Source organism: Lentihominibacter faecis, assembly GCF_014306095.1.
Classification (GTDB): domain Bacteria; phylum Bacillota; class Clostridia; order Peptostreptococcales; family Anaerovoracaceae; genus Lentihominibacter; species Lentihominibacter faecis.
Genome location: NZ_JACRWC010000054.1, coordinates 1 through 44,479, shown reverse-complemented (window position 1 = coordinate 44,479; position 44,479 = coordinate 1). Strand labels below are relative to the sequence as shown.

Sequence of the window (44,479 nt, the reverse complement as noted above, 5' to 3'; positions counted from 1 at the left end):
AGATGTGTATAAGAGACAGAATGTGATCCTTTGCGAAAGAGGCATCCGGACCTTCGAAACCGCTACGAGAAATACGCTGGATCTGGCGTCTATTCCGCTTCTGAAAACTATGACTCACCTGCCGATCATCGTCGATCCAAGCCATGCAACAGGTATCGCAGGACTTGTCAAGCCGATGGCCATGGCAGCTACCGCAGCTGGTGCTGATGGTCTGATGATCGAAGTACATAACAATCCACCTGCAGCGCTTTGCGACGGTGCACAGTCTCTGACTCCGGCTGCGTTTAAAGATGTAATGGATGTGGTAAATCAGATCAGACCACTGGCATACAGAGGATAGAGGTGGTATCATGGAAATAGGAATTGTAGGTCTGGGACTCATTGGAGGCTCCCTGGCCAAGGCGATCAGTCAGAATACCGATAATACTGTTTACGGCTTCGATATTTCCAAGCCGGTGGTACACAAAGCCATGCTCGTAGATGCCATTGAGCAGCCGCTGACAGACGAGCTCCTGTCTCAGTGTGACATTGTCATCGTTGCCCTGTATCCGCAGGATACCGTCGACTACGTGACAAGCCATGCCGATCTTTTTAAGAAGGGCAGTATCGTCTGCGACTGCAGCGGTGTCAAACGCATGGTCTGCGAGCAGCTGATCCCTCTTGCGGAAGAAAAAGGCTTCCTCTTTGTAGGCGGTCATCCGATGGCAGGACGGGAACACTCAGGGTTTACTTATGCAAAGAAGTCGCTCTTCAACAATGCTTCCATGATCTTCACTCCGACCAAAGGACCGATCGAGAGCATGGAAAAACTGAAGAAACTGTTTACTTCAATAGGTTTCACCAACATCGAAATCGCAACGCCGGAAGAACACGACCGCAAGATCGCCTTCACCTCTCAGCTGGCTCACGTGGTATCCAACGCCTACATAAAAAGTCCTACTGCTCAGGAGCACATGGGATTTTCTGCAGGCAGTTACAAAGATCTGACCCGCGTAGCCAAGCTCAACGAGGATATGTGGACTGAGCTGTTCCTGGAAAATCCGGACAACCTGGCAGATGAGATCGACACACTGATCGAAAATCTACAGGAGTACAGCTGGGCGATCCGGGAGAATGACAGCGAGACACTGCGTCAGTTATTAAAGGACGGCAAAGAAAAGAAAGCTATTATCGACGGAGAAATCTTTTAATGATAAGAAGGAGAGAGTATGATCAAAATCCATGTTGCTGCTTCACAGCAGTATGATGTGATCCTCAACAAGGGGATCCTTTCGATGACAGGAATGTATGTCAAGGATGCCCTTGGCCTGCAGGACGATCCGATCACAGGGAAACTGAAAAACAAGAAAATCTGCATCGTTACTGATGAAACGGTGGATCCGCTTTACGGACGTGAAAACCAGACGCTTTGGAGGTCTCTGACGTTGACCGGTTTCGAAGTGCACAAGTATGTGTTCCCAGGCGGCGAAGACAGCAAAAATATGGAGACGATCGAGGAACTGCTGGAGTTTCTTGCTGCAAAGCGCTTTACGCGCACGGATGTGCTGCTGGCGCTGGGCGGCGGGATCGTCGGGGATGTGACAGGTTTTGCGGCAGCGACATACCTGCGCGGCATTGAATTCATCCAGGTTCCGACCACGCTTCTGGCTATCGTGGATTCGTCGGTAGGCGGCAAGACGGGCGTCAACCTTAAGGCTGGAAAAAATCTTGCCGGGGCATTCTGGCAGCCAAGCCTGGTGCTCTTTGATTCGGAGTTTTTAGATACTCTTTCCTATGATATCAAGCTGGACGGGATCGCAGAGGCCATCAAAGCCGGTATCATCGCGGAACCGCTGATCCTGGATTCTATAAAAATGAAGCGTACTTTAGACGACCCGGATTTCCTTATGAATCTGGCATCTTTGGCCATCGAGGTCAAGCGGAAAGTTGTCGAGGAAGATGAACGGGACAATGGCAGTCGTCAGCTTCTCAATTTAGGACATACGCTGGCTCATGCCATCGAAAAGTGCAGTCGATACAAAATCAGTCACGGTCACGCAGTTGCCATGGGAATGAAAATCGTTGCCATTGCTTCTGATCGACTGGGCTGGACGGTGGAGAATTGTTCCGAAGATATTTTAGAGATCCTGGAACGGTTCAAATTCCCGCTTCGCTGTCCGTACAGTGCATGGGAGCTGGCTAATGCGGCAATGCAGGACAAGAAGATCCGCGGGGGTAATATCACCCTGGTCGTACCGGCTAGAATCGGAAAATGCAGGCTGAAGACGATTTCGGTAAATAAACTGGAGCCGTTTATATCGTATGGGTTGTAGGGTTCGAGGTTTCCGGCACGATTTTCTGCTGCAACCGCAGTTTACACGTGCCTTTTACAGAAAAACTTTGGTCGAAAAACGCTTGGCTGGAAGGATTTAACAATATATCAGGAGCTTACAACAATCTGACAGCAAATTCGTGTAGAATTACAGCTTTGTTCACAGCAACTTGATGAAATCCCCCATATTTTGCCGGCTTTTTATGGCCATATCCCCGGTAAAACCTTGAAAATCGTAATGCCAGAACGATGATTTTCTGTTTTTGGATCGAAAATCCCGCGATCCTGCACATTGGATAATATTCCCACACCTGGATGAAATACTATTATGAAGATAAAAATCACACCACAACAATTGAATGGTACTATTGAGGCAATTCCGTCTAAATCCCACGCTCACCGGCTTTTGATCGCACAGAAGCTGGCGTCTCTGCAGGGGTGCGGGCAAGAGATACCCCTGGTGATCCCGACTTTTTCAGAAGACATTGATGCTACGAAAGGCTGCCTGGCGCAGCTGGATCAAAAACTTCCCTGTTTTGATTGCCGGGAAAGTGGATCGACGATCCGCTTTATGATCCCGGTTGCCATGGCATTGAAGGACGAAGCCGTCTTCACCGGATCAGGGAAACTTCCACATCGTCCGCTTTCTCCCTTGAAAGAAGAAATGGAGCGGCACGGCTGCAAATTTGAAATGCTGACGACATCGGCACAAGAGGCTGCAAAGCCTTCAGCGAATGCCGTCGATACGTCAAACACAGGCTGTTCCGGCAGTACCGTCGATACGGCAAACACAAGCTGCTTTGGCAATACCGTCGATCCGGCTTCGGGGCGAGGGATCACTTCGAAAATCTGCCGGATCCAGGGCAGACTGCAGCCGGGTGAATATCGGCTGGCTGGAAATATCAGCTCCCAGTTTATTACTGGACTGTTGTTTGCCCTGCCGCTTCTTGATGGCGACAGCAGTCTGCAGCTGACCACAAAACTGGAATCGGCGGGTTATGTGGATCTGACGCTGCAGGTTTTACGAAAGTTCGGGATCAAGATCCGTGAAGTCAGAGAAAAAATCGCTGAAGCGGAACAAACCGCCTTTCAAAAATGTAAAGAAGCGGCACCATCTGAATCGAGCGATACTCCTGATTCGAGTTCCGAAAACCACTTGATCCGCTATGAGATCCCGGGCAACCAGATTTATCGGGAACCAGCCGGACTGAAAGTCGAAGGCGACTGGTCCAACGCTGCTTTCTGGCTGGTGGCAGGAGCACTTGGCGGCGATATCACCTGCACCGGCCTCGATCCAGATTCCACACAGAGAGATAAGGAAATCATCACCGTGCTGGAAAAAATGGGAGCTAAAATCGAAAGAAAAAATACAAGCTATCACATCGCCGGAAATGGAGTCCCACTCCATGGCGAAACAGTAAGTGCAGCACAATTTCCAGATCTGGTGCCGGTCATGGCCGTTGCAATGACTGGGGCAAGCGGCACATCGACTATTACCGATGCACAAAGGCTTCGCATCAAGGAATCCGACCGGCTGGCAACGGTCTGTGACTTTTTGACCATTCTTGGAACCGATATCAGACAAACAAAAGACGGACTTGTCATCGACAAAAACAATGACCGCACCATTCCCTCCGGGCCTGCTGCCCACTGCCCCGCCCCATCCCTTTGCGGCGGGACAGTCAGCAGCCATAATGACCATCGCATCGCGATGGCAGCTGCCGTCGCCTCTTGCAGAGCCGACGGCCCGGTCATCATTACCGGCGCAGAAGCTGTGAAAAAATCCTACCCGAATTTTTTCACCGACTTCACCAAACTGGGCGGTAAGATCGAGATTTTAGAAGACTAGGATCAAGACCGCCCGGCAGGATCCGGGCAGATAACCATCATTGTCCCGGATCAGCGGTCCGGCAATATGGCATTTGTGCCGGACCTCTCAGGCGGCAGCTCTGCCGTCATGTAAAGCATAGCAAGTCGGCCTCATGCAGATCGCGACACGGCAGCCCTGCCGCAGCCTTCCACTCAACTACTTATAGAGGAGCAACTACATGCAATCAACTTTCGGAAAAAACATCCGCGTTTCCATCTGGGGCGGATCTCACGAACCGGCCATAGGAGTCGATATCGAAGGGATCCCGGTCGGAACACGTATCGATATGAACCAGCTGCGGGCTTTTCTCCAGCGACGCGCACCAGGAAACAGCCCCTTTGCCACCAAGCGCAAAGAACCGGATCTGCCGATCCCTGTTGCAGGGATCGCAGCCTGGGGCGGCGGAACGCCGCCAGAACAGGCGGGCGATCCAGAGCAAGCGGATTCCGGTACAGGCAATCTCGCTTCGAGCAATTCCACCCGGGTCGCAGGCAATCCAGGCGCCCTTGCGGAGGCGCCGGTTATTATCACGACCGCGCCTCTCATCTCCTTTGAGATCCGCAATACCGATACCCGCTCCGGGGACTACAAAGGACTGCGAGCAGTTCCAAGGCCAGGTCACGCTGACTACACAGCGCGGCTTCGCTATGGAGACACACTGAACATGGCAGGCGGCGGACCTTTCTCAGCACGTATGACAGCACCCCTCTGCATCGCAGGCGGGATCGCTTTGCAGATGCTAAAAGAAAAAAACATCGAAATCGGAGCACATCTTTACGCCATTGCAGGCATCGAGGATACCCCTCTGGATCCGGTCAGCGTCAGCGCAGAAACCCTGGTGAAACTGCAGAAAATGGAGTTTCCCGTTCTGTCCGAAACAGCCGGAGAAAAAATGGCGCAAGCCATTTTGCAGGCCAAAAACGACCTGGATTCCGTGGGCGGCATCGTAGAAGTGTGTGCGACAGGACTGCCCGGAGGCATCGGCGGGGCTATGTACGATGGCCTGGAAAGCTATCTGGCACCGATCTTCTTCGGCATACCGGCCGTAAAAGGCGTCGAATTCGGCGCAGGATTTCACGCGGCAGAGCTTCGTGGCTCCGAAAACAATGATCCTTTTTATTACGACTATCACGGGCAAGTAAAAACCAGGACCAACTATCACGGCGGGATCCTGGGAGGCATCACCACCGGCATGCCGCTTCTGGCCCGACTCGCTTTCAAGCCGACTCCATCCATCAGCAGGAAGCAGGATTCGGTGGATCTGGAAGCACATAAAAACGAAACTCTCGTCGTCAAGGGCAGGCACGACCCTTGCGTCGCCGTCAGAGCCGTTCCTATCACAGAAGCCGCTCTGGCTCTTGGTATTTTAGACTGTATTATGGAGGTAACAAAATGACAGATATCAATTTAGATCAGATGAGACAGGACATAGACAATATAGATGAAAAGCTGACCGACCTGTTCAAAGAAAGAATGGAAAAATCCCTGGAAATCGCCAAGTATAAGAAAGGTCACAAAGTACCCGTCTTCTCTGACAAGCGCGAGAAAGAAATTTTGCATAAAGTGTCCGAACAGATCGGTGAACCTTTCGACGGATATGCACGGCTGCTGTTCAATACGATTTTTGACGCCAGCCGTTCCTGCCAGAACAACTATATGGCTAAGAGATCCGACCTGGCTGACCGCATCGAAGAAGCACTGAAAGAAACACCAAACCTCTTCCCGAAAAAGGCAGTCGTTGCCTGCCAGGGCGTTGCAGGATCCTACTCTCAGGCTGCCTGCGAGAAACTCTTTGAAGTGCCGAGCATCATGTATTTCAACAGCTTTGAGGGCGTATTCAATGCCGTTGAAAAAGGCCTTTGCCAGTACGGGATCCTGCCCATCGAAAACAGCTCTTACGGTTCCGTCGGTGCCGTTTACGACCTGATGCAGAACTACAACTTCCATATCGCCAAAGGCATCCGTCTGCGCATCAGCCACAATCTGATGGCAAAGCCGGGAACTGCCCTCTCCGATGTCAAGGAGATCTTCTCCCACGAACAGGCGCTCGGACAGTGCGGCGACTTCCTGAAAGAACTGAAGGATGTGAAAGTGACTGTCGTTGAAAACACGGCCATTGCTGCAAAGATGGTTGCGGAAAGCGATCGCGAGGATGTGGCTGCTATCTGCTCCAAGGAATGCGCTGACCTTTATGGCCTGGACGTGCTGAAAAAGCAGATCCAGCTTTCTGACAACAACTACACTCGCTTCATCTGCATTTCCAAGAAGATGGAGATCTATCCGGGTTCCAATAAGATCAGCCTGATCCTTTCCCTGCCCCACACACCGAGATCCCTGTATCTAGCTATTTCCAAGTTCGCAGCGCTGGGCATCAATCTGACCAAGCTGGAATCCCGTCCGATCCCAGGCAGCGATTTCGAATTCATGTTTTACTTCGATCTGGATGCATCGGTCTACTCGCCTGAACTGATCAATCTTCTCTCCGAAATGGAAAGCCAGCCGGAGACATTCGTATTCCTCGGCTGTTACACGGAGGTCATCTAAATGACGAACGAGAAATACGGACTCATCGGCAAAACTCTGGTTCACAGTTATTCCAAAGAGATCCACGAGGCTCTGGGACGATATCAATATCAGCTTTTCAGCCTCGCCGAAGATGAGATGCCCGACTTTATCAATGCCCGCGATTTTCGCGGGCTCAACGTTACCATTCCTTATAAGAAGGATGTGATCCCTCTTTGCGATGAAGTCACGGATCTGGCTCGCGGGATCGGGGCTGTAAATACTTTGTTCTGGAAAAACGCTTCAGGGGCCGGAGCCTCGGAAAGTATCAGCCAGGAAGACAAGATCCTGGTGGGTCACAACACGGATTATGAAGGATTCCTGTACGCGGCATCGCGTGCAGGAATCGACTTTAAAGGCAAGGGCGTTCTGATCCTGGGCACCGGCGGGACATCCCTGATGGCCCGCCGGGCTGCGGCGGATCAGAACGCCGCAAAGATCTATATCGCTTCCCGCCACCCGGAAACGGATCCGCCATCCGGCTCTGAACTCCAAAATGCCGGGATCCTCAGCACCGTATCCTACGACCAGCTGCCGGAAATCGCAGCCTCTATCGATGTGATCGTCAATACCACACCGGTAGGGACTTTCCCAAACAACATGCAGCAGGTGATCCGCCTAAAGGATTTTCCCGGCTGCCAGGCTGTCATCGATGTGATCTACAACCCGTTTAAAACAGCTCTTCTACTGGAAGCCGAAAAGCTGGGGCTCAAATACACCAATGGCCTTCCTATGCTGGTGGCACAGGCTACCGCAGCAGCCGGATACTTTTTAGGAACGCCGGGAGCTTTTCAGAAAGAAAACCAGCGTATCATCAAATCCATGAAGCAGCGGATGGGCAACATCGTCCTCATCGGCATGCCGGGAACCGGAAAGTCTCTCATCGGGAAGTTTCTGGCAGAACTGACCGGGAAAACTTTGCAGGATACAGACGCCAAGATCGAAGAAGAAGCAAAAATGACTATCCCTGAAATCTTTGAAAAGGAAGGCGAAACGGGGTTCCGCGACCGGGAATCAGCAATCTGCAAAAAACTTGGCAAAGAACGAAACCTGATCATCGCCACTGGCGGCGGAGCGATCCTGCGACCTGAAAACGTAGACGCCCTTCGGCAAAACGGAACACTGGTGCATATCACCCGTTCCATTGATAAGCTGCCGACCCGCGGCAGACCGCTTTCCCAAAATATCGAAACACTAAAAAAAATGGAAGCGCAGCGCATGCCCCTTTACAAAGCAGCAGCCGACATCACCTTCCGCAACAACTATACCTGCTCCCGCAAAAAACTGCGCCAACGGGTAAACACATATATTCTGGAGAAATTGTAACACTAAATTCCCGGAGATATGCTATAATGATCATGATCGCCGGATCTTTGCTCCTACATAGATCCGGCTGGTTATATATTGCAAAGCAAAGCAGTTCCGCAGCTTCCGGTCTTTCCGGCAGTCAGCCGGAACTGTTTTGTTTTTTGGCTGCGTATGGTATAATCCGAGTATTACAACCCATCACAAGGAGGTTTCCAATGACAACAAACAACATCCGGCGATCCTGTGTTGACTGCGCCTCTGCAGGATGCGATCACTGCTCTTTTGAGGAGGCTATTTCCGCAGAATCCAGCGCCTTCCCTGCCTTCTGCAAAACCAGAGATCTGGATCCCGCTATCCTGGAAGAAGCCATGGCTCTTTATACGGAAAATGAAGAAAACAACCGCGTTACCCGCATGTCCGCCCAGGTGGAATACGAGAATTACTGCAAAATGACCCGCGTCGAAGAAATAGCAGAATTTGCAAAGAAAATGGGCTTTAAAAAGCTGGGTATCGCCACCTGTGTCGGTCTGATCACAGAAGCTCGTGCCGCAGCCACTATATTCCGGAGCCACGGATTTGAAGTCACTGGCTTTGGCTGCAAAGTCGGCGCCCAGCGAAAAACTTCTGTGGGCATCGACGCCGCCTGCGAAGATGTCGGTATGAATATGTGCAATCCGATCCTTCAGGCAAAACTTTTGAATGCCGAAAAAACCCAGCTCAACGTAGTTGTCGGCCTTTGCGTAGGTCACGACAGCCTGTTTTACAAGTATTCGGATGCTTTGTGCACCACTTTGGTGACGAAAGATCGCGTGCTGGGACACAACCCGGTCGCCGCACTTTATCAGATCAAAACCTATTATGCAAAACTTTTGCAGGAGGATCATGGGGATCCGGAGAGTGAGGAAATGCGCTAATGTGCCTGAATACACCGGATCCGGCACAGGTCATATCCATTCTGCTCTGAGAGAGCCAGCTGCTATAATAACTCCTGCAACGAAAAACGAAAGGAATTTTACTTTTATGAAATTACTCTATTTAGACTGCGGCATGGGTGCCGCAGGGGATATGCTGGGTGCCGCCCTGGCAGAACTCCTGCCAGATGATGCGCGTGATGCTTTTACCTCGGAGCTCAATGCAGCCGGGATCCCCGGTGTTCACGTTTCTCTGGATCCATCCGTAAAATGCGGTATCACCGGGACCCACCTGACCATTACCGTAAATGGCACAGAGGAGAAAGAAGGCGGGCACAGTCACTCCCACGAGCATAGTCACCATGACCACCAGCATGACCACTCTCATGGGCACAGCCACTCCCATGACCACCAGCACAGCCACTCCCACGACCATCATCATGATCACTCCCACCGCAGCCTCCACGACATCCATCATATCATCGACGACCTGAAACTTCCGGAAGCCGTTCGTACCGATATCCTGGCGGTCTATCGCCTCATCGCGGAAGCCGAAAGCAAAGCTCACGACAAACCGGTAAGCGAGATCCACTTCCATGAAGTCGGCACCATGGATGCTATCGCCGATATCGCCTCCGTCTGCCTGCTTCTCCACAAGCTGGCACCGGATCAGATCATCGCATCCCCCATCCACGTTGGAAGCGGTCAAGTCAAGTGTGCTCATGGGATCCTGCCGGTGCCTGCACCGGCTACCGCCTATATCCTAAAAGACATACCGATTTACAGCGGCAGCATCCAGGGAGAGCTTTGCACTCCTACGGGAGCGGCCCTGCTGAAACATTTCGTCACACGCTTTGATCAGATGCCGTTAATGACCCCGGCGTCCACCGGCTATGGCATGGGGACCAAAGACTTCCCGGCAGCCAACTGCGTGCGCGCGATCCTCGGCGAGAGCTATGCAGAAAACCAGGCAGAAACCATCTGCGAACTCTCATGCAACGTGGACGACATGACCGGCGAAGACATCGCCTTTGCCATAGAAACCTTCCTGCAAAACGGTGCACTGGACGCTTTCACCGTCCCATGCACCATGAAAAAAGGCCGCCCGGGAGTGCTGGTCACGGTCCTTTGCAAGAACCCTGACCAGAAGCAAATGACCAAACTGATCCTGCAGCATACCACCACCCTGGGTGTGCGCAGCGCGATAAAAAAGCGCTGGATCCTGTCGCGCACTGAATCGGAGACCGTGATCCCGGATGACGTGCTGGCAAATGTCTCTGCCCCGAACATGCCGGCAGAATCAAAGGCTCATGAGCTAAAAACAACCGGCGATGACTGTACGATCCGCAGCAAAACATCCACCGGCTTTGGCATAACCCGCAACAAATATGAGCATGACGATCTGGAGAAAATCGCTCGCACCTATGGGCTGACCCTGGCGCAGGTACGTGCCCTGCTTGCCGCCCTGCATCAGCCACAATAGCTCTACAGGTACTCGTTTGAGGAATAGACCCCTCTCTCAAAAGGCTGTATAATAGTACCAAGAAGAGTTTTCAGTTTATTCCGAAAGGAGAGGAGCCATGAAAAAAATATTAATTGTTTTATTGGCCATGGTATTTGCATTTTCACTTGCAGCCTGTGGCGGCGGTGGCGACAAGGACGGCGATAGCGGGAAAGACAAGAAAGCAGAACGCGTCACAACAGCGAGCGGAGCTATTTCTGTAGAAGCGCTGGATATGCCTGACTATATCACAAAGGCGCAAGACGACGATGAAGATATTCTTATGGCAAAGGAAGGAGAAGGATACGGTGTCGGTGACTATGTACTGATCAGCGGCATTTCCAAGGACGATGAGACAAGCCTGAGCTATCCTTCTTATGTAAAGGGACAGGAATATACACTTGATATGCTTCTGTCAGATTTCCAGAATAAAAACTCGTACAAGACTTATACCAAAACCAAGATCGGTGATCAGGAATACGTTCTCTTAGACGAGGATTCTAACCGATACTATTACACGGTGACCAACAATTATCCTGTTCTCATTCAGGTGATCGGCGAATCCATGCAGGATAACGAAGCCGTAACAAAGTCACTGGAATCGATCCAGTATAATTATTAAGACCCTCTTGTTTACGATTACTGCACCATACGAAGTCAGACCCGATGGCGTTGTGGTGTGTTCCCCTTGATGGGAGCACACCATTGTTCAAACGCTTTCGGGTCTTTTTCTCTATGTGCGTTTTGATCTGTTCCAAAATATCGGGAAGACTGTTCATGAAACGGGACCTCATCCATACAATATATCCTCTCACAGAATACAATGTCCTGCATCTACTTTCCTTTAGGTGATAACAGCAAGGAACCGATCGATTTTTCCTCATCAGGTGTATTTATCAAGTGAAATTTTCATGGACTTGACCATATCCGTCAGGATTTTTACCTCCTGAACGCCGCATGTATCTAAAACGGCTAATATATCTGCATACTGATCTCTGCGAGCCGGTGTGGATTCTGACAGCAAATCGTCTGCACTGATGTCAAGAGCCCTTGTAATATCCACAAAAACCTGAAGACTCAGTTTCGTATTGCCCGTTTCGATATGGCTCATGTGGGTAACTGAAATCCCGATTTTTTCTGCCAGCTGCTCCTGGGACATCCCATGCACCTTTCGATATTTCCGTATTTGTTGACCAAGTTGATAATAATCCATATTTACCGCCCATACAGTTTATTTTTACTTGTATTCTATAGGTGTACGTATATAATAAAATAAACTACATAGGCTATTTTATGCCCATACAGTTAATATTATTCGCAAAATCAAGAGCATGAATGGAAGGAGAAAATAATGAGCAAGATCATTAAACTGGAAGGAACAGAAGTTTACATAGGAATGGATGATCAGAAAATCGTGAAAGCACCGATCAGTGCCGTGAATTATCCTAATCCGCAGGTAGGCGATGAAATTCGTATTTTTAAAGACGGGGATACTACGATCATTGCGCGCGCTGCCGCTGCCGCGCCGACAGTGCCGCAGCCACAGCCGCAGAATGTAAACGTCAACGTTGGAAATGTATATGTAGCAAAAGAAAAGCATATGAATAAACACGTCTTTGCATGGGTAGGGAATTTTCTCTTTGGCGCGTTTGGTGTCGATCGCTTTATGAGAGGTCAGGCAGGTCTTGGGATCTTGAAACTTATCACTCTCGGCGGCTGCGGTTTGTGGACACTGATCGATTTCATCATCGCCCTCACAAAAGTATACGGCGGAGCATTCGGCCACGAAGACGAAGTGGTGTTTATCAACGGGAAATACGCACGATAGCCCTTTGCAGCTGCAGAGCCGATATCACATTCAAGAGACTACCGTATCAAACTTTTACAAAGCACATACGGAAGTCTCTTTTATTATCTCCAGATCCCTCTTGCTTTTCTCACACGACTGCGTTATAATGAATCCGACATATGTCGTAAACCTTTTATATGGAAAGGAGATACTCATGGCACGACCAAAACGATGCAGACGCATCTGCACGGAACCGGATTTTGATGCATTTGCACCCGCCGGGATACCCTGCGCAGAAACCGTAACGCTGACACTGGAAGAATACGAAACGATCCGCCTCATCGATCTGGAAAACTGCACTCATCAGCAGTGTGCACAACAGATGGATATCTCCCGCACAACAGTAACGGAACTTTATGAAAAGGCAAGATACAAGATCGCAGACAGTCTTATCGGCGGGAAAAGGCTGGTGATTTCCGGTGGAGATTACCGCCTTTGCGATGGCTCTGCTGCGTTCTGCTGTCACAAAAGATGCCGGGAAAACCCTGCTGATAACGGCAGCAGCGATACCTTGCTGGCTTTGCAATCGAAAGGAGAAAGCACAATGCGTATTGCAGTAACTTATGAAAACGGAGCTGTTTTTCAGCATTTTGGACACACTGAGGAATTCAAAATCTATGACATTGAAGATGGTAAGATACTCAAATCAGAAATAGTAGATACTCAAGGACAGGGACATGGTGCACTGGCTGACTTCCTCTCTTCTGCAAAGGTGGATGCACTTATCTGCGGAGGGATCGGCGGCGGCGCACAGCAGGCACTGAAGAACGCTGCTATCGAACTGTACGGCGGTGTACGCGGCATGACTGATGATGCCGTGGAAGCTTTACTGGACGGCAAACTAGTACCGATCGAAAATCCGACTTGTGCCGGTCACGATCATGGCCACGGCGAAGGCCACTCCTGCGGGAATCATGGAAACGGCCACTCCTGCAGGAATCATGGAAACGGCCATGAACATGCTTGCGGCGGCAACTGCGGCAAGCAGTAGGCGCCATGAATCCGTTAACGGGAATTTTTTCTAATGTGCAGAATTCCCGGTTTTTAGTGGCAAAAACAGAAAGCCATTTAAATGCAGCTCTGGTGACGCCAGAGCTTTGCATAAAAATCTGATATAACCACAAATGCTGTATGTTTATGCAGCATTTTTCTTTTGCGAGAAGAATTTCGAGTCATTTTCACTGGTGCTGCCTTTCCCGGCCTTTTGTGGCTCTAGGTTTTGATCGAGGGGTCTGAAAAAAATCTGAGAATCTGAGTTTTTTCAGAAAGACTTTCTGTTTTTGAGGCTTTTATGATTAGGATCCGCAGAAAATCTTGCCGGGAAAATTCCTTACTGTCTGCTCTACATGCAGTATGTATATGCAGCCATAGCCTGTTTCATATCTCCTCCTTGCCGTCCCTGTCAAAGGGCACAAGGGGCACTAATATACTTCGGCAGCTAACGATCAAATGCAAAAGCTGAGCTCAAGGGGCGTAGCACACAATCAAATTGCCCCTGGCTCAGCTTTTTTATTCCCTATATTATGCGTTCTTTTCTTCGAACTCAAATTCCTCCAGTACCAGCGTGCCTTCTGCATACTCTTTCCGCCAGCGTGCACTGGCTCGCTCTATCCGCTTGCTTCCGATCATACGCGGATCAAATCCCGCCTCTCTGAAAATTTCAGTTGGCTTTTTGCCCGAAAGATATTCCCTCATAAAATGATGTTTAAACTCCCGCGAATACGTGATTCGATCAGGTCCAGATCTTATTACATACGGATTTCGTTCCAGTTCCATAATGGCTTCCTGTGTCAGTCTCATGGAAAACCTCCTTTGTCCGTCAGCAGCAATTTTTAAAATAATATCATACGCTTCATCCATTAACAACCCCCCATAGTACAAAAAGCAAATTAGCGACGTAAAATGACAAAAAACATTGAAAAACAGCCCCTCGAACCTTGTGATGAGCGACAAATGACGGCACAGAAATCATCATGTATAGCAGCAAAAAACAGATCCGCTTCACCCTATAGATATGCTGATCATGGCCTGTTTTACATAATTTTTGCTAAATCTTCGTTTCCGAAAAAATCCGATGCAAATCGAGAATCCATCTCCATCCCAAGTCATGACTATATAATCTAATTCTCTATCTTGCGACTTTTCTTAGCGTTTTAGAGAAAACAGTCACCCTATAGACCATTTGCTCTCTAGTCTATTAAAGTGATCTTCTTGTTTTTAATAAATTTTTCTTCTATATGAAGAATTCATTGCCCGTGTCCTCGGTTCACTGACTTTAAATTCTCGAAAATCACCTGAAAAACTTCAATTCAAAGATTTTGGTAGCCTTCGCGAGACCTTGGTAGCCTTCGCAAAATTTCAGGTCGCTTTCGCCGGGTTTCTTCATTATTTTTGGAGTGCTCCCGTCAGTGTCAGCTATAAATCAAGGGTTCCGGCGAAGCTACCGCTTCACGTCCGTAAAACTGTTGCGGCATTCTGCACAAAATAAAAAAGCGCCTCGCAGGAGACGGTCATGTTGATATAATGTGTGTAAAATAAATAAGCCACAGGCTCATCCTTTAGGCATAATGATAATAACCACAAAACCATAAACCTAGAGGAGGATGAAACCGTGGCTCAAATTAATATTACACTAAATCAAGATGAAATTCTACAGTTAATGGCAACAGATCGTGAGGGTGCATTTAAAAAGCTTTTGCAGGAATCGTTGAATTCTTTTCTGCAAGCCGAATCAACAGAACAGTTGAATGCCGATCCATACGAACGGACGGAAGGACGGACCGATTCCAGAAACGGGTTTCGTGAACGCAATTTGAATACGAGAATCGGAACTATCGTTTTAAAAGTGCCACGTCATCGAAACAGTTCTTTTGAAACTACGATATTTGATGAGTATACTCGTTCAGAGGTCGCACTGGTAGCTTCTATGATGGAAATGGTAGTCAATGGTGTTTCGACCGCTAAACTCAGCAAAGTAGTTGAAACTCTTTGTGGAACCAGTTTTTCCAAAAGTACGGTCTCAAATATTTGCAAAGAACTTAGCAAAAGAGTCAATGAATTCCTGACCAGTTCCATTACTGGAGAATATCCTTTCATTACAGTCGATGCAACATACTTTAAAGTCCGTGAGGATCGTAAGATCATCTCGAAAGCACTGATGGTTGCTTATGCAGTCAATAACGCAGGGATCCGTGAAGTTGTAGGTTTTGGAGTATATAAAAATGAATCCTAGGAAACCTGGAAAGACTTTTTCTTAACTTTAAAAAATCGAGGGCTATCCGGTGTGAAAATGATCACATCAGATGCACACGAAAGTATCCAATATGCGATTTCGCATGTATTTCCAGAAGTTCCATGGCAACGCTGCCAGGTGCACTTTTCCAGAAATATCATTGATAAAGTTCCGAAAAGATGCCAAGAAGGACTTCGCACAGAATTACGGGAGATGTTTGCTTGTGAAACACTTGAAAAAGCCAGAGATCGTCGAGACGAGATCTTGAATGATTACAGGGAAGTGGCTGAAAATGCAATGGAATGTTTAGAAAAAGGATTTGATAGTGCGATGACAGTAATGATCTTTTCTCAAACCACTCGAAAAGCGTTACGCTCTTCTAATCATATTGAACGCCTGAACCGGGAGTTAAAACGCAGATCCAACGTGATCGGGATTTTTCCTAACAGTGAATCATTGCTGAGACTTATGGGATCTGTGATCCTGGAGAGAAACGATGTTTTAAAAGAACGTGCACAAAGGCTTTTCTATCAGCCGACCTACAGGGAAATCATGCATAAATCAGATGAACTGCGAAAAATCGCAATGGAGCAAAGACAGATGCTGGCAGCTTGACTGATTATCACCTAAAGGTTTTTACACACAAATTTACACTTGACTCCGTGAAACTCCCGCCCCATTGACATTCCCGTCAAGAAACCCTATTATACTTAGGTAACTAAGTATTTGCACGGAGGTCATCATGAACTCATCCCCTATTTACCGCCAGATCAATATCCTGGCCAACCGCCAGCGCAGGCATTTCGACCGGCTGACGGCGGAGGCGCCATTCAGCGGAGCTCAGGGGCGAGTCCTGCATTATCTGCTGGACCACCCGGATGAAGAAATCTTTCAGAAGGACATCGAAGAAGAATTCGGGCTGCGCCCTTCCACCGCGACCACCCTGTTGCAGAGCATGGAGCGCAAGGGACTCCTGCGCCGGGAACCATCCGAAAAAGACGCCCGGTATAAGAAGCTGACCCTGACGCCAGAGGCCGAAAAACACCGGGGAGCGCTCTTTGCAGAAATGAGCCAGCTGACCGAAAAGCTGGCCGGCAGCATAGCGCCGGACGACCTGAAAACCTGGCAAAAAGTCACCGAACAAATGATAAAAAATCTAAAATAAAGAGGCATAAAAATGAAGCAAGAAACGAAAGAAACCAGTATTTTCGTGCGATTCCTGGTGTACGTGACGGGGTTCCTCATCATGACGCTGGGGATCGCCATTTCCGTTAAATCCGACCTGGGCGTGTCGCCGGTCAGCTCGATCCCGTACACCATGACCTGCGTGTGGGGCATCGAAATGGGCAAAGCCACCATCCTCTTTCACGTGGGGCTGGTGCTGCTGCAGATCATCCTGTTGCGGCGCGCGTTCCAGCTGAAAAACCTGCTGCAGATACCCGTCGGCATCCTGTTCGGCTACCTGACCACATTTTCCAACTACCTGATGACGTTCCTGCCCGACCCGGAGCACCTCTACATCCAGCTGCTCATGATGGTCGTCAGCGCCGTACTCATCGCCATCGGGATCTTCTTTTACGTGCCGATGGATCTGGTGCCGCTAGCCGGCGAGGGCGCCATGCTGGCCATCTCCAAAGTCACAAGAAAACCGTTTTCCACCATCAAGCTGATCTTCGACATCAGCATGGTCGTCATCTCGCTGATCACCTGCCTGGTGCTGATCCACTCGCTGGGGAGCGTGGGCCTGGGGACGGTCATCGCCGCGATCCTGGTGGGCATGAGCCTGAAAGTCATCACCCGCTTCTTCGGCCCGGCCCGCGACCGCGTATTCCGCATCCATACGAAGGCTGCCCCTGCTTCTTCTGCAAAGGCCCCTGCCCTGCCGCAGCTTATGAAAAAGGATGTCTACACAGTCAACGGTGACGCCAGCCTGACCGCCGTGCTGGATCTGCTGACGGAAAAAGGCATCAGCGGCGTTCCCGTGGTCGATGGCGACCAGTCGCTGATCGGATTTATCTCCGACGGAGATATTCTTCGGTTTCTCGCCGCCGAGCATCCCCTCTACGTCAATCCTTCGTCCCTTATGACCATGGATTTTGACGAAAAACTGCAGGAGCTGATGCACTGCAAAGTCCGGGACGTCGCCCGCAAATCCGTCATCACGGTAAACCTGTCGGACGATCTGGGAACCGTCTGCCACGTGCTTTCCGATCATCATATCAAGAAAGCGCCGGTCCTGGATGACGGCGATATGGTGGGGGTCATCAACGCCAGCAATATCACCAAGTACGCATTCCGGAGGCTGGAGGGGATCCGCTAGGGCCTACCGAATCCCCATCATCGACCGGCTATCCAAAATTTCAAAGTCCGCAAAGAAAAAAGCTGAGCACAGGGCGCAACACACAGTTAAATTGCCCCAGCTCAGCTTTTTCATTTCGTTTTATGCGTTTTTCTTCAGAGTATCGGACTCCAGTACGAGAGTCCCTGCTTCGTATTCCTTCCGCCAGCGAGCACTGGCACGTTCAATGCGCTTCGCGCCTATCATACGAGGGTCAAATCCCGCAGCTCTAAAAATTTCTGTCGGTTTCTTCCCTGCGAGATATTCGCACATAAAAAGATGCTTGAATTCCCGAGAGTAGGTGATCCGATCCGGGCCAGATCTTAGGACATATGGATTCCGTTCCAGTTCCGTAATGGCTTCTTTTATCAATCTCATGGAAACTCTCCTTTACTTTATTGCTTTTCACGATAGTAACATGACCCCCGAACAGGGACAACCCTTCTGGCGCGAAACGCAAAATTGCGACGTGAAACGACATAAAAAAGGACCATACCACCAGATATGATCCTTTTTCTTGGATATTGAAAACTTTTTATGCTTTGCGTCTTCTAAACACGACTGTCCCTGCAATGCCCAGTATGCTTGCTGCCAGCAGTGCGATCCACAGTTCCATGTGGGAGGAATCGCCTGTCGCCACAGCATTGTCATCGGAGCCGCTCTGATCTGAGCTTCCCGGCTGCGTTGGCGTTACGCTGTCTTTTGCAAAGACAGCTGTCAAGGTCTGCGTTTGCGTCACCTGGAAAGTGTAGGAAGCATCCTTGCTCACTGCCACTCCATCTTCATCCTGCCACTGCACGAAGTGGTAGCCTTTATTTGCTTCTGCTTTTACGGCAGCCGTAGAATACATATCATAGGAACCTGCGCCGCTGACCGTTCCGCCCTCAGCAGGAGAAGCCTCAAGGCTGATCTCGCACTGTTCCTTTGGAGCTCTGAGGATGAAGTGGCTGGCTGCATTGCCTTCTTTGTCTACTACAGTAAGCGGAGTATCTGTACTGCCATCATGAATAGCTTTTTTAGCAAAGCTTCCACCTACCGGTACCGCAATATAGTCGTTTACTGTGCCCATATCTTCCGGTGTAAAATGCCAATAGTTCTGCATCGGTCGATACGATTCAATTACGGAATTTTCATCCATAGCAATCTATTCTACCCAGAACTGACTAAGGGAATTTTCGCTTTTATTCACTGTCAGCTGGCTGTTTGCCAAGTCGATCCCGCCATCTGTCATCCAGGACAGGTGATGTAATGTGATGTTGCTGTTGATGAGGGTTAGAACAGGAAGATTTCCTATATTTCCGTTCTCGAGAGTTCCCTCTGTCATCGTCAAATTTTTAATCGTTAATGCACCGGAAATCCTTACATTGCTCTGCAAGGTTGCACCAGTTTCACCTTCAATCGTAACTGCCTGCGCTGCAGCACTTGTATTTCTCGTGATTTCCTCAACACTGCAATTCCCCTTCACATTAATCTGACAGTCCTGATTCGGCAATTTCACCGTCCCCGTTACCGTCAGATCCTGCATCGTCAAGGTATTCGTGGATGCATCCCAGGTATAGCCGTCATCCTCCAGCATTGTACCGCTCTTCAGATTCAGATCTCCGTTCACCGTGTGTCCGCCGGTCGCCTATCCGCTGGTGCTACTCCATAAAAAAGGGACCTTATCCTTTTGGATACGATCCCTTTGATTATCGCTTCATTATATTGCATCCTTATGCTTTCCGTTTCCTGTACAGCATCCCTGCGGCGCCGCCGGCCGCCAGCAGTGCCAGAATTCCATAGAGTACGACGTTGCTGTCATCACCGGTCTCGGCGAATTTGTCCGCATTGTCCTTTGCAGGAGCTGCTGCAGCCTCACCCGTCCCCGGATCCTCTGCGCCCGTTGCCGGGATCACTTCCGGCTTTTCGATCTGCTGCGTACCATTTTCATCTGCAAAGAGCAGTCCGCAGTTTTCGCATTTCCAGTAGGCTTCGTGACCATCCTCCGTGCAGGTAGCAGGCCGTTCCGCCACCGCTTTTAGGATATGTTTGCCATAGTAGTCTTTGCAGATATTAGTTTTTACAGTCTGCGTGGGAACCGTTTCCACACCGTCTGTATCAGCAGGCGTTTCTCCGCCAATTGCCTGAAGCCCTGCGTTTTTTTCGATATCAAAAGAGGACGAGTGAAATTCACCAGTGTCATAATATGTTTCTCCAGCAAATCCTCCGGCTTTGTACCTTGAAGAAGCCACGGTTATGGTTCCTGCCGCGTGACTGTTGGAAATCGTGCTATGCTGGATGTATCCTGTAAAACCGCCTGCCTGCGGCTCGACGCCCTCCACCGTGCTCACTACATCACCAAAAGCTGCACAATTACTGATTGTTCCCAAATGCGTAATCATCCCAACAAAACCGCCTGCAGTATTGCCGCTTGCAGTAACTTTGCCGAAAGCCGCGCAGCGATTTACCTGGCTCTCGTCCGACAGAAATCCTGCGAAACCTCCAACTGTTTTGGCTCCGCTAACATCTCCCCGTGCGGCACAGTTTTTATAGGTTCCAAAATCATCCTGCCCGACAAAACCTCCTGTCGAGTGGGAACCTGTCACTTTTACGTCCGCCGTACAGTTTTCATAAATTCCTCGATGACTATCTCCGACCAGACCTCCAGTATAATTGCCTTTGCTCTCCACGGTACCACTGACCGAACAATCTTTTATATTGATCTCACTACCTTTGCTACCCCATGCTGCTCCCACCAGAATGCCTATTTTTCCATAATCATAAGAATTCTTCGCATCTTTTTTTACATAAGCATCTTTGACGGTAAGATGCTTGATCTCGTATCCATAGACGATCCCGAAAAGTCCCCCGCAAAATCCAGATTGACTTTCATCCACATACAGACCCGTGATCGTCTTGCCGTTTCCATCAAAATACCCGGAAAAGTTATAATGCCTCAGCGATAAGTCCCCTGAGCCGATGGGGATCCAGCGATGAGCCGACAGATTTAGATCCGCCGTCAGCTTGAAGTGCTCCCCGCTGTGCTTCTTGCTCTCATCTCCTGAATTGATATCTGCCGCCAGCTTTGCCATCTGCTGCGGCGTTGCGATCTGATACGGGTCTTCTGCCGTTCCGCTTCCTCCTGCAAAGGCCGCTGCCGCATGATCCGTCCAGATTCCCGGCGGTTCCGCAGGCGTCGTCTTTGCATTATCTGCATACGCTGCCGCCGGCATCAGCGCCACGCACAGCATCAAGCATACTATCATGGGTATGATCTTGTGTTTCATAAGCTTCCCTCTCCTGCAATCGTCTCCTGAAAATGATACTCGTAATTTTTACTATTTTACCATACTCCCTTAGAGAACTCCCCCTCCCAGGCACGAAAAGCAAAATCACGACGTGAAACGACAAGGACCAGTCTCCAAAAGGCACTTTTTTATTTATCTGTCAATGCCGCACCCTACAGATGCAACACTCTGTCTTTGATTTCCTGCGTCCGACCCTGGTTCCAGAACTGGGTTCCGATATAGCCGCAGGTCCGTCTTGCTACGAACAGCTGATCCTGGTCGCGGTTGCCACAGTTCGGGCATTCCCAGACCAGCTTGCCGGAATCGTCAGTGACGATCTTGATCTCTCCGTCATAGCCGCACACCTGGCAGTAGTCGCTCTTCGTATTAAGCTCTGCATATACGATATTATCGTATATGAACTTCATCACAGAAAGAACCGCTTCAATGTTGTTCTGCAGATTCGGCACTTCCACATAACTGATAGCTCCACCCGGGGAAAGCTTCTGGAATTCCGCCTCAAACTTCAGCTTGCTGAAAGCGTCGATCTCTTCTGTAACGTGTACGTGATAACTGTTTGTAATGTAATTCTTGTCCGTAACTCCTTTGATGATGCCAAAACGTTTCTGCAGACACTTTGCAAAACGATACGTCGTGGATTCCATCGGAGTTCCATAAACGGAATAGCTGATTCTTTCTGCCGCTTTCCACTCCTGACACTTGTCATTGAGTTTCTGCATTACGGACAATGCGAATTCCTGTCCCTCCGGAGAAGTATGAGATTTGCCGATCATGCGGACGCACATTTCACACAGTCCCGCATAGCCCAGCGAAATAGTGGAGTATCCGTCAAACAGCAGCTTGTCAATGGTCTCTCCCTTCTTCAAACGCGCCAGTGCGCCGTGCTGCCACAGGATAGGAGCAACGTCTGACTTGGTTCCCAAAAGTCTCTCATGTCTGCACCGTAATGCTCTGTGACAAAGTTCCAGACGATCTTCCAGGATCGCCCAGAAGCGATCCATATCCCCTTCTGCCGAGCAGGCCACATCAACTAAGTTGATGGTAACAACGCCCTGGTTGAACCGGCCATAATACTTCCTCGATCCATCCGGATTTCTCTGTCCGTCCTCTACCGTCGGGAAAGATCTGCATCCCATGCACGGATACACATCGCCCTTCTTGAGAGAACGCATCACCTTTGCAGAGATATAGTCAGGCACCATACGTTTTGCCGTGCATTTTGCAGCAAGCTCTGTAAGATACCAGTATCTCGAATCTTCCGTTACATTGTCTTCATCCAGCACATAGACCAGTTTCGGGAACGCCGGCGTGATCCACACACCTTTTTCGTTCTTGACACCCTGCATTCTCTGCAGAAGCGCTTCTTCGATGAGCATCGCCAGGTCGTCTCTGGTTTTTCCTTCCGGAACTTCGTCCAGATACATGAACATGGTTACAAACGGCGCCTGTCCGTTACAGGTCATCAGAGTGATCAGCTGATACTGGATCGTCTGTATCCCGCTCTGAACTTCCTTTCTCAAACGGCGTTCCACGATCTTGGAAATAATATCGAGATCCATATCTTCGCCAAGGGCTTCTCTTTCTTCGATGACCGCCTTGCGGATCTTTTCTCTGCTCACGTCCACGAACGGGGCCAGGTGAGATAATGTAAAGGACTGTCCGCCGTACTGGTTACTTGCCACCTGTGCAACGATCTGAGTCGTGATGTTGCAGGCAGTGGAAAAACTATGCGGCTTTTCGATCAAAGTCTCGCTGATGACCGTCCCGTTCTGGAGCATGTCCTCCAGGTTGATCAGGTCGCAGTTGTGTTCCTTCTGTGCAAAATAGTCAGAGTCGTGGAAATGGATGATCCCCTTCTCATGAGCTCTAACCACTTCTTCCGGCAGCAGTACACGCATTGTCAGATCCTTGCTGACCTCTCCCGCCATATAGTCGCGCTGGGTGGAGTTGATCACCGGATTCTTGTTGGAGTTTTCCTGATTTACCTCTTCGTTGAGATGCTCGATGAGGGACAGTATCCCATTGTCCGTGGTATTGGACTTTCTGGAAAGCTCACGTTTATAACGATATCTTACATATTTCTGTGCTACTTCGTAGCCGCGCATCTCCATGATAGCCGTCTCCACCATATCCTGGATATCTTCTACATGAACCGCATGGGTCATCTCGGAGATCTTAGCCGCTACATTGTCTGCGATCGCCTGGATCTGATATTCGTTCAGCTGATAGATCGGTGCCACCTCCTGGTTTGCAGCCTTGATGGCATTGGCGATTTTAAGCAGATCAAAAGAGACCTCCTCACCATTTCGTTTGATTACATTTACTTTTACATCTGTCTCCATAGGGGTCTCCTTTCCTCTTTTCGATCAGATTTCCCCGGCTGCCAGCCTCACGCAGCCCTCTGATCTTCACTGTGATTTACTACTACATATTGAGCTCTGACACTTCGCTTTCTCATGCAAAATCCTGTTTCAGAGCAAACAAAAAAGCCCCGGAAACACGCAAAGTTCCAGAAATCCCAGCCCTTCTATGCATCCTCAGCCTTTGCATTTTCTTCCAATATATCGAATATTTTGTTGTCTTTTCTCGTTTTAACCACAATATATGGGTGTTACGTGTTTTATTATACGAGCCTCCCAGGCAAAAGTCAAGGGTGAATCCAAAGACATCAAGGATTATTTCCATACTTTTTTCATCCAGTATGCTTGGACACCCTCTAAACGTCCTGAAAAACCCCCGTCACACCCTGTTATCGTTGACTAACCCACATATCCCATGCTATAGTCAGAACCGACAAAGTAGACAAAAATCGGCAAAAACGGTTTTACAAACTTTACAACAAGTTCGTGGGGGAGTAGTGGCGCATACCCATGCGTGGCAAGTCAACATACTGACGACCGGCAGTATCTGCGAAATACAGATATGTCCCGCCGGGACCATCGTCTGGCTTGCCTTAATCAACGAGACTCATGTACGGTTTTTTACTGTGCAGGAGGTCTCTTTTTTATGAAACATCATCCGGTACAGAGAAAATCGGTCTGTATCGGATTTTTTTATTACGGAGGAACACTTTATGAACAATGCATTTTATATGTCCCGGGAGGAACTTTTGCAGGCTACCGGAGCCGACCCGGAGCACGGTCTCAGCGAATCACAAGTTCAGGCGTCCCGGCAAAAATACGGAGCCAACACCTTCGTCCGCACCGGCACCGAATCCATGCTAAAAAGGATCTGGGACGCATCGACAGAACCCATGCTTCTCATGCTCCTCTTCGCTGCCATCATCACTCTGGCAGTCAACATCACCCGCTACTTTACCGGCGGCGAGTACAACTTTCTCGAATGCGCCGGCATCTTTGCAGCCATCTTCCTGTCGGTAGCCATCACCATCGTCACGGAAGGCAAAAGCGCCAAAGCCTTCGAAGCCCTCAGCAAGATCAACGAAGACACCCTGATCAAAGTTCTGCGCGATGGCGAGCCCCAGCTGATCCCTCAGAAAAACATCGTGATCGGGGATATCCTTCTCATTGAAACAGGAGACAAGATCGTAGCAGACGGCAGGCTCATTTCCGGCAATGACCTCTCCGCAGACGAGTCCGCCCTTACCGGCGAAAGCCTCCCGGTCAAAAAAGACGCAACATTCACCTGCCAGAAAAACACCCCTGTCGCAGAGCGGGCCTGCATGCTTTACTCCGGCTGTTTCATCTCCGGCGGCTCAGGCACGATGCTGGTCACCGGCGTCGGCAACGATACCGAATTCGGTCAGATCGCTCAGGAACTTTCCTCCATCGAAAAAACCACCACTCCGCTTCAGGAAAAGCTGGACCGCCTCGGCAAAGGCATCACCATCCTCGGTTCCTCCGCCGCCGCCATCGTGTTCCTGATCCAGATCATCCAGTTCGCCATGAACCACACCATCAGTCTGAACACCGTGTCAGAAGCCTTCATCACCAGCATCGTCCTCATCGTGGCCGCCGTGCCGGAAGGCCTGCCCACCATCGTCGCCGTCTCCCTCGCCCTCAACATCATCAAAATGTCCCGCGAAAACGCTCTGGTCAAAAAGATGATCGCCTGCGAAACCATCGGCTGCGTCAACATCATCTGTTCCGACAAGACCGGCACCCTCACCGAGAACAAAATGACCGTCCAGAAAATCTACGCCGGCGGCAGCCTCCTGGATCCAGAAGACCTTGCCTTTCCTGCAAAAACGCCTGCGGAGGCTTCTTTGCAGCCGAAGGAAGCGAGGACGGCGCGAGAGGCCGACACTTCGGTTGCTGTCGCTGTGGCTTCGGATTCCCCGGCTGCTTTGGAATCCCTGAATTCTCCGGATTCCCAGATCGCCTCCGCTCCGGCAGACGCGCCTTCTGCCATTGACCAGAAAACAGCGCAGACGCTGCTGCGCAACTTCTGCATCAACAGCAGCGCGGATATCACCCGGGAAGACGGCAGCTGGACCTTCATCGGAAATCCGACGGAATGCGCCCTTTTGGTGGCCGCCCGCAAAGCCGGTTCGGATTATCAGCAGCTTCGAAAAGAAGCCGATATCGTTCGCGTTTTTCCGTTCTCCTCACAGAACAAAGATATGAGCACGATTGTAAGCGAAGACGGAAGGCTGGTCCTCTACACCAAGGGAAATCCGGAAAAGATCCTCTCCCTTTGCAGCAACGTATCTGCTGAAGAGACTGCCCATATCCAGAAGCTGATGGAAAACTTCCAGGATAAAGCCGGCCGCCTGCTGGCCTTTGCACACAAAGAACTTGCTTGTTTCAACGGCGAGAAGCAGCAGGAGCTGGAACAGGATCTGCATTATGACGGGTTCGTTGTGATCTCCGACCCACTAAGCCCGGACGTATATGACTCCATCCGCGACTGCCGCCGTGCCGGCATCGAAGTGAAAATGCTGACCGGAGACAATATCCGGACAGCCCGTGCCATCGCGGAGGAACTCCATATGCTGCAGGACGGGCACCTGGCGGTGGAAGCCGCCGAGATCGGCTCCATGTCTGATGAAGAGCTTAAAAAAGCACTGCCAAAAATCAGCGTCATCGCACGAAGCACTCCGCTGATAAAAATGCGCGTCGTAAAGTTATTAAAGGAAGAAAAGAATGTTGTCGCCGTTACGGGAGACGGGATCAACGATGCTCCCGCCATCAAAAATGCCGATGTCGGCATCGCTATGGGGATCGCGGGAACAGAAGTGACGAAAGAAGCCAGCGATATGGTGCTGCTGGACGATTCTTTCTCGACTATTGTCAAAGCCGTTCAGTGGGGGCGCGGGATCTACGAGAATTTCAAGCGGTTCATCCAGTTTCAGCTGACAGTCAATGTTTCCTCTGTCGTGGTCGTGATCGCCTCGATCCTGGCGGGATTCCCGACACCTTTTACCGCTCTTGAGCTCTTGTGGATCAACATCATCATGGATGGTCCTCCGGCGCTGACCCTTGGGCTGGAACCGATCCGGGAAGATCTGCTGAAACATCCGCCAACGAAGCGGAACGCGAATATAATTTCCCGGAAAATGCTGATTCGGATATTCGCCAACGGGATCTTCATTTCCATCGTGTTCATGCTGCAGCATTTCACCAATTTCCTGGGTGCCGCGCAAACGGAGGAAGCAACGGTGCTGTTTACTCTGTTCGTGCTGTTCCAGCTGTTCAACGCATTTAACTGCAGAGAACTGGACGATACGCCCATGTTCAAGAACCTGCTCAACAACAAGCTGATGCTGGGCGTGTTCCTCATTGTGCTGGTATTGCAGTTTCTGATCACTCAGGTGGGAACGGCTGTATTTGAAACGACCCCACTGTCTGCAGCAATGTGGGGGAAGATGCTGCTGACAGCAGGGTCAGTGGTTGTAATCAATGAGATCTGGAAAGGCTTAGCGTATGTGTTTTCTTCGCTGCAGGATCAAAACCGCAACTAACGTACCGGCAGACAAAATCAGAAGACCTGCCCATACTCCAACCGGGCTTTCATCGCCTGTTCCCGGTGCATTTGCAGCTGTGTCTGCGATCCTGACACTATATCTGCCGCCAGCACTTGTGAAGGCAGCAGCATAGTCACCGTCAGAAAAGCGCACAGAATCTTTGCCGTCTTTTTCATATAAATCCTCCTGAAATAAAACTGAAGTAATCAGTACTATGTTTTGATATTAGAGAAGGCAGGTTAAATCCGCAATCCGATATATGTTAAATGTTGATGAGAATTTCTGCGATTAGTCACCATGAATTCCCATTCTACTTTTTGCTTATATTTCTCTGCTCAAATCATAGTTTGGGAAAATTTTTATTCTGCAAAGATCAAAATCATGGAAAAACGACATGCTAAGTTGCTCTTGATGAGGTGTATCTCGTGGTTTCTCTGCGATTATGTAATGAGATCATTATATAATCGCAGCACAGCACCTCGGAACTTTGCTAATACCCACTCAAGATTTCCTACATTCTATGATTATTCCCGAAATATCAAAGCAAATATCATAAAAACGTGCCGGACACCCGGAGATAACGATCCGCTTCCAGCTGCACAAAAAAGAACCACATCTTCTCTCAGACGTGGTTCTTTTTTCATTGCTTCTGGCACCCCTAGCAGGAATCGAACCTGCAACTAACCCTTAGGAGGGGTTTGTTATATCCATTTAACTATAGAGGCTTATTCTGTTTTTTCTCGCCGTCTTCCCAAAAGCAAAACCGGAAATCCTCTGGCAGGGTTTCCGGCTCTTCTGGATCTCGTGGCGTCCCCAGCAGGGATCGAACCTGCAACGAGCCCTTCGGAGGGGCTTATTATATCCATTTAACTATGAGGACTTAACGGGTATTATTTTACCACAGGTATCCGCTCCTTTTCAAGTATCCATATTATACTTTTTGCAAAAGCCGAACAGGAGCCTTTGCAGAAAGCCACAGAAAAAACACCGCCCGCGCCATCAGGTTTACATAAAACCGCAAAAGATCCGTTTAGGAGCCCATCTTGTACTCTTTTTCGTGCAATTTTGTAAGTCGAAACTATTGTTTTTGATTTTTTTTGGTTTTTGCCACAATTTCCTCAAAAAAGAGGTTGCATTTCTTTTTAATGTGTATATAATAGGTGGTGCAAAGAAAAAACAAGAAAAAACAAACCACTTAAGCATAAGATTCAAGGAGGCAAATAGGAAATGAAACTGACAGGATCACAACTGGTTGCTGAGATCTTACTGGAGCATGGTGTTGATACAGTGTTCGGCTATCCGGGCGGAACAGCCCTCAACTTATACGACACGCTGTATGAATACCGCGATAAGATCCGGCACATACTGACGGCTCACGAACAGGGTGCTGCCCACGCTGCTGACGGATATTCCAGAGCAACGGGGAAAACCGGCGTCGTCTTTGCTACCAGCGGCCCCGGAGCAACAAACCTTGTAACGGGAATCGCCACAGCGTTTATGGACAGTATTCCTATGATCGCCATTACAGCTAACGTACCGGACAGTCTGATCGGTCGTGATGCATTCCAGGAAATCTGCATCACCGGCGTTACGATGCCGATCACCAAGCATACATTCTTCGTAAACAAGATCGAAGATCTGGCCGATGCCATGAGAAACGCATTCCGGATTGCCAACAGCGGTCGTAAGGGTCCGGTTCTTATCGATATCACGAAAGATGTTACAGCAGCTAAGATCGACTATAAACCGGCCAAGCCGATGCCGCTCAATCCACCACCGGTATTCAACAAGGAATCCGTACAGGAAGTGGCAGCTATGATCAATGCGGCAGAACGTCCGATCGTCTACTTCGGCGGCGGAGTCGCAGCATCCAAGGCAGGTCCCGAGCTGAGACAGCTGCTGGAAACTGCGGACATCCCGGCCACATATACACTGATGGCTGCCGGGATCCTGGGATATGATAACAAGAGAAACCTGGGACTGATCGGTATGCATGGAAGCATCGCTGCCAACAGAGCAGTCGATCGTGCCGATCTGATCATCGCGCTGGGAGCGAGATTCAGCGACAGAGTTGCACTGAACCCCGAAAAATTCGGCAAGAAAGCTCACAAGATCCAGGTGGATATCGATACAAGCGAAATCAACAAGAACGTCCTCGTAGATGTGGGCATCAGTGCAGATATCAAGGAATTCTTAACAGCACTTCTTCCACTGATCAAGAAAAACGATCATGCAGACTGGGTTTCTCAGTCCACAGAATGGAAGAAGAAAACAGGTGATGTTAAGAGTCAGGATGCAGAACTTCACCCAAGTGAAATCATTCAGAGCATCTGCGATATGACAGATAAAGAAACGATTTATGTAACCGACGTCGGCCAGCATCAGATGTGGGCCGCTCAGTACCTCAAGCACGAGAAGACAGAAGACTTCATTACAAGCGGCGGTCTGGGAACCATGGGATTCGGTTACGGCGCCGCCATCGGCGCACAGATCGGATGTCCGGAAAAGAGAGTCATCCATTTCACAGGAGACGGCTCCTTCCACATGAACCTGAACGAAGCCTGCACGGCAGTAAGTCAGGATCTTCCGATCATCACCGTTATTATGAATAACCGCGTACTGGGCATGGTATATCAGTGGCAGACTTCCTTCTACGGCAAACGTTATGCCGCTACAACGCCGGAGCGTAAAACCAACTTCCCGAAGCTGGCAGAAGCATTCGGAGCAAAAGGTTTCTCCGCTTCCAACCCTGCCGAGTTCGAAGAAGTGTTTAAAAAGGCACTGCAGGAAAAAGGTCCGGTCTGGATCGACTGTGCTATTTCACGAGAAGAACGAGTTCTTCCGATGATCCCGGGTGGCGGAACCATCGAAGACATGATCATAGGATAGGAGGCAGGATCAATGGACAACCAGATAAAAAAAGAAGTTATCAGCATTCTGGTAGATAACCAGGCCAACGTTCTGACGAGAGTCATCAGCCTCTTTGGAAGACGAGGTTTCAATATCGACTCCCTGACGGTATCGACGACCAATGATCCGAAACTTTCCAGGATCACCGTAGTATTCACGGGAACGGAACAGGCACTCCACCAGATCATTTCTCAGACAGCCAAGCTGGAAGTAGTCCGCAAGATCTTCACGCTGGATTCCGCGCACAGCATCTACAGAGAGCTGCTGCTGCTGAAAGTCCACGCTGACAAGACAGAACGTTCTGCGATCAAGGAGATCGTAGAGATCTACCGTGGAAACATCGTCGACCTTTCAAAAGAAAGCCTTATCATCGAGCTGACAGGACATTCCGACAAGATCGACGGCTTCATGGATATGATGAGCTGTTATGACATCGCCGAGGTTTGCCGGACAGGTATCACAGGCATCGGCAGAGGCCCCGGCTGGGACGAAGTGGACGACTAGCCGTAAACTTTAATATGTATACAGGGGAATCGGAGATTCCTTTGCAGAAGGACGAAGGTTCTTCGTAATATAGTATTTTTGCAAAACTTATTTCAAAGGGAATTTAATAGTTAAAGGAGAGAGAACAATGATAAAGAAGTATTATGATCAGGATTGTAATTTAGGTATGTTAGACGGTAAAACAGTTGCTATCATCGGTTTCGGAAGCCAGGGTCACGCTCATGCTATGAACCTGCATGAAAGCGGAGTTGACGTAGTTGTTGGTCTGAGACCGGGTTCCGCTCATACTAAGAAAGCTGAAGCTGCTGGCCTGAAAGTCGTAGGCATCGAAGAAGCTGCTGAAGCTGGCGATATCGTTATGATCCTGACACCGGATGAACTGCAGGCTTCCATCTACAAGAACCAGATCGAAAAGCACATGAAGGAAGGCAATGTCCTGGCTTTCGCACACGGTTTCAATATCCACTTTAATCAGATCCAGCCGGCAGATTACCTGGACGTTATCATGATCGCTCCTAAGGGTCCTGGTCACACTGTAAGAAGCCAGTACGTTGAAGGCAAAGGTGTTCCAAGCCTGATCGCAGTTTATCAGGATGCTTCCGGCAAAGCTAAGGATTACGCTCTGGCATATGCTTCCGGAATCGGCGCAGGTCGTGCAGGAATCCTGGAAACTACATTCAAAGAAGAAACAGAAACAGACCTCTTTGGTGAACAGGCTGTTCTCTGCGGCGGCGTAACAGAACTGATGAAGGCTGGTTTCGATACTCTGGTAGAAGCTGGTTATGCTCCGGAAATGGCTTACTTCGAATGTATCCACGAAATGAAGCTGATCGTAGACCTGATCAACGAAGGCGGTTTCGACAAGATGAGATACTCCATCTCCAACACTGCTGAATACGGCGACTACAGAACAGGCAAGAGACTGATCACAGAAGATACAAGAAAAGAAATGAAGCAGGTTCTGACTGAAATCCAGGATGGTACGTTCGCAAGCGAATTCATTCAGGAATTCAATGCCGGCGGTAAGGCTAAGTTCCTGGCCACGAGAAAGATGGAAGCTTCCCATCTGCTTTGCTCCGTTGGTGCTGAACTGAGAAAGATGATGAGCTGGTTGAAGAAATAGGCAGTTTGCCTGATTGCCGCAAAGATTATAGCAAAGAATTGCTCTTTTCCAGCGACAGGTCCTCGGTGCTTCCTGCTGACGCATTCTACGGAATCACCTGCGGAAGTCGCTTTCAAAGAGCGATTCTTTGAAAAAACTTCGCAACACGCAAACAGCTTATTCTAACATTTAAAATGAAGGAAAGTGGCGGCGGCGTTTCCGCCGCCGCTTTTTTATAAATAAACGCAAACGTCCCGGAACCGGTCAGGACCACAGGCAGCGCACGCAGTTTTGCAGAACTCGAACCAGACCCCGGAACGGAAAGGAAAATGGAAATGAGAAGTGATAAAGTAACCAAGGGCATAGAACGCGCTCCTATGCGGAGTTTGTTCTATGCAATGGGATATACGAAAGAAGAACTGGAACGTCCACTGATCGGTGTCGTTTCCGCCAAAAGCGAAATCGTTCCAGGTCATATGCACCTGGACAAGGTAGCTGAGGCCGTAAAGGCCGGCGTCCGCATGGCAGGCGGCACACCGATCGAGGTGCCATCCATTGGCGTCTGCGATGGGATAGCCATGGGACATGTAGGCATGAAATACAGTCTGCCAAGCAGAGAGCTGATCGCAGACAGCGTGGAAACCATGACCATGGCTCACGCATTCGATGGGCTCGTACTGGTTCCAAACTGTGATAAGATCGTACCCGGCATGATCATGGCAGCTGTTCGCATGAATATCCCTGCCGTTGTCTGCTCCGGAGGTCCGATGATGTCCGGGCTTGTAAAAGGCGAAGAAACCAGCCTTTCTAAGATGTTTGAAGCAGTCGGCGCAAGAAAAGCCGATATCATCGATGATGATGATCTTCTGGAATTCGAACAGAATGTATGCCCTGGCTGCGGATCATGCTCCGGTATGTATACGGCAAACAGCATGAACTGCCTCTCTGAAGCGGTCGGCATCGCACTTCCCGGAAACGGCACGATCCCGGCAGTGGACAGCGGGCGGATCCGTCTGGCAAAACACGCCGGAATGGCTATCATGAACCTGGTGGAAAAGGACATCAAGGCACGGGATATCATCAACGAAAAGTCCCTGCGCAACGCTCTGGCCTGCGATATGGCTCTGGGCTGTTCCTCCAACAGTGTACTCCATCTGCTGGCCATCGCCAACGAAGCAGGCGTACATCTTGACCTGAACATCTTCAACGAATTCAGCGCCAAAGTTCCAAACCTCTGCCACCTGGCTCCTGCCGGCAGCACTCACATGCACGATCTGAACCGCGCAGGCGGTCTGATGGCAGTATTCAGCGAACTGGACAAAAAGGGACTCATCGACAAGAGTCTCATCACAGCAACCGGAAAAACCGTAGGCGAAAACTTTGCAGGAGCACACGTAAAAGACTACGATATCATTCGTCCGATCGACAAACCATACAGCGAAACCGGCGGTATTGCCGTTATGTGGGGCAACATCGCACAGGACGGCTGCGTAGTAAAGAGAAGTGCAGTCGCTCCGGAAATGCTTTCCCACACCGGTCCGGCCAGAGTATTTGACAGCGAAGAAGACGCCATCGAAGCCATCTACACCGGTAAAATCGTGGACGGCGACGTTGTTGTCATCCGCTATGAAGGTCCTAAGGGCGGTCCGGGAATGCGTGAAATGCTCAACCCGACCAGCGCTCTCGCCGGCATGAAGCTGGACAAAACGGTCGCTCTGATCACTGACGGCAGATTCAGCGGTGCAAGTCGCGGGGCCTCCATCGGACACGTTTGTCCGGAAGCTGCTGCCGGCGGCAACATCGGACTGCTGCAGGAAGGCGACATCATCGAAATCGACATCCCGAACTCCAAGATCAACGCTCAGGTTTCTGACGAGGAGTTCGATGCACGTCGCAAGGATCACGTGGCTCCGCCATCCAAGGCAACCAGCGGCTGGCTGGCAAGATACCAGCGCAACGTTTCCGCATCCTGCAAAGGCGCGGTCATGGAATAAAGGATCGCTGCAAAGCCTTCGGTACAAGGATTTCGGCATGCGGCCGGCTGACAGCGCTTGCTGATGCTTCTTGCTGGCGGCACCAAAGGCTGGCGACGACCGACCAGCGCGGCGATTATAAGTGTATAAAAATGAACAAACGATAAGTAAAGGAACCCCGGAAGATGCACGATATGATATGCATCTTCTGGGGTTCCTCGATTCTATAATATTATATAGGCCAGTCTGCCGGGCGGTTCCGCTACCGGGCCTTGAACTGCTACCGGGCTTTGAACCGCCTTGCCGATCGACTCATCCATTTATCCACGAGCCGGACATCATCCGCCTTTACGCTTCCTTACACATTCGCTTAGCAGGTATTCCACCTGCCCGTTGATGGAGCGGAAGTCCTCCTCTGCCCAGGCTGCGATCTCATTCCAAAGAGTCGGGGAAAGGCGGAGCACCATCTGTTTCTTGGCCTTATCCTTTTCTTTCAGGCTTTTTTCTTTCGCCCTGACCGCCTTTTCTTTTTCTTTCAGTTCACGCTCCAGAGCCTTGAGTTTTTCCAGCCGCTGCTGCAGTTGTTCTTCTTTCTTACTGTAATCTTCTGCCACGACGACACCCCTTTGACCAGTGTTTCGTTATTGCTCTAATACAAGCTTCCGCTGTTAACAACAGGCTGTGCTTCCTTATCTCCGCAAAGCACTACCAGTAAATTCGATACCATCGCAGCCTTACGCTCATCGTCCAGCAGGATCAAGTCATCTTTCTCAAGACGATCCAGCGCCATATGAACCATTCCGACTGCACCCTCTACGATCTGTTCTCTCGCTGCGATCGTCGCCGCCGCCTGCTGCCGCTTCAGCATTGCCGCTGCGATTTCCTCCGCATATGCCAGATGAGTGATCCTCACTTCGAGGATCTCTATGCCGGCGTCAAAAGTCTTCTCCTGTAGTTCAGACTTCATCTTTTCTGCGATTTCCAGGCTGGATCCTCTCAGCGTCATCTCACTGTCATCGTCCCTCATCGTATCGTACGGGTACATCCTCGCTGAATTTCTGATAATAGAATCACACTGAGTCGAAAGATATTCGAAGTAGTTCTCCACATTGAATACAGCCTTGGTCGGATCCGCCACCTTCCAGATGACCACTGAACCGATGATGACCGGATTACCATCCACATCATTGACTTTCTGCTGTGCATTGTTGAGTGTCATGGTTTTCGTGGAAACCTTCCTGCCTCGTGTCTTAGAGGAAGCCTTCACAGTTTTGCCTTTTTTTAAAGCTTCGCCCAGATCCTGGGATGTTTCTTCCTGCAAAGCACCTGCCGTCGGATTAAATGCAGTGCAAAACGGATTCACAAAGAAGAACCCGGCATTTTTGATAGTGCCATGATATTTACCGAACAAAGTCAGTACCAGCGCTTCATTCGGATTGACCACCTTAAGTCCGGCGAACATGATACAAAATAGAACAAAAAGCAGCACACCGATGACAACTCCCAGCCCTCCTGCTGCACCATAAAACATAAGCGGACTGATGACGCACAACAGCATACTGAACAGGATCCCTGCAATATTGATGATGAGCATCAGCATTCCGGACACCGGATGCAGTTCCTTCTCTGTAATGTTGGTCGTAATGATGTTATTCGTATTATCCATACTCATACCCTCCCATCTAAAATCTCCTCTTTGAGATTTCGGTCACATGTATGTGATATCATTTTGATATCACAATTATATCACCTTCACTCACGGTGTCAAGAGGAATTTGTACAGCAGGCAGGATTTGAACTCGAACACGTCTTGACGTTGTACCGACTTATGCTATAATAAAATCAAGAGGAAACCGTAAAACGGTTAGCCGAATAGTCTTTTTGAGACCGTCTTCAGCTGCACACTGGAAGGCGGTCATTCTTTTTCAGGTCCTTTGCAATACGATTCAACGATTCCATGTGCCCTTTGGAAAGTCTGCTGAGATGGAGCCCGTCAGCATTCATCCTAACTGCTTCGAAATCCAAGATTAACGATGAAACGCCCTCTAATTCATGCTCCTTACAAAGGCGTTCATCCTTATTTTGAGATATTGCGATTTCAGGATGAAAAACCGCCTAAAGATTTCCATTTTTTCATCCTGACTCGCACCAGCTATATCATTGGATCAAAAAATCAAGATGATCTTCCGACATAAAAATATCTCCAACCATACAACTACGGCTGGAGATAGAAAATTTTGTTTTTTCATCGGTCTACTTGACAGGGAGCATATCAATCGTTAATGCGACAGCCCCTCTTATCTTTTTAAATGATCAGCTCACACAGCCTTGTCTACCGCAGTCTGAAGGAATGCATATAGTCACAAGGCTCCGTATAGAATATGTGCTGTCCACCGAGGTATTTCTTGATCTCAAGATCGGCAAGGCCTTTGCCCACTCTGTAGTAAGTCGGCATGTCTTCCCACTGCGGTTCATAGAACTTGACCGTGCCTTTGCAGAACTGAGCCTGCGGCGGCTTGACTTCCCACTTGTAATCAGCAGGTTTTTCCCATTTCTTCGGGTTGAATACAGGGTACTCTGCATCCGGAACAGTGATGTCATCTACTGACGGGATGTATCTGTAGTTCATCTTGCCCTGGCTTTGTGCAGCCAGATCCATCATCCGTTTCGGATCTTCCGCTTCGCCGTTAAGATCCAGCTGCAGATCCATAAATTTGAAATCCCAGCTGTAAGCTCTTGCCGTGCACTTACCTTCATAGTGACCAAATTTCGGCATATCTGCATAGATCTTGCTGTACCCGATACCATCACGACCAGCTACGATAGGATCTGCATGATTTTCGAACATGACCAGAACCAGATCGCCGTCCAGATCATCACGTTCACCCTTGAAATGTACGGGTGTGGAAATGTTGATCAGAGTATAGGAATGACCGGCCAGCCAGCCGATATCATTGAATTCGCATGCCTGTACGCTGATCACAGGAGCATTGGATGTAAAGCATTCCGGAAGCAGTGCATCTACCTGTTCCTGATTCGTTTCAAACGATACTCCCAGACACTCTACATTAGAAGGCTGGTGAAGCATACGCTTTCCTTCCATGCTCTGCATAGTTGTTGTCGGTCCGAAGAATACCGGCTGCATATAAAACTTATCTTTTTCAAATTTGAATGCCATAACGATCTCTCCTTTCATACCAAAAGCACTTCCGCGCTTCATTTTCTGACTTTTCTTTATCTTCATTATACACCCGTATGTATCAAATTCAAGACATCTTGTGTGACGTTTTGATGTTTTTTTAACAATCTTTCCGTTCGAACACGTCTTGACGTTGTACTGACTTATGCTATAATAAAATCAAGAGGAAACCGTAAAACGGTTAGCCGAATTTTTTCAGATGACTGCCTTCGGCTATCAAATGAAAGGCAGTCATTTAATTTCCCGCACTATTCGGTACAGGATCAGTAGATAAATTACACCAAAAATGTAATCCATCATACCAACCACCTCCTTTTAGGCTAATCCCAACGGATCCCCTTTAGGGTGTGGCTAACCGCTTTCACTTGCTCCTCTTGATTGGTTTATTATATAATTTTTGTTATTATTTGTAAAGTCTTTTAAGGGAAAAAATACAGCTCGCGCCATATTCCAAAGCGCGAGCTTTTGTATCGTTATCGCTCTTCAAATCTACTGCGGCTTCACCTGCTTAGCGTCGGTACGTTTGCCCACAATAAAGAATCTGCCGTTCTTCTCGTGATAGGCACAGGTGGAAAGAGTCACCAGCTGATCACCGTATTCTGCAGAAACGCCGGTGTTGTACTCTGACAGCTCCTTGACCCCTTTAAGATACTCATTAAAGTCAGACCGGGATGTGATCCCCGCATACTGGTAATACTTGAACGCATCGGAATCCCCCGGATAGATCTTGGAGTAACCGGCTGCTATGATTTCGTAGGTGCCCTGTCCGCCTTTGTAGATCGTATCAAATCGAAAGGTTTTGTGCTCCTGATAAAAAGACTTGTCTTTGTACTTGAGCATATCGTGGAACATGGTTCCATTCTTCATATTGTGCCCATAGATCAGGAAGTTGGATGTCGGCACGAAAATATCACTGGACGCATCCATAAACGGAACGCCAGCTGTCGCATGCTCCTTCTGAAAATTACGTCTCAGATAGAATTCCGGATCATCCTGTGTCTGCATGACCGGATAATCGATCTTGGTTCCGTCCACCGTGATCCATCCGATGATATCGCTGTTCGCCTCATACAGATCCACATACTTGCCGATGACCGTTCCCTTGTCGGTTTTCATATCCTCCCGCTCCGTCTTTAGCTTTGCCAGATCCTCAAGACTGCTCTGTTCCCGCATTCCTGTCAGAAAATAATTGAGCAGCATGCCCGCTGATCCTACAAACACGATAAGACAGAGCACGAAAACGATTTTTCTTCCTAAACTCATATTCAGGCCCTCTACAATTCTTTCTGCAAAGCTCTTTTAGAAAGAGTCTGCTCCTGCCAGTTCTACTCCGCTTGCCTTCAGCACTTCCTCCGCTTTTGCAGCATCACTGGTTTTCATCATGATGATGGCTTTTCCTTCTGCAGATTTGATGGTGGAATAAATGTAGTTCACGGCAATGCCGGCCTCTGCCAGTACCGCCAGAACTTTGTGCAGACCACCCGGCTTGTCTTCCAGGGATACACCTGTCACTTCGGAAATGCTTGCGGAAAATCCGTTTTCAACCAGGATCTTCACTGTTTTTTCCGGTTCTTCAACGATGCAGCGCAGAATGCCGAAATCTACGGTCTCTGCGATGGTGCTTGCCTTCAGATCGATGTTGTTGTCTGTCAGGATCTTCGTCAGGTCAGCCAGTCTCCCTACTGTATTTTCTACGAATACAGATACCTGTTTTACTATCATGGAGTTCCTCCTTTTCTTCGTCCGGCCAGCGGCCGGCTTTCCAGAATCAATCACTTAACCGAGATTTCTCGTATCTTCTACTCTGACAGCCTTGCCTTCACTTCTAGGCAGCGTGCCTTCGTTGAGAAGCTTTACTTTGCATCCGATGCCCAGCATATCGCGGAGCGCATGTTCGATGCGGCCTCTCAGAGCTTCTACAAACGCAATGTCTTCAATTGCCAGCCCTTCCGCCAGTTCTACCGCCAGCTCGAATGTGTCGGTATTGTTTTCTCTGCCAACGTACAGCTTGTAGTTCATGGTCAATTCCTTGAACTCGGCAATAACCGTTTCTACCTGGGACGGGAATACGTTGACGCCGCGGATGATCAGCATGTCGTCGGTACGTCCGAATACACGGCTCATACGCACTGTCGTTCTTCCGCACGCACACTTGTCTCTCATAAGATAACAGATGTCACGAGTCCTGTATCTGATCATCGGCATGCCTTCCTTGCCCAGCGTCGTGATGACCAGTTCGCCTTTCTCGCCATCCGGCAGCACTTCCAGCGTATCCGGGTCGATGATTTCTACATAGAAGTAGTCTTCCTGTACGTGCATCCCTGCATTTTCCTCACAGCTCATGGATACTCCCGGACCCATGATTTCAGAAAGTCCGTAAATATCATAAGCGCGGATACCCAGACCCTCTTCGATCTTGTCGCGCATGCTCTGCGTCCACGGCTCTGCGCCGAATATTCCTGCAGAAAGATTCAGTTCTTCCGGTTTGATCCCAACCTTCTTCACACCTTCCGCGATAGTCAGTGCATAGGACGGTGTGCAGCAAAGGATATCGCTCTTCATATCCTGTAAAAAAGTGATCTGTTTCTGCGTATTTCCGCTGCTCATCGGGATAACAGTCGCCCCGATGGTTTCTGCTCCAAGGTGTGCTCCCATCCCACCAGTGAAAAGTCCGTACCCATAGGAAACGTGTACCACGGATTCCTGAGACGCTCCAGCCATCGTCATGCCTCTTGCTACGCATTCACCCCACAGATCAAGATCGTTTCTGGTGTAGCCTACGATCTTAGGCTTGCCGGTCGTACCGGAAGATGCGTGGATCCTCACGATATCTTTCATCGGCTCGGCAAAAAGTCCCGTCGGGTAATTGGCTGCAATGTCTTCTTTTGTAATAAATGGAAGTTTCGTGATGTCATCCAGAGACTTGATATCTTCCGGTTTCACACCGGCTTCATCCATCTTATTCCGATAGTGCGATACGTTATCATACGCGTGCTTTACGGTCTTCTTCAGTTTCTCCAGCTGAACGGACCGCATGGTGTCGCGATCCGCACATTCCATTTTCTCGTTCCAAATCATGGTTCAGTTGTTTCCTTTCGATTGTAATTTATATTAAGCGTTTCTGCCCAGAGCGAACGCTTTTTTGTTGAGTTCTACGAATTTAGGTTTCACATTTTCTTCGATGACTTTGATCCACGCTTCTTCGTCAAACGGCAGCTCACGGGACGCTGCACCCAGCAGAACTACATTGACAGCTTTGACACTGCCGCATTCTTCCGCAATGGAAAGAGCATCCAGTGCTTTAACAGCTCCCGCATGTTCTTCCAGAGTTTCCATGATGTGCTCCGGATATTTGGCCTTGCCCATGATGACAGGCATCGGCAGGATCTTCTGTGTATTCACATAGATCGTTCCGCCCTTTTTCAGATACGGCAGCCACCGGTACGCTTCCAGTTCTTCAAAAGCAATGATCACGTCGGCATCCCCTTCTTCGATGAGCGGAGAGCTTACAGTACCTTCACTGATCTTTACATGAGTCACAACACTTCCGCCTCTCTGTGCCATACCATGTACTTCAGAAAGCTTTACATCATACCCCTTGGAAAGTCCCAGATTGCCTAACAGTACGCTGGCCAGCAGAGTCCCCTGTCCGCCAACGCCTACGATCAGTATATTCGTCTGTTTCATTTATTTGTCCTCCTTTCTGGTCTGCGTCATTTCGATCGCATCGAAAGGACATACTCTAGCACAAAGGTCGCAGCCCACACAGCTTTCTGGAACGATGTACGGTTTACCGTCGCGTTCTTCGATTGCCGGGCAGCCGATCTTCATGCACATTTTGCAGTTCTTGCATTTATCCGTCACTTCGTACGGAATATCCGGCTGTTTTACGATCAGCGCGCAAGGTCTCTTCGTAATGATCACCGAAAGAGCATCGCGCTCGGTTTCTTCTTTGATGAGCTTTTCCAGTCCCTTTACATCAAACGGGTCGATCTCCGTTACGTGTTCTACTCCGCAGGCTCTGCAAAGGGTAGCGATATCGATTGCCGGTGCCGGTTCGCCCTTGGCGTTTCTGCCAGTGTTCGGGTTGTCTTGGTGACCGGTCATGCCTGTGATCCTGTTGTCCAGGATGATGACGGTTCCTTTCGCTGCGTTGTAGTTCATATTTACCAGACCGGTGATACCGGAGTGGAAGAAGGTGGAGTCGCCCAGTACGGCAACTGTGTTCTTGCTGCTTCCAACGGCTTTTTCAAATCCGTGAGCCATGGTTATGGAGCCGCCCATGCAAAGGCATGCGTCCATAGCTGACGTCGGCGGCAGCGCGCCCAGCGTATAGCAGCCGATATCTCCCAGAACAGTAGTCTTCAGCTTGCTCAGCACGTGGAACAGTCCTCTGTGCGGACATCCGGCACAAAGAAGCGGCGGTCTTCCAGCTGCTTCTGCCGGGGACGGATCTTCTCCTGCTCCCGGCGCATTCGCATCTGCTGCAGCCTCTGCTACCGGACGGCCGAAGGCCTTTCTGATCATGTTGGCGCTGTATTCACCCTGAATGGTGAACAGATCCTTGCCGCCTGCCAGTTTGATCCCCATTGCCCGGATCTGTTCTTCAAAGAACGGGTCACCCTCTTCGATGACATACAGCTGGTCTACTTTTGCTGCAAAGGCTTCGATCATGGCTTTCGGGATCGGATTGATCATGCCCATTTTCAGTATGCTTACTTCCGGCAGCGCTTCTTTGACATACTGATAGCAGATGCCGCTTGTGATGATGCCGATCTTCGTATCGTTGAGTTCAATAATGTTGAGAGGCAGGCTATCAGCTTCTCCGGCCGCGGCGTCGGCCTTCATGCCGAGAGTGATGTCCGCCGTGTCCTTTGCGATCCTATCCATACGCTGCTCCTGTGCGATATGCAGTTTTCTGGCCATCGCCGGCATTGCCACGTACTTCTGGATGTTCTTTTCATACGGGATACGATCTTTTTCAGTTCTTTCGCCCAGCTCAACGATCCCGCGGGAATGTGATACTCTCGTGTTGGAACGGAGCAGAACTACCGTATCGTATTTCTCACTGATTTCGTATGCCAGTTTCAGATAATCCTTACATTCCTGCGCGTTGGACGGTTCGAGGACCGGAACGCCTGCACTCTTGCCATAGTATCTGGAGTCCTGTTCGTTCTGGCTGGAATGACAGCCGTTATCGTCAGCTACCAGTACTACTGCGCCGCCGGTCACTCCTGTATATGCTGCAGTAAAAAACGGGTCAGCCGCTACGTTCAATCCTACGTGTTTCATGCAGGAAAGGGAACGCACGCCGCCGATGGAAGCGCCGACTGCAACTTCTACACCGACTTTTTCGTTAGGTGCCCATTCTACGTATATCTCATCATATTTCGCCGCATTTTCCGTGACCTCGGTACTTGGTGTTCCCGGATAGGAAGAAACGACTTTTACACCTGCTTCATAAGCTCCTCTTGCAAAGGCTTCATTGCCCAGCATGATTTTCTTTTCCATTACCTCATTATCTACCTTTCTGTTGCTAGTTGCGATATATGCCTGCTTGCGGGGCAGTGACTGCCGGGGCGTGACTATCTGCAGGCCCATCGCCTGACGCCCGGATCCACTGCTACGAGCATACTATTGTTATCATACCATAAAATCATTCTTATTTACATAGGCTGGAGGAATAAAATGTGGGAAATCAACACACAAAAAGAGACCTGCATGAGGCCTCTCCTTGCTGTTGATTACTTATTATTGAGATCGTCTTTAGTTTGCTTTTCTTCTGCGTGCAAAGCCGACTGCTCCCGCTCCTGCCAGTGCCAGCAGAGCCGCGCCTGCGATCAGCCCGATCGGGAACTCATCACCGGTCTTGGCTGTTTTGCCGGTTTTGCCTGCTTTTCCCTGATTATTATTATCTCCCGGAGTCGTCGGAGCAGCAGGCTGCTCTTCCTTTTCCTTTACTGTGACCGTAATGGTCTTCGTTCTGGAAGCCCCGTCTTTGTCTGTTACCTTATACGTAACAGAATAAGTGCCTGCCTTTGCAGTATCAACTGTGTTTTCGATAACATCGATCTTGTCAGTAAGATCTCCATCTTCCGCATCGTTTGCTGTTACATCTTTCTTCGGGTCGAATGTGTCGCCAACCATGACCATTTTATCCTCGGCATTGATCGTCGGCGGAGTATTGATGACTACTGCATACGGGGAGAATCTCCACGTGCCGGTGAATGTCTGGTTGTCTGTGAGCGAGTCGATCCCTGCCGGTTTCCAGCCTTCAAACGTCCATATCCCATCCACTGCCTTCACGCTGTCCTTCGATAACGTCGGCGGAGTCACTTTCATTCCATGCTCCTTGGATTCTGCTTCTGGAAGCAACTCATTTACTTCATTCGGAAGGTCCTTATTTGTTTTGCTGACGAATTCATAAGAAACGGTATAAACCTTGTTTTTAAACGTCACCTGGATCTTATGCGGCGCTGTCACATTGCGGAACATATATGTGAAATCTTCTTTTCCCGCTGCATCAGAAACAGTCTGTCCGTCCACGGTAAGAGAATCTATCATTTTCCCCTTAGCGGCAGTGACTGTATACGACTTGTTTCCGCCATATTCAACTTCTTTTTTTCCGACATCCGTGATTGCTCCTCCTTCACCGGCTCCAGCCGTGATCGTAGGGTTGAAATTCGCATAAATCTCGTAGGTGATTTTATTCCACACTGTTTCCCCTGTGGTAGTCAGTCTGTTCACGGAGATGGTCTGAGCTGTACCATTGTAAGGGGTTCTCCAATCCAAACTATGCTGGGAGAAGGAATATCTCTTCCCAAAAAAATTATCGGTACGGTTGCCTAAATCTCTTCCTTTAAATAACTGTTTGTAGGTCCAGCCTTTCCAGACCCAGTCCTCCTTAAGGTTTGCCTGGTATTGTCTGAACCCGCTTCCCTGCAGGAAAGATGAGGCTGAGCTTTTACCTGTTAAAGTTACTGTTCCCCCCCCTTTCGTAGCATACACATGAATTTCCGCGTCTGCAACAATAGTCTGCATACCGGGCACTTTTTCATAGCGATCCGAATTTCCGGCAAAAGCGGCCTGCGGCGCGATAGAAACCATCACGGCCAAAGATAGAATTGCAGCCAGTGCTTTTTTGATTCCTTTCATTTGAACTTTCTCCTTTTTCACATATAAAATTCACACTTTTTAACGTATTAAAAGTATGCAAAGTGTATCAGAAAACCCTTGTGTTTTCAATGTTTTTCCGCGATTTTCCCGCAAAAAATTTGATACCCTCCCCCCGTATTAAAATTAGGGTTAAATTAGGGTTATTTTCGGGGGTTTGATATATGATTCTAACGCCGCAAAGCAGGTGCGGCTTACCACCCGTATCTTTGATTCACGAACACACAAAAAGAGACCAGTAATTGGTCTCTTCAGACTGTAGACAAAAGCCCGACCTTAGAAATAAGGTGTCGGGCTTTTTCTATATCCATATTAAATTCCCAATAAATGGAGACTTCCTGAATAACGTTGATAAAAACCGCATGACTGATACTCCCAGCGAATCCATTTTATCTCGACTCTCTAGTATCCTGACCAGCTTTTTCATATTCATGCAGGCAAAGGTAAGCCCAACTTTCATCCGCATCTTCTTTTTCCCGATCAACTGCGTATACCTCATGCCATGATGCTCTTTTGCTGTACC

Annotated in this window: 36 protein-coding genes, 2 tRNA genes and 2 pseudogenes; 20 read left to right on the top strand and 20 right to left on the bottom strand. The window is 49.2% G+C overall.

Annotated elements, in window-relative coordinates:
- The 10 genes and pseudogenes from H8876_RS04240 to H8876_RS04195 all read left to right on the top strand — a co-directional run.
- Positions 1-340: pseudogene (locus H8876_RS04240) on the top strand (3-deoxy-7-phosphoheptulonate synthase); the annotation flags it as partial.
- A 10-nt stretch (positions 341-350) separates the two neighbouring features.
- The gene (locus H8876_RS04235; protein ID WP_249286665.1) at positions 351-1,190 is read left to right on the top strand and encodes a prephenate dehydrogenase; all 840 of its coding nucleotides are present in this window, start codon (positions 351-353) and stop codon (positions 1,188-1,190) included.
- A gap of 18 nt (positions 1,191-1,208) precedes the next feature.
- Entirely contained in the window at positions 1,209-2,312 is a 1,104-nt protein-coding gene (aroB, locus tag H8876_RS04230) for a 3-dehydroquinate synthase (protein ID WP_249286664.1), read from the top strand.
- A 327-nt stretch (positions 2,313-2,639) separates the two neighbouring features.
- Positions 2,640-4,160 (top strand): 3-phosphoshikimate 1-carboxyvinyltransferase, encoded by a 1,521-nt coding sequence (locus H8876_RS04225; RefSeq protein ID WP_249286663.1) that lies wholly within the window; start codon positions 2,640-2,642, stop codon positions 4,158-4,160.
- Between the two features lie 199 nt (positions 4,161-4,359).
- Positions 4,360-5,577, top strand: a complete 1,218-nt coding sequence (aroC, locus tag H8876_RS04220; RefSeq protein WP_249286662.1) for a chorismate synthase — start codon at positions 4,360-4,362, stop codon at positions 5,575-5,577.
- Positions 5,574-6,725 carry a bifunctional chorismate mutase/prephenate dehydratase gene (locus H8876_RS04215; protein WP_249286661.1) on the top strand — a complete coding sequence of 384 codons (1,152 nt, stop codon included), beginning with the start codon at positions 5,574-5,576 and terminating at the stop codon, positions 6,723-6,725. Before aroC ends, H8876_RS04215 begins: the two co-directional genes overlap by 4 nt.
- Positions 6,726-8,069 carry a shikimate kinase gene (locus H8876_RS04210; RefSeq protein ID WP_249286660.1) on the top strand — a complete coding sequence of 448 codons (1,344 nt, stop codon included), beginning with the start codon at positions 6,726-6,728 and terminating at the stop codon, positions 8,067-8,069.
- A gap of 197 nt (positions 8,070-8,266) precedes the next feature.
- Positions 8,267-8,965 carry a DUF1847 domain-containing protein gene (locus H8876_RS04205; protein ID WP_249286659.1) on the top strand — a complete coding sequence of 233 codons (699 nt, stop codon included), beginning with the start codon at positions 8,267-8,269 and terminating at the stop codon, positions 8,963-8,965.
- A 106-nt stretch (positions 8,966-9,071) separates the two neighbouring features.
- A complete protein-coding gene (gene larC, locus H8876_RS04200; RefSeq protein ID WP_249286658.1) occupies positions 9,072-10,445 on the top strand; it encodes a nickel pincer cofactor biosynthesis protein LarC in 1,374 nt (457 codons plus the stop codon).
- A gap of 97 nt (positions 10,446-10,542) precedes the next feature.
- Positions 10,543-11,085 carry an LptM family lipoprotein gene (locus H8876_RS04195; protein ID WP_249286657.1) on the top strand — a complete coding sequence of 181 codons (543 nt, stop codon included), beginning with the start codon at positions 10,543-10,545 and terminating at the stop codon, positions 11,083-11,085.
- Between the two features lie 261 nt (positions 11,086-11,346).
- Here H8876_RS04195 and H8876_RS04190 read toward each other — a convergent pair whose 3' ends face one another.
- Positions 11,347-11,676 (bottom strand): helix-turn-helix domain-containing protein, encoded by a 330-nt coding sequence (locus H8876_RS04190; RefSeq protein WP_177265169.1) that lies wholly within the window; start codon positions 11,674-11,676, stop codon positions 11,347-11,349.
- Between the two features lie 138 nt (positions 11,677-11,814).
- On the opposite strand from H8876_RS04190, the gene H8876_RS04185 reads away from it, so the two are divergent.
- Complete coding sequence (locus H8876_RS04185; protein ID WP_249286656.1) at positions 11,815-12,291, top strand: TM2 domain-containing protein; 477 nt, start codon at positions 11,815-11,817, stop codon at positions 12,289-12,291.
- Positions 12,292-12,466: 175 nt separating this feature from the next.
- The gene (locus H8876_RS04180; RefSeq protein ID WP_249286655.1) at positions 12,467-13,303 is read left to right on the top strand and encodes a DUF134 domain-containing protein; all 837 of its coding nucleotides are present in this window, start codon (positions 12,467-12,469) and stop codon (positions 13,301-13,303) included.
- A 530-nt stretch (positions 13,304-13,833) separates the two neighbouring features.
- Here the strand turns inward: H8876_RS04180 and H8876_RS04175 are convergent.
- On the bottom strand, positions 13,834-14,112 hold the full coding sequence (locus H8876_RS04175) for an HTH domain-containing protein (RefSeq protein WP_249286654.1): 279 nt from the start codon (positions 14,110-14,112) through the stop codon (positions 13,834-13,836).
- Between the two features lie 859 nt (positions 14,113-14,971).
- Between H8876_RS04175 and H8876_RS04170 the strand changes: the two are divergent.
- The 3 genes and pseudogenes from H8876_RS04170 (at position 14,972) to H8876_RS10225 (ending at position 17,864) form a co-directional block, all read left to right on the top strand.
- Positions 14,972-16,159 (top strand): annotated as a pseudogene (locus H8876_RS04170) (IS256 family transposase).
- Positions 16,160-16,286: 127 nt separating this feature from the next.
- The gene (locus H8876_RS04165) at positions 16,287-16,709 is read left to right on the top strand and encodes a MarR family winged helix-turn-helix transcriptional regulator (protein WP_249286653.1); all 423 of its coding nucleotides are present in this window, start codon (positions 16,287-16,289) and stop codon (positions 16,707-16,709) included.
- A 12-nt stretch (positions 16,710-16,721) separates the two neighbouring features.
- Entirely contained in the window at positions 16,722-17,864 is a 1,143-nt protein-coding gene (locus H8876_RS10225) for a DUF6198 family protein (protein WP_346727833.1), read from the top strand.
- Positions 17,865-17,984: 120 nt separating this feature from the next.
- On the opposite strand, the gene H8876_RS04150 is transcribed toward H8876_RS10225, so the two are convergent.
- The 5 genes from H8876_RS04150 to nrdD all read right to left on the bottom strand — a co-directional run bounded on the left by H8876_RS04150 (position 17,985) and on the right by nrdD (position 23,511).
- On the bottom strand, positions 17,985-18,260 hold the full coding sequence (locus tag H8876_RS04150) for an HTH domain-containing protein (RefSeq protein ID WP_249286652.1): 276 nt from the start codon (positions 18,258-18,260) through the stop codon (positions 17,985-17,987).
- A gap of 157 nt (positions 18,261-18,417) precedes the next feature.
- Complete coding sequence (locus H8876_RS04145) at positions 18,418-19,020, bottom strand: InlB B-repeat-containing protein (protein ID WP_249286651.1); 603 nt, start codon at positions 19,018-19,020, stop codon at positions 18,418-18,420.
- A gap of 6 nt (positions 19,021-19,026) precedes the next feature.
- On the bottom strand, positions 19,027-19,491 hold the full coding sequence (locus tag H8876_RS04140; RefSeq protein ID WP_249286650.1) for a hypothetical protein: 465 nt from the start codon (positions 19,489-19,491) through the stop codon (positions 19,027-19,029).
- Between the two features lie 103 nt (positions 19,492-19,594).
- Positions 19,595-21,148, bottom strand: coding sequence for an LPXTG cell wall anchor domain-containing protein (locus H8876_RS04135; RefSeq protein ID WP_249286649.1), 1,554 nt, complete (start codon positions 21,146-21,148; stop codon positions 19,595-19,597).
- Positions 21,149-21,321: 173 nt separating this feature from the next.
- Complete coding sequence (gene nrdD, locus H8876_RS04130; protein ID WP_249286648.1) at positions 21,322-23,511, bottom strand: anaerobic ribonucleoside-triphosphate reductase; 2,190 nt, start codon at positions 23,509-23,511, stop codon at positions 21,322-21,324.
- A 731-nt stretch (positions 23,512-24,242) separates the two neighbouring features.
- On the opposite strand from nrdD, the gene H8876_RS04125 reads away from it, so the two are divergent.
- The gene (locus H8876_RS04125) at positions 24,243-27,092 is read left to right on the top strand and encodes a cation-translocating P-type ATPase (RefSeq protein WP_249286647.1); all 2,850 of its coding nucleotides are present in this window, start codon (positions 24,243-24,245) and stop codon (positions 27,090-27,092) included.
- 17 nt (positions 27,093-27,109) lie between these two features.
- On the opposite strand, the gene H8876_RS04120 is transcribed toward H8876_RS04125, so the two are convergent.
- The 3 genes from H8876_RS04120 to H8876_RS04110 form a co-directional block, all read right to left on the bottom strand.
- On the bottom strand, positions 27,110-27,271 hold the full coding sequence (locus H8876_RS04120; protein ID WP_177265843.1) for a hypothetical protein: 162 nt from the start codon (positions 27,269-27,271) through the stop codon (positions 27,110-27,112).
- Positions 27,272-27,745: 474 nt separating this feature from the next.
- A tRNA-Arg gene (locus H8876_RS04115) sits at positions 27,746-27,820 on the bottom strand.
- Positions 27,821-27,900: 80 nt separating this feature from the next.
- A tRNA-Arg gene (locus H8876_RS04110) sits at positions 27,901-27,975 on the bottom strand.
- 347 nt (positions 27,976-28,322) lie between these two features.
- Between H8876_RS04110 and ilvB the strand changes: the two genes are divergently transcribed.
- The 4 genes from ilvB to ilvD all read left to right on the top strand — a co-directional run bounded on the left by ilvB (position 28,323) and on the right by ilvD (position 33,605).
- Positions 28,323-29,984 (top strand): biosynthetic-type acetolactate synthase large subunit, encoded by a 1,662-nt coding sequence (ilvB, locus tag H8876_RS04105; protein WP_249286646.1) that lies wholly within the window; start codon positions 28,323-28,325, stop codon positions 29,982-29,984.
- A 12-nt stretch (positions 29,985-29,996) separates the two neighbouring features.
- Positions 29,997-30,509 (top strand): acetolactate synthase small subunit, encoded by a 513-nt coding sequence (ilvN, locus tag H8876_RS04100; protein ID WP_177265845.1) that lies wholly within the window; start codon positions 29,997-29,999, stop codon positions 30,507-30,509.
- 127 nt (positions 30,510-30,636) lie between these two features.
- On the top strand, positions 30,637-31,632 hold the full coding sequence (gene ilvC, locus H8876_RS04095) for a ketol-acid reductoisomerase (protein WP_177265846.1): 996 nt from the start codon (positions 30,637-30,639) through the stop codon (positions 31,630-31,632).
- Between the two features lie 314 nt (positions 31,633-31,946).
- Positions 31,947-33,605 carry a dihydroxy-acid dehydratase gene (ilvD, locus tag H8876_RS04090; RefSeq protein WP_177265237.1) on the top strand — a complete coding sequence of 553 codons (1,659 nt, stop codon included), beginning with the start codon at positions 31,947-31,949 and terminating at the stop codon, positions 33,603-33,605.
- Positions 33,606-33,922: 317 nt separating this feature from the next.
- On the opposite strand, the gene H8876_RS10220 is transcribed toward ilvD, so the two are convergent.
- The 10 genes from H8876_RS10220 to H8876_RS04040 all read right to left on the bottom strand — a co-directional run.
- Positions 33,923-34,198, bottom strand: coding sequence for a type II toxin-antitoxin system antitoxin (locus H8876_RS10220; RefSeq protein ID WP_346727834.1), 276 nt, complete (start codon positions 34,196-34,198; stop codon positions 33,923-33,925).
- A gap of 35 nt (positions 34,199-34,233) precedes the next feature.
- The gene (locus H8876_RS04080) at positions 34,234-35,250 is read right to left on the bottom strand and encodes an SPFH domain-containing protein (RefSeq protein ID WP_249286645.1); all 1,017 of its coding nucleotides are present in this window, start codon (positions 35,248-35,250) and stop codon (positions 34,234-34,236) included.
- A gap of 666 nt (positions 35,251-35,916) precedes the next feature.
- On the bottom strand, positions 35,917-36,762 hold the full coding sequence (locus tag H8876_RS04075; protein WP_249286644.1) for an acetoacetate decarboxylase family protein: 846 nt from the start codon (positions 36,760-36,762) through the stop codon (positions 35,917-35,919).
- A 510-nt stretch (positions 36,763-37,272) separates the two neighbouring features.
- On the bottom strand, positions 37,273-38,046 hold the full coding sequence (srtB, locus tag H8876_RS04070) for a class B sortase (protein ID WP_249286643.1): 774 nt from the start codon (positions 38,044-38,046) through the stop codon (positions 37,273-37,275).
- A gap of 36 nt (positions 38,047-38,082) precedes the next feature.
- Positions 38,083-38,505: an ACT domain-containing protein gene (locus H8876_RS04065; RefSeq protein WP_177265240.1), complete on the bottom strand. Its 423-nt coding sequence runs from the start codon at positions 38,503-38,505 to the stop codon at positions 38,083-38,085.
- A gap of 54 nt (positions 38,506-38,559) precedes the next feature.
- Entirely contained in the window at positions 38,560-39,861 is a 1,302-nt protein-coding gene (locus H8876_RS04060) for a phenylacetate--CoA ligase family protein (protein ID WP_249286642.1), read from the bottom strand.
- 33 nt (positions 39,862-39,894) lie between these two features.
- On the bottom strand, positions 39,895-40,470 hold the full coding sequence (locus H8876_RS04055; RefSeq protein WP_249286641.1) for an indolepyruvate oxidoreductase subunit beta: 576 nt from the start codon (positions 40,468-40,470) through the stop codon (positions 39,895-39,897).
- Entirely contained in the window at positions 40,471-42,294 is a 1,824-nt protein-coding gene (iorA, locus tag H8876_RS04050; RefSeq protein ID WP_249286640.1) for an indolepyruvate ferredoxin oxidoreductase subunit alpha, read from the bottom strand.
- Positions 42,295-42,549: 255 nt separating this feature from the next.
- On the bottom strand, positions 42,550-43,938 hold the full coding sequence (locus H8876_RS04045) for an immunoglobulin-like domain-containing protein (protein ID WP_249286639.1): 1,389 nt from the start codon (positions 43,936-43,938) through the stop codon (positions 42,550-42,552).
- 319 nt (positions 43,939-44,257) lie between these two features.
- A partial coding sequence (locus H8876_RS04040) for a transposase (protein WP_346727832.1) occupies positions 44,258-44,479 on the bottom strand: 222 nt, incomplete at its 5' end.

What these genes read in the sequence shown, in the direction of transcription:
- H8876_RS04235 (WP_249286665.1), top strand. Translation starts at nt 351, where the DNA reads ATGGAAATAGGAATTGTAGGTCTGGGACTCATTGGAGGCTCCCTGGCC.
- aroB (WP_249286664.1), top strand. Translation starts at nt 1,209, where the DNA reads ATGATCAAAATCCATGTTGCTGCTTCACAGCAGTATGATGTGATCCTC.
- H8876_RS04225 (WP_249286663.1), top strand. Translation starts at nt 2,640, where the DNA reads ATGAAGATAAAAATCACACCACAACAATTGAATGGTACTATTGAGGCA.
- aroC (WP_249286662.1), top strand. Translation starts at nt 4,360, where the DNA reads ATGCAATCAACTTTCGGAAAAAACATCCGCGTTTCCATCTGGGGCGGA.
- H8876_RS04215 (WP_249286661.1), top strand. Translation starts at nt 5,574, where the DNA reads ATGACAGATATCAATTTAGATCAGATGAGACAGGACATAGACAATATA.
- H8876_RS04210 (WP_249286660.1), top strand. Translation starts at nt 6,726, where the DNA reads ATGACGAACGAGAAATACGGACTCATCGGCAAAACTCTGGTTCACAGT.
- H8876_RS04205 (WP_249286659.1), top strand. Translation starts at nt 8,267, where the DNA reads ATGACAACAAACAACATCCGGCGATCCTGTGTTGACTGCGCCTCTGCA.
- larC (WP_249286658.1), top strand. Translation starts at nt 9,072, where the DNA reads ATGAAATTACTCTATTTAGACTGCGGCATGGGTGCCGCAGGGGATATG.
- H8876_RS04195 (WP_249286657.1), top strand. Translation starts at nt 10,543, where the DNA reads ATGAAAAAAATATTAATTGTTTTATTGGCCATGGTATTTGCATTTTCA.
- H8876_RS04190 (WP_177265169.1), bottom strand. Translation starts at nt 11,676, where the DNA reads ATGGATTATTATCAACTTGGTCAACAAATACGGAAATATCGAAAGGTG.
- H8876_RS04185 (WP_249286656.1), top strand. Translation starts at nt 11,815, where the DNA reads ATGAGCAAGATCATTAAACTGGAAGGAACAGAAGTTTACATAGGAATG.
- H8876_RS04180 (WP_249286655.1), top strand. Translation starts at nt 12,467, where the DNA reads ATGGCACGACCAAAACGATGCAGACGCATCTGCACGGAACCGGATTTT.
- H8876_RS04175 (WP_249286654.1), bottom strand. Translation starts at nt 14,112, where the DNA reads ATGAGACTGACACAGGAAGCCATTATGGAACTGGAACGAAATCCGTAT.
- H8876_RS04165 (WP_249286653.1), top strand. Translation starts at nt 16,287, where the DNA reads ATGAACTCATCCCCTATTTACCGCCAGATCAATATCCTGGCCAACCGC.
- H8876_RS10225 (WP_346727833.1), top strand. Translation starts at nt 16,722, where the DNA reads ATGAAGCAAGAAACGAAAGAAACCAGTATTTTCGTGCGATTCCTGGTG.
- H8876_RS04150 (WP_249286652.1), bottom strand. Translation starts at nt 18,260, where the DNA reads ATGAGATTGATAAAAGAAGCCATTACGGAACTGGAACGGAATCCATAT.
- H8876_RS04145 (WP_249286651.1), bottom strand. Translation starts at nt 19,020, where the DNA reads ATGGATGAAAATTCCGTAATTGAATCGTATCGACCGATGCAGAACTAT.
- H8876_RS04135 (WP_249286649.1), bottom strand. Translation starts at nt 21,148, where the DNA reads ATGAAACACAAGATCATACCCATGATAGTATGCTTGATGCTGTGCGTG.
- nrdD (WP_249286648.1), bottom strand. Translation starts at nt 23,511, where the DNA reads ATGGAGACAGATGTAAAAGTAAATGTAATCAAACGAAATGGTGAGGAG.
- H8876_RS04125 (WP_249286647.1), top strand. Translation starts at nt 24,243, where the DNA reads ATGAACAATGCATTTTATATGTCCCGGGAGGAACTTTTGCAGGCTACC.
- H8876_RS04120 (WP_177265843.1), bottom strand. Translation starts at nt 27,271, where the DNA reads ATGAAAAAGACGGCAAAGATTCTGTGCGCTTTTCTGACGGTGACTATG.
- ilvB (WP_249286646.1), top strand. Translation starts at nt 28,323, where the DNA reads ATGAAACTGACAGGATCACAACTGGTTGCTGAGATCTTACTGGAGCAT.
- ilvN (WP_177265845.1), top strand. Translation starts at nt 29,997, where the DNA reads ATGGACAACCAGATAAAAAAAGAAGTTATCAGCATTCTGGTAGATAAC.
- ilvC (WP_177265846.1), top strand. Translation starts at nt 30,637, where the DNA reads ATGATAAAGAAGTATTATGATCAGGATTGTAATTTAGGTATGTTAGAC.
- ilvD (WP_177265237.1), top strand. Translation starts at nt 31,947, where the DNA reads ATGAGAAGTGATAAAGTAACCAAGGGCATAGAACGCGCTCCTATGCGG.
- H8876_RS04080 (WP_249286645.1), bottom strand. Translation starts at nt 35,250, where the DNA reads ATGGATAATACGAATAACATCATTACGACCAACATTACAGAGAAGGAA.
- H8876_RS04075 (WP_249286644.1), bottom strand. Translation starts at nt 36,762, where the DNA reads ATGGCATTCAAATTTGAAAAAGATAAGTTTTATATGCAGCCGGTATTC.
- srtB (WP_249286643.1), bottom strand. Translation starts at nt 38,046, where the DNA reads ATGAGTTTAGGAAGAAAAATCGTTTTCGTGCTCTGTCTTATCGTGTTT.
- H8876_RS04065 (WP_177265240.1), bottom strand. Translation starts at nt 38,505, where the DNA reads ATGATAGTAAAACAGGTATCTGTATTCGTAGAAAATACAGTAGGGAGA.
- H8876_RS04060 (WP_249286642.1), bottom strand. Translation starts at nt 39,861, where the DNA reads ATGATTTGGAACGAGAAAATGGAATGTGCGGATCGCGACACCATGCGG.
- H8876_RS04055 (WP_249286641.1), bottom strand. Translation starts at nt 40,470, where the DNA reads ATGAAACAGACGAATATACTGATCGTAGGCGTTGGCGGACAGGGGACT.
- iorA (WP_249286640.1), bottom strand. Translation starts at nt 42,294, where the DNA reads ATGGAAAAGAAAATCATGCTGGGCAATGAAGCCTTTGCAAGAGGAGCT.
- H8876_RS04045 (WP_249286639.1), bottom strand. Translation starts at nt 43,938, where the DNA reads ATGAAAGGAATCAAAAAAGCACTGGCTGCAATTCTATCTTTGGCCGTG.